Source organism: Bacillus sp. OV166 (assembly GCF_900177675.1).
Lineage (GTDB): Bacteria > Bacillota > Bacilli > Bacillales > Cytobacillaceae > Neobacillus.
The window spans coordinates 4,941,368-4,997,918 of record NZ_FXWM01000001.1 but is presented as its reverse complement, the minus strand read 5'-3'; the positions used below and the strand labels follow the sequence as shown (position 1 = coordinate 4,997,918).

66 protein-coding genes and 1 riboswitch (2 of these 67 cut by a window edge) are annotated in these 56,551 nt (G+C 37.4%); of the genes, 48 read left to right on the top strand and 18 right to left on the bottom strand.

Going from position 1 to position 56,551, the window contains the following annotated elements:
- Positions 1 to 694, bottom strand: the 5' portion of a protein-coding gene (locus CCK98_RS24600; protein WP_088088993.1) for a Crp/Fnr family transcriptional regulator. Its footprint begins 2 nt before the window's first position; only the first 694 of its 696 coding nucleotides appear in the window; its start codon is at positions 692 to 694; only part of the stop codon is in view: it crosses the left edge, with 1 base visible at position 1.
- Between the two features lie 354 nt (positions 695 to 1,048).
- Here CCK98_RS24600 and CCK98_RS24595 point away from each other — a divergent pair, with 354 nt between their 5' ends.
- The 21 genes from CCK98_RS24595 (at position 1,049) to CCK98_RS24490 (ending at position 20,192) form a co-directional block, all read left to right on the top strand.
- The gene (locus CCK98_RS24595; protein WP_088088992.1) at positions 1,049 to 1,657 is read left to right on the top strand and encodes a superoxide dismutase; all 609 of its coding nucleotides are present in this window, start codon (positions 1,049 to 1,051) and stop codon (positions 1,655 to 1,657) included.
- A 111-nt stretch (positions 1,658 to 1,768) separates the two neighbouring features.
- Positions 1,769 to 2,986, top strand: coding sequence for an MFS transporter (locus tag CCK98_RS24590; RefSeq protein WP_088088991.1), 1,218 nt, complete (start codon positions 1,769 to 1,771; stop codon positions 2,984 to 2,986).
- A gap of 206 nt (positions 2,987 to 3,192) precedes the next feature.
- Entirely contained in the window at positions 3,193 to 5,256 is a 2,064-nt protein-coding gene (locus tag CCK98_RS24585) for a penicillin-binding protein 2 (RefSeq protein ID WP_088090538.1), read from the top strand.
- A gap of 277 nt (positions 5,257 to 5,533) precedes the next feature.
- Positions 5,534 to 6,448, top strand: a complete 915-nt coding sequence (locus CCK98_RS24580) for a phosphate ABC transporter substrate-binding protein (protein WP_088088990.1) — start codon at positions 5,534 to 5,536, stop codon at positions 6,446 to 6,448.
- Positions 6,449 to 6,528: 80 nt separating this feature from the next.
- The gene (pstC, locus tag CCK98_RS24575; RefSeq protein WP_088088989.1) at positions 6,529 to 7,449 is read left to right on the top strand and encodes a phosphate ABC transporter permease subunit PstC; all 921 of its coding nucleotides are present in this window, start codon (positions 6,529 to 6,531) and stop codon (positions 7,447 to 7,449) included.
- Positions 7,449 to 8,336, top strand: coding sequence for a phosphate ABC transporter permease PstA (pstA, locus tag CCK98_RS24570; RefSeq protein ID WP_088088988.1), 888 nt, complete (start codon positions 7,449 to 7,451; stop codon positions 8,334 to 8,336). The genes pstC and pstA overlap by 1 nt, the downstream gene beginning before the upstream one ends.
- Before the next feature lie 16 nt (positions 8,337 to 8,352).
- Positions 8,353 to 9,174 carry a phosphate ABC transporter ATP-binding protein PstB gene (pstB, locus tag CCK98_RS24565; protein ID WP_088088987.1) on the top strand — a complete coding sequence of 274 codons (822 nt, stop codon included), beginning with the start codon at positions 8,353 to 8,355 and terminating at the stop codon, positions 9,172 to 9,174.
- A 12-nt stretch (positions 9,175 to 9,186) separates the two neighbouring features.
- Complete coding sequence (pstB, locus tag CCK98_RS24560) at positions 9,187 to 9,960, top strand: phosphate ABC transporter ATP-binding protein PstB (RefSeq protein ID WP_088088986.1); 774 nt, start codon at positions 9,187 to 9,189, stop codon at positions 9,958 to 9,960.
- Between the two features lie 13 nt (positions 9,961 to 9,973).
- Positions 9,974 to 10,633 carry a phosphate signaling complex protein PhoU gene (gene phoU / locus CCK98_RS24555; protein WP_088088985.1) on the top strand — a complete coding sequence of 220 codons (660 nt, stop codon included), beginning with the start codon at positions 9,974 to 9,976 and terminating at the stop codon, positions 10,631 to 10,633.
- A gap of 412 nt (positions 10,634 to 11,045) precedes the next feature.
- Positions 11,046 to 11,597: a DUF4912 domain-containing protein gene (locus CCK98_RS24545; RefSeq protein ID WP_179195919.1), complete on the top strand. Its 552-nt coding sequence runs from the start codon at positions 11,046 to 11,048 to the stop codon at positions 11,595 to 11,597.
- Positions 11,590 to 12,858, top strand: a complete 1,269-nt coding sequence (locus tag CCK98_RS24540; protein ID WP_088088982.1) for a glycosyltransferase family 4 protein — start codon at positions 11,590 to 11,592, stop codon at positions 12,856 to 12,858. The genes CCK98_RS24545 and CCK98_RS24540 overlap by 8 nt, the downstream gene beginning before the upstream one ends.
- 4 nt (positions 12,859 to 12,862) lie before the next feature.
- Positions 12,863 to 13,477, top strand: a complete 615-nt coding sequence (locus CCK98_RS24535; protein ID WP_088088981.1) for a hypothetical protein — start codon at positions 12,863 to 12,865, stop codon at positions 13,475 to 13,477.
- A 110-nt stretch (positions 13,478 to 13,587) separates the two neighbouring features.
- Positions 13,588 to 13,737, top strand: a complete 150-nt coding sequence (rpmG, locus tag CCK98_RS24530; protein WP_066064234.1) for a 50S ribosomal protein L33 — start codon at positions 13,588 to 13,590, stop codon at positions 13,735 to 13,737.
- 56 nt (positions 13,738 to 13,793) lie between these two features.
- Positions 13,794 to 14,360: a 5-formyltetrahydrofolate cyclo-ligase gene (locus CCK98_RS24525; protein WP_088088980.1), complete on the top strand. Its 567-nt coding sequence runs from the start codon at positions 13,794 to 13,796 to the stop codon at positions 14,358 to 14,360.
- Complete coding sequence (locus CCK98_RS24520) at positions 14,357 to 15,145, top strand: DUF92 domain-containing protein (RefSeq protein ID WP_088088979.1); 789 nt, start codon at positions 14,357 to 14,359, stop codon at positions 15,143 to 15,145. Before CCK98_RS24525 ends, CCK98_RS24520 begins: the two co-directional genes overlap by 4 nt.
- Before the next feature lie 189 nt (positions 15,146 to 15,334).
- Positions 15,335 to 15,529 (top strand): hypothetical protein, encoded by a 195-nt coding sequence (locus tag CCK98_RS24515; RefSeq protein WP_088088978.1) that lies wholly within the window; start codon positions 15,335 to 15,337, stop codon positions 15,527 to 15,529.
- Between the two features lie 162 nt (positions 15,530 to 15,691).
- A complete protein-coding gene (locus tag CCK98_RS24510; RefSeq protein ID WP_088088977.1) occupies positions 15,692 to 17,254 on the top strand; it encodes a rhomboid family intramembrane serine protease in 1,563 nt (520 codons plus the stop codon).
- Positions 17,255 to 17,331: 77 nt separating this feature from the next.
- Complete coding sequence (locus tag CCK98_RS24505; protein WP_088088976.1) at positions 17,332 to 17,544, top strand: YqgQ family protein; 213 nt, start codon at positions 17,332 to 17,334, stop codon at positions 17,542 to 17,544.
- A gap of 5 nt (positions 17,545 to 17,549) precedes the next feature.
- Complete coding sequence (locus tag CCK98_RS24500; RefSeq protein WP_088088975.1) at positions 17,550 to 18,521, top strand: ROK family glucokinase; 972 nt, start codon at positions 17,550 to 17,552, stop codon at positions 18,519 to 18,521.
- A 133-nt stretch (positions 18,522 to 18,654) separates the two neighbouring features.
- Positions 18,655 to 19,788: a hypothetical protein gene (locus CCK98_RS24495; RefSeq protein ID WP_088088974.1), complete on the top strand. Its 1,134-nt coding sequence runs from the start codon at positions 18,655 to 18,657 to the stop codon at positions 19,786 to 19,788.
- Positions 19,789 to 19,874: 86 nt separating this feature from the next.
- Positions 19,875 to 20,192, top strand: coding sequence for an MTH1187 family thiamine-binding protein (locus CCK98_RS24490; RefSeq protein ID WP_088088973.1), 318 nt, complete (start codon positions 19,875 to 19,877; stop codon positions 20,190 to 20,192).
- Positions 20,193 to 20,228: 36 nt separating this feature from the next.
- On the opposite strand, the gene CCK98_RS24485 is transcribed toward CCK98_RS24490, so the two are convergent.
- Positions 20,229 to 20,405 (bottom strand): DUF2759 domain-containing protein, encoded by a 177-nt coding sequence (locus CCK98_RS24485; protein WP_088088972.1) that lies wholly within the window; start codon positions 20,403 to 20,405, stop codon positions 20,229 to 20,231.
- A 213-nt stretch (positions 20,406 to 20,618) separates the two neighbouring features.
- On the opposite strand from CCK98_RS24485, the gene CCK98_RS24480 reads away from it, so the two are divergent.
- Together CCK98_RS24480 and CCK98_RS24475 are read left to right on the top strand one after the other, a co-directional pair.
- Positions 20,619 to 21,254: an MBL fold metallo-hydrolase gene (locus tag CCK98_RS24480; RefSeq protein WP_088088971.1), complete on the top strand. Its 636-nt coding sequence runs from the start codon at positions 20,619 to 20,621 to the stop codon at positions 21,252 to 21,254.
- Between the two features lie 166 nt (positions 21,255 to 21,420).
- Positions 21,421 to 22,509 (top strand): class I SAM-dependent methyltransferase, encoded by a 1,089-nt coding sequence (locus CCK98_RS24475; RefSeq protein ID WP_088088970.1) that lies wholly within the window; start codon positions 21,421 to 21,423, stop codon positions 22,507 to 22,509.
- A gap of 43 nt (positions 22,510 to 22,552) precedes the next feature.
- Here CCK98_RS24475 and CCK98_RS24470 read toward each other — a convergent pair whose 3' ends face one another.
- The 12 genes from CCK98_RS24470 to CCK98_RS24415 form a co-directional block, all read right to left on the bottom strand.
- Positions 22,553 to 22,795 carry a DUF2626 domain-containing protein gene (locus CCK98_RS24470; RefSeq protein ID WP_088088969.1) on the bottom strand — a complete coding sequence of 81 codons (243 nt, stop codon included), beginning with the start codon at positions 22,793 to 22,795 and terminating at the stop codon, positions 22,553 to 22,555.
- A gap of 84 nt (positions 22,796 to 22,879) precedes the next feature.
- Positions 22,880 to 23,578 carry a metalloregulator ArsR/SmtB family transcription factor gene (locus tag CCK98_RS24465; protein WP_088088968.1) on the bottom strand — a complete coding sequence of 233 codons (699 nt, stop codon included), beginning with the start codon at positions 23,576 to 23,578 and terminating at the stop codon, positions 22,880 to 22,882.
- A 229-nt stretch (positions 23,579 to 23,807) separates the two neighbouring features.
- A complete protein-coding gene (locus CCK98_RS24460; protein WP_088088967.1) occupies positions 23,808 to 23,993 on the bottom strand; it encodes a YqzE family protein in 186 nt (61 codons plus the stop codon).
- 47 nt (positions 23,994 to 24,040) lie between these two features.
- Positions 24,041 to 24,427 (bottom strand): competence type IV pilus minor pilin ComGG, encoded by a 387-nt coding sequence (comGG, locus tag CCK98_RS24455; RefSeq protein WP_179195918.1) that lies wholly within the window; start codon positions 24,425 to 24,427, stop codon positions 24,041 to 24,043.
- The gene (gene comGF, locus CCK98_RS24450) at positions 24,424 to 24,900 is read right to left on the bottom strand and encodes a competence type IV pilus minor pilin ComGF (RefSeq protein WP_256942454.1); all 477 of its coding nucleotides are present in this window, start codon (positions 24,898 to 24,900) and stop codon (positions 24,424 to 24,426) included. The genes comGG and comGF overlap by 4 nt, the downstream gene beginning before the upstream one ends.
- Positions 24,848 to 25,159 (bottom strand): hypothetical protein, encoded by a 312-nt coding sequence (locus CCK98_RS24445; protein ID WP_142292197.1) that lies wholly within the window; start codon positions 25,157 to 25,159, stop codon positions 24,848 to 24,850. Before CCK98_RS24445 ends, comGF begins: the two co-directional genes overlap by 53 nt.
- A 10-nt stretch (positions 25,160 to 25,169) precedes the next feature.
- Positions 25,170 to 25,610 carry a competence type IV pilus minor pilin ComGD gene (gene comGD, locus CCK98_RS24440; RefSeq protein WP_088088963.1) on the bottom strand — a complete coding sequence of 147 codons (441 nt, stop codon included), beginning with the start codon at positions 25,608 to 25,610 and terminating at the stop codon, positions 25,170 to 25,172.
- The gene (gene comGC / locus CCK98_RS24435; protein ID WP_088088962.1) at positions 25,610 to 25,930 is read right to left on the bottom strand and encodes a competence type IV pilus major pilin ComGC; all 321 of its coding nucleotides are present in this window, start codon (positions 25,928 to 25,930) and stop codon (positions 25,610 to 25,612) included. The genes comGD and comGC overlap by 1 nt, the downstream gene beginning before the upstream one ends.
- A 20-nt stretch (positions 25,931 to 25,950) precedes the next feature.
- Complete coding sequence (gene comGB / locus CCK98_RS24430; RefSeq protein ID WP_256942453.1) at positions 25,951 to 27,003, bottom strand: competence type IV pilus assembly protein ComGB; 1,053 nt, start codon at positions 27,001 to 27,003, stop codon at positions 25,951 to 25,953.
- On the bottom strand, positions 26,969 to 28,051 hold the full coding sequence (gene comGA / locus CCK98_RS24425; protein ID WP_088088960.1) for a competence type IV pilus ATPase ComGA: 1,083 nt from the start codon (positions 28,049 to 28,051) through the stop codon (positions 26,969 to 26,971). Before comGA ends, comGB begins: the two co-directional genes overlap by 35 nt.
- Positions 28,052 to 28,179: 128 nt before the next feature.
- Positions 28,180 to 28,971 (bottom strand): YqhG family protein, encoded by a 792-nt coding sequence (locus CCK98_RS24420; RefSeq protein ID WP_088088959.1) that lies wholly within the window; start codon positions 28,969 to 28,971, stop codon positions 28,180 to 28,182.
- On the bottom strand, positions 28,949 to 30,637 hold the full coding sequence (locus CCK98_RS24415; protein ID WP_088088958.1) for a DEAD/DEAH box helicase: 1,689 nt from the start codon (positions 30,635 to 30,637) through the stop codon (positions 28,949 to 28,951). The genes CCK98_RS24420 and CCK98_RS24415 overlap by 23 nt, the downstream gene beginning before the upstream one ends.
- 177 nt (positions 30,638 to 30,814) lie before the next feature.
- Positions 30,815 to 30,902: riboswitch (glycine riboswitch) on the top strand.
- 169 nt (positions 30,903 to 31,071) lie between these two features.
- Between CCK98_RS24415 and gcvT the strand changes: the two genes are divergently transcribed.
- Genes gcvT through gcvPB form a run of 3 tightly spaced genes read left to right on the top strand, consistent with a single transcriptional unit; the run spans position 31,072 to position 34,996 of the window.
- A complete protein-coding gene (gcvT, locus tag CCK98_RS24410; protein ID WP_088088957.1) occupies positions 31,072 to 32,178 on the top strand; it encodes a glycine cleavage system aminomethyltransferase GcvT in 1,107 nt (368 codons plus the stop codon).
- Between the two features lie 18 nt (positions 32,179 to 32,196).
- Entirely contained in the window at positions 32,197 to 33,543 is a 1,347-nt protein-coding gene (gcvPA, locus tag CCK98_RS24405) for an aminomethyl-transferring glycine dehydrogenase subunit GcvPA (RefSeq protein ID WP_088088956.1), read from the top strand.
- Positions 33,536 to 34,996 carry an aminomethyl-transferring glycine dehydrogenase subunit GcvPB gene (gene gcvPB / locus CCK98_RS24400; protein ID WP_088088955.1) on the top strand — a complete coding sequence of 487 codons (1,461 nt, stop codon included), beginning with the start codon at positions 33,536 to 33,538 and terminating at the stop codon, positions 34,994 to 34,996. The genes gcvPA and gcvPB overlap by 8 nt, the downstream gene beginning before the upstream one ends.
- 101 nt (positions 34,997 to 35,097) lie before the next feature.
- Here the strand turns inward: gcvPB and CCK98_RS24395 are convergent, their stop codons facing one another.
- Positions 35,098 to 35,481, bottom strand: a complete 384-nt coding sequence (locus CCK98_RS24395) for a rhodanese-like domain-containing protein (protein WP_088088954.1) — start codon at positions 35,479 to 35,481, stop codon at positions 35,098 to 35,100.
- A gap of 193 nt (positions 35,482 to 35,674) precedes the next feature.
- On the opposite strand from CCK98_RS24395, the gene CCK98_RS24390 reads away from it, so the two are divergent.
- The 4 genes from CCK98_RS24390 to CCK98_RS24375 all read left to right on the top strand — a co-directional run bounded on the left by CCK98_RS24390 (position 35,675) and on the right by CCK98_RS24375 (position 41,119).
- The gene (locus CCK98_RS24390) at positions 35,675 to 36,511 is read left to right on the top strand and encodes a biotin/lipoate A/B protein ligase family protein (protein ID WP_088088953.1); all 837 of its coding nucleotides are present in this window, start codon (positions 35,675 to 35,677) and stop codon (positions 36,509 to 36,511) included.
- A 341-nt stretch (positions 36,512 to 36,852) separates the two neighbouring features.
- Positions 36,853 to 39,411 (top strand): vitamin B12-dependent ribonucleotide reductase, encoded by a 2,559-nt coding sequence (locus CCK98_RS24385; RefSeq protein WP_088088952.1) that lies wholly within the window; start codon positions 36,853 to 36,855, stop codon positions 39,409 to 39,411.
- Between the two features lie 213 nt (positions 39,412 to 39,624).
- On the top strand, positions 39,625 to 40,074 hold the full coding sequence (locus CCK98_RS24380; RefSeq protein WP_088088951.1) for a C40 family peptidase: 450 nt from the start codon (positions 39,625 to 39,627) through the stop codon (positions 40,072 to 40,074).
- A gap of 160 nt (positions 40,075 to 40,234) precedes the next feature.
- The gene (locus CCK98_RS24375; RefSeq protein ID WP_088088950.1) at positions 40,235 to 41,119 is read left to right on the top strand and encodes a patatin-like phospholipase family protein; all 885 of its coding nucleotides are present in this window, start codon (positions 40,235 to 40,237) and stop codon (positions 41,117 to 41,119) included.
- Positions 41,120 to 41,155: 36 nt separating this feature from the next.
- Here the strand turns inward: CCK98_RS24375 and CCK98_RS24370 are convergent, their stop codons facing one another.
- On the bottom strand, positions 41,156 to 41,551 hold the full coding sequence (locus CCK98_RS24370) for an SA1362 family protein (RefSeq protein ID WP_306298965.1): 396 nt from the start codon (positions 41,549 to 41,551) through the stop codon (positions 41,156 to 41,158).
- Between the two features lie 57 nt (positions 41,552 to 41,608).
- Entirely contained in the window at positions 41,609 to 42,553 is a 945-nt protein-coding gene (locus CCK98_RS24365) for a DUF1385 domain-containing protein (protein ID WP_088088948.1), read from the bottom strand.
- Between the two features lie 285 nt (positions 42,554 to 42,838).
- Here CCK98_RS24365 and CCK98_RS24360 point away from each other — a divergent pair, with 285 nt between their 5' ends.
- The 17 genes from CCK98_RS24360 to CCK98_RS24280 all read left to right on the top strand — a co-directional run bounded on the left by CCK98_RS24360 (position 42,839) and on the right by CCK98_RS24280 (position 55,531).
- Positions 42,839 to 43,336 carry a YqhR family membrane protein gene (locus CCK98_RS24360; RefSeq protein ID WP_088088947.1) on the top strand — a complete coding sequence of 166 codons (498 nt, stop codon included), beginning with the start codon at positions 42,839 to 42,841 and terminating at the stop codon, positions 43,334 to 43,336.
- 79 nt (positions 43,337 to 43,415) lie between these two features.
- Positions 43,416 to 44,477: a Xaa-Pro peptidase family protein gene (locus tag CCK98_RS24355; RefSeq protein WP_088088946.1), complete on the top strand. Its 1,062-nt coding sequence runs from the start codon at positions 43,416 to 43,418 to the stop codon at positions 44,475 to 44,477.
- A gap of 23 nt (positions 44,478 to 44,500) precedes the next feature.
- The gene (efp, locus tag CCK98_RS24350) at positions 44,501 to 45,058 is read left to right on the top strand and encodes an elongation factor P (RefSeq protein ID WP_088088945.1); all 558 of its coding nucleotides are present in this window, start codon (positions 44,501 to 44,503) and stop codon (positions 45,056 to 45,058) included.
- A 133-nt stretch (positions 45,059 to 45,191) separates the two neighbouring features.
- Positions 45,192 to 45,689, top strand: a complete 498-nt coding sequence (locus CCK98_RS24345) for a DUF6803 family protein (protein ID WP_088088944.1) — start codon at positions 45,192 to 45,194, stop codon at positions 45,687 to 45,689.
- Positions 45,690 to 45,864: 175 nt separating this feature from the next.
- Complete coding sequence (locus CCK98_RS24340; protein WP_088088943.1) at positions 45,865 to 46,314, top strand: PCYCGC motif-containing (lipo)protein; 450 nt, start codon at positions 45,865 to 45,867, stop codon at positions 46,312 to 46,314.
- Between the two features lie 10 nt (positions 46,315 to 46,324).
- Positions 46,325 to 46,978 carry a c-type cytochrome gene (locus tag CCK98_RS24335; protein WP_088088942.1) on the top strand — a complete coding sequence of 218 codons (654 nt, stop codon included), beginning with the start codon at positions 46,325 to 46,327 and terminating at the stop codon, positions 46,976 to 46,978.
- Between the two features lie 244 nt (positions 46,979 to 47,222).
- Complete coding sequence (locus CCK98_RS24330; protein ID WP_088088941.1) at positions 47,223 to 48,275, top strand: hypothetical protein; 1,053 nt, start codon at positions 47,223 to 47,225, stop codon at positions 48,273 to 48,275.
- A 13-nt stretch (positions 48,276 to 48,288) separates the two neighbouring features.
- Positions 48,289 to 48,741 (top strand): cytochrome c maturation protein CcmE, encoded by a 453-nt coding sequence (locus CCK98_RS24325; RefSeq protein ID WP_088088940.1) that lies wholly within the window; start codon positions 48,289 to 48,291, stop codon positions 48,739 to 48,741.
- 25 nt (positions 48,742 to 48,766) lie between these two features.
- Positions 48,767 to 50,749 carry a heme lyase CcmF/NrfE family subunit gene (locus CCK98_RS24320; RefSeq protein WP_088088939.1) on the top strand — a complete coding sequence of 661 codons (1,983 nt, stop codon included), beginning with the start codon at positions 48,767 to 48,769 and terminating at the stop codon, positions 50,747 to 50,749.
- 1 nt (position 50,750) lies between these two features.
- Complete coding sequence (locus tag CCK98_RS24315) at positions 50,751 to 51,257, top strand: cytochrome c-type biogenesis protein CcmH (RefSeq protein WP_088088938.1); 507 nt, start codon at positions 50,751 to 50,753, stop codon at positions 51,255 to 51,257.
- A gap of 12 nt (positions 51,258 to 51,269) precedes the next feature.
- Complete coding sequence (locus CCK98_RS24310; protein ID WP_088088937.1) at positions 51,270 to 51,644, top strand: hypothetical protein; 375 nt, start codon at positions 51,270 to 51,272, stop codon at positions 51,642 to 51,644.
- Positions 51,641 to 52,630 carry a hypothetical protein gene (locus tag CCK98_RS24305; protein WP_088088936.1) on the top strand — a complete coding sequence of 330 codons (990 nt, stop codon included), beginning with the start codon at positions 51,641 to 51,643 and terminating at the stop codon, positions 52,628 to 52,630. Before CCK98_RS24310 ends, CCK98_RS24305 begins: the two co-directional genes overlap by 4 nt.
- A 24-nt stretch (positions 52,631 to 52,654) precedes the next feature.
- Complete coding sequence (locus tag CCK98_RS24300) at positions 52,655 to 53,359, top strand: ABC transporter ATP-binding protein (protein WP_088088935.1); 705 nt, start codon at positions 52,655 to 52,657, stop codon at positions 53,357 to 53,359.
- Entirely contained in the window at positions 53,356 to 54,036 is a 681-nt protein-coding gene (locus tag CCK98_RS24295) for a heme exporter protein CcmB (protein WP_088088934.1), read from the top strand. Before CCK98_RS24300 ends, CCK98_RS24295 begins: the two co-directional genes overlap by 4 nt.
- 3 nt (positions 54,037 to 54,039) lie before the next feature.
- Complete coding sequence (locus tag CCK98_RS24290) at positions 54,040 to 54,801, top strand: cytochrome c biogenesis protein (protein ID WP_088088933.1); 762 nt, start codon at positions 54,040 to 54,042, stop codon at positions 54,799 to 54,801.
- Between the two features lie 11 nt (positions 54,802 to 54,812).
- On the top strand, positions 54,813 to 54,944 hold the full coding sequence (locus tag CCK98_RS24285) for a CcmD family protein (protein ID WP_088088932.1): 132 nt from the start codon (positions 54,813 to 54,815) through the stop codon (positions 54,942 to 54,944).
- Positions 54,945 to 55,021: 77 nt separating this feature from the next.
- Entirely contained in the window at positions 55,022 to 55,531 is a 510-nt protein-coding gene (locus CCK98_RS24280; protein ID WP_088088931.1) for a TlpA disulfide reductase family protein, read from the top strand.
- A gap of 49 nt (positions 55,532 to 55,580) precedes the next feature.
- Here CCK98_RS24280 and CCK98_RS24275 read toward each other — a convergent pair whose 3' ends face one another.
- Entirely contained in the window at positions 55,581 to 56,249 is a 669-nt protein-coding gene (locus CCK98_RS24275; protein WP_088088930.1) for an SIMPL domain-containing protein, read from the bottom strand.
- A gap of 216 nt (positions 56,250 to 56,465) precedes the next feature.
- Between CCK98_RS24275 and spoIIIAA the strand changes: the two genes are divergently transcribed.
- Positions 56,466 to 56,551, top strand: the beginning of a protein-coding gene (gene spoIIIAA, locus CCK98_RS24270; RefSeq protein WP_088088929.1) for a stage III sporulation protein AA. 838 nt of this gene lie beyond the right edge of the window; 86 of the gene's 924 nt are visible here — the first part of the coding sequence; its start codon is at positions 56,466 to 56,468; its stop codon lies beyond the right edge, outside the window.

Here is a 56,551-nt window from a genome sequence, read left to right as displayed (position 1 = left end):
AATTTAATCCGCAAATTTCAAAGGAACAATTTTGACAGTCAACTTCTTCTTTTAAATAGTTGAGTTTTTTTATAGTAAACTTTTGATTATCGTAGGTAATGATCTCTTTCTCGCGAAGATCTTTTAAGGCTCGTTGAATTACTTCACGCGTCCCATAGGTTAAATTAGCTAATTCCTGATGTGTTAAGGGCAGATCAATAAGAATTCCATCTTCTGTCTTAATTCCATAAGTATTAGATAAGCGGATGAGGATAGAATATAAACCGCCTTTTTTACCATTCATAATTAGGTCTTGGCATTTCATTTGTGCCTTTAAATAACCTGTACTTAGCCATGCAACAAGAGCGCTCATTGCTTCTGGATCATTTTTAATAAATTCTTCAAATTGCTCCTTCTTGATAAAGATCATTTCACAATCTGTCATCGTTTTTGCGTAAAATTGATAATGAGGAGATGGTTTGAAAAGTTGATACTCTACAATTAATTCCTGGTCATTTAAGATTTTTAAGATAAAATCCTTGCCGCGTAAATGAACTCTTCCAAGTGAAATACTTCCTTTAAGCAATAAGAAAACATACTGGGCAGGGTCCTTCTCTTGAAAAAGAACGGAACCGGCTTTAATCTTTTGAATTGGTTCTTTTTTTTCGTAAAAGTAAACTAGTAAATTATATATAGAATTACTACTTTTCTGCATAGAAAATCACTCCTTGGCACCCTTCTCTTTGATTAAAATAAATTATTAACAAGGTGTCAATAGAGCCTTTACATGAATTGGTAGTGACAAAAGTCGGATATGACAAAAATCGTTGACAGATTGCCCTTCGGTTGAAAGGTGACAATTTTTCGAATCATTGTTAGGAACGGTAGTGGATTACGTTTTAGTAAAATTTAGAATAAAATCCTTCATTACGGGTATGGTATTTATGTTAAGAGCCTAAGCATTATATTTGAAACTGAGTACTGACTTTGGTATCTTAAAAAGGGAAGCTTTAGAAATATTCAAAATTCTAAGGCTGAAAAAATTACCATATACATAGGAGGAATAATCATGGCATTTGAATTACCACAATTACCGTATGCAGAAAACGCACTTGAACCACATATTGACAAAGAAACAATGAACATTCACCACACTAGACATCACAACACATATGTAACCAATCTAAATAACGCTTTAGCTGGTAATGAAGAATTACTTTCTAAATCAGTTGAAGAAGTTATTGCTAATTTGGATGCGGTTCCAGAAGCTGCACGTACAGCAGTTCGTAACAATGGCGGCGGTCATGCTAACCATTCATTATTCTGGCAAATCCTTTCTCCAAATGGCGGCGGTGCACCTACTGGTGAATTAGCTGACGCAATCAGCAGCAAATTTGGCAGTTTCGAAAGCTTCAAAGAAGAGTTTGCTAAAGCTGCAACTACTCGTTTCGGATCTGGTTGGGCATGGCTATCTGTGTCTGGCGGAGAATTAGAAGTTTCAAGTACACCTAACCAAGACTCTCCATTAATGGAAGGTAAAACGCCAATTCTTGGTCTTGATGTATGGGAGCATGCTTACTATTTGAAATATCAAAACAAACGCCCAGATTATATTTCCTCTTTCTGGAATGTAGTAAATTGGGATGAAGTTTCAAAACGTTACAGCCAAGCAAAATAATAGCAATGGTAAGAAGGCAGCTTAAGCTGTCTTCTTTTTTTTGGATTTGAATAAGTGAATAAGAAAAACTTGCTTGTTAAAGACTACCCATAAGATAAAGGGGAGTTTTTTATGGCAAAAAAATTTAAGATTCTAGGTGATGTTAAACTAACAAAAGATTTATCACTTTTGCTGATTATTGGTGGGTTATATTCATTAAGTATTGCTTTATCCAATACTTTTGTAAATATTTATCTATGGAAACAAACGGGTAAGTATTCAGATATCGCCCTTTTTAATTTATCGATTGTTGTTTTACAACTGCTCACGTTCATTTTGGCTGGCAGATGGGCCAAGAAAATTGACAGGGTGATCGTGCTTAGAATCGGTGTGATTTTTTTAGCGTTATTTTATGTAATGGTTTTAATAGCTGGCACAAAGGCTTCTACTTATTTACTTTTATTAGGGAGTCTGTTAGGAGTAGGTTATGGGTTTTATTGGCTTGCCTATAATGTGTTAACATTTGAAATCACCGAACCAGATACGAGAGATTTTTTTAATGGTTTTTTAGGGATATTATCGTCTGCGGGTGGAATGATTGGACCAATCGCTGCTGGAATCATCATAACTAGATTTGACAAATTCACAGGATATACCATTGTTTTTGGGATGTCGCTAGCTTTATTTGCACTTGCGGTTTTTATGAGTTTTTCATTGAAACCACGACCATCGGCAGGAAGCTATTGTTTTATACAGATTCTTAATGAAAGAAAACAAAATGAAAATTGGCGACTGATAACAAACGCTAACTTTTTCCAGGGACTGAGGGAAGGGACCTTTGCATTTGTGATATCAGTGCTTGTTTATATTTCGACGGGAAGTGAACTGTCTTTAGGAACATTTGGTCTCCTTAATTCAGGAATATCATTTATAGCGTATTATCTTGCGTCAAGGTTAATTAAACAAAAGTTTCGAAAAAAAGCGATTCTTATTGGTGGACTTATCCTATATGCGTCTGTCCTGTTAATTGTATGGGACGTGAATTTTGTCAAATTGTTAATCTATGGTGGGATGATTGCAATTGCCTATCCGCTTTTGCTCGTCCCATATATGTCCACTACATATGATGTGATTGGAACGGGTTGGAAAGCGGCAGAAATGAGGATTGAGTACATTGTAGTTCGGGAAATATTCTTAAATTTGGGAAGGATTGTTTCTATATTATCCTTTTTAGCTGCTATCACTTGGTTTAATGCAGAAATCAGTATACCAATCCTACTACTTGCTTTGGGTGCTGGACACACATGCATCTATCTTTTTATTAAAAGAGTACATTTACCAGCACCGTAATGCGATGAGTATTTTATTTACTCACCGCATTTTTCATTTTTCACTGAGGCTTTTATGCTGAAAATGGTAAGGGTTTTTCATAGATAAAAGCGGAATTATCCTTTAAAATAGAGAAAGTGACTTTAAGCCGTGAAAAAAGGAAGTGTTTATATACCTTGAATAATAAAAAGAAAAAAAAGAAGGAACATGTGCCCTTTCGTTTAAACATGTTATTCTTTGTCGTGTTTTTGCTATTTTCTATCCTTATCCTTAGACTTGGTGAATTGCAAATCGTATTTGGTGATGATTTTAAACGTGAAATTGAACGTACGGAAGATATTACTGTTAATAACCCTGTACCAAGGGGGAAAATGTTCGACCGCAATGGTAAAATCATTGTTGATAATACACCCTTGAACGCGATTACTTACACAAAATATCAACAAACCACCCAAAAGGAAATGTTGGAAAGCGCGGCAAAATTAGCAAAAATCATTAACAAAGATACATCGAAAGTTCCTGTTCGTGATAAAAAGGATTATTGGATTTTAAAACATCCCAAAGAAGCAAAAGCAAAAGTTACGAAAAAAGAATGGGCTTTATATGAACAAAAAAAATTGGATGATAAGCAAATTTATAAGCTTCAGATTGATCGAATAACTGAGGATGAAGTAAACAGTATTATTGGTGAAGATCTTGAAACACTTGCTGTCTATAGGGACTTTAATAGTGGTTATGCCCTGACGCCTCAAATTGTTAAAAATAAAAATGTTACACCTAAAGAATTTGCGATTGTTAGTGAAAACTTAGAAAACTTACCTGGTGTTGATACAACAACTGATTGGGAACGAAAGTATGTTTTCGGTGATACATTAAAATCCATATTAGGAGATGTAACTTCCTCCGAAGCAGGGATTCCCAAGGAGCAATTAGAAAAGTATATGGCCCGTGACTACAGCCGTAATGACCGAGTTGGAAAAAGTTATCTCGAATTAAAATATGAAGATGTATTGCATGGTCAAAAGGCAAAAGTGAAAAATGTAACGGACAAGTCCGGTAAAATACTCTCAACTGAAGTAGTTTCGGAAGGAAAAAGGGGTAAAGATCTTGTTTTAACCATTGATATGGATCTTCAGAAGAAGGTAGAAGATATCATTGAAGAAGAAATGTGGAGTGCAAAGCAAAAACCAAATACCTCCCTTCTAGATCGAGCCTTCGTCGTTCTAATGGATCCACATACCGGTGAAGTCCTATCACTGGCTGGAAAACAAATTGGTAAAGATAAAAAAGGAAAAACAGTCATGAAGGACTTTGCAGGAGGAAATATTACCACTTCTTATAACGTTGGGTCAGCAGTTAAAGGGGCGACGATATTAACTGGATATAAAACTGGGGCAATACAACCAGGCTCTACACAACTAGATGAACCATTGAGAATAGCAAGCTCACCTGTCATGTCTTCATGGAGGACATTTGGCAGGATAAATGATTTAAGGGCACTACAGGTCTCCTCCAACGTATATATGTGGAAAACTGTTATTGCTATGGCTGGTGGCCAGTATAGACAAAATCAACCGTTGCCATTAGATTATTCTGCCTTTGATACTATGCGGCAGTCATTTAGTCAGTTTGGTTTAGGTACGCGTACAGGGATTGACTTACCTAATGAAATGAGCGGCTTTCCAGGTCCTGAAAGGACTCCTGGTTTACTTCTTTTCCTTTCGATTGGTCAATATGATACATATACACCAATCCAACTCGCACAGTACGTCTCCACAATCGCAAATGGTGGGAATCGGATCCAGCCGCATCTGGTTAAGGAAATTCGCGAACCAGAAATGGAAAATAATGAATTGGGTCCAATTGTCGAGGAAATTCAGCCGAAAGTATTAAATCGTTTAGATATGAAGCAATCTTGGATTAAGCGGGTTCAAGAAGGTTTTCGGATGGTCATGCAGGTGGGTGACGGTACAGCTGTAAGTTACTTTAAGAGCGCAGATTATCACCCTGCAGGAAAAACGGGAACAGCACAGGCGTTTTATGACGGCGCTGATAAGTCAAAGCGTGGGGCTGAAGTAATGAACCTAAGTCTCGTAAGTTTTGCACCGTCTAATAATCCAGAAGTGGCAATGGCTGTTGTCGTACCGTGGGCATATCAAGGGAATAGCGGTCCAAGTATCAATAATTTAATCGGCCGAAGAGTCTTGGATGCGTACTTTGACTTAAAGAAAGAACGTCAAAATACAGAAAAAAATGCAACCTCTGATCAACAGGAAGTAAATAACGAATAAACCCAAAACATTAGTCAAGCTGATCATTAATATTACTGAAACACCTGTCTCAGATTGAGGCAGGTGTTTTTTATACTTTTAAGTTCTACTTTGCATTAATCTAACGCACTAAGGACAATTTATATATAGAAAATATTATCGATTTACACAAACTCAACATATCTTTACAAAACCTTTACATTCAATTAAAACTCGGTTAACAGTTTAGTTTTATTCTTAGACATGTAAGACAGAACAAATAACAAACAAACCAAAATTCACAGGGGGAATTAAACAAATGAAAAGCTTTAAGAAATTTGGCCTATTACTTACTCTAGCAGCATTAATGGTATTCGTTGCTGCTTGTGGGGGAGCCTCTACTGATAAAAAAGATGAAACTGCTAATAAAGATAATAAAACTACAGAACTTTCTGGCTCATTAACTGTTTCTGGTTCCTCTGCTATGCAACCATTAGTTGCCGCTGCTGCTGAAGAGTTTATGGCTGAAAATCCAAATGTTGATGTTCAAGTAAACGCTGGTGGATCTGGTACGGGCTTATCACAAGTTGCTGAAGGATCTGTGCAGATTGGTAACTCAGACGTATTCGCTGAAGAAAAAGAAGGCATTCCAGCTGATCAGCTTGTTGACCATAAAGTAGCTGTTGTAGGTATGACAGCAGCAGTTAACCCTAAAGTTGGTATTAAAGATATTAAAAAGGAAGATTTAATTAAAGTTTTCACTGGAAAAATCACAAACTGGAAAGAACTTGGCGGAAAAGACCAGAAGATCGTTCTTGTAAACCGTCCGGACTCTTCAGGAACACGTGCGGTATTCAATAAGTTCGCCCTTGATGGTGCCACACCTGCTGAAGGGATTACGGAAGATTCTTCAAACACCGTTAAAAAGATTATCAATGAAACTGATGGTGCAGTGGGTTACCTTGCATTCTCATACTTCACTGACGAATCTGTAACTCCACTTGCAATCGATGGAGTAGAACCAAATGAAGAAAATGTGCAATCTGGTAAATTTCCAGTTTGGGCATACCAACACTCTTATACAAAAGGTGAAGCAACAGATCTTGCTAAAGCGTTCCTTGACTATTTAATGTCTGACGATATCCAAAACACACTATTAAAAGAACAAGGATATCTACCAGTAACAAAAATGAAAGTTGAGCGCGATGCAAAAGGAAATCAAAAAAACCTATAAAAACAGGTTGAATAATGAAAGGGTAAATGCAAGTAAGCATTTACCCTATTATGACGTATTTTAGGGGTGTTTGGTGCATTATGGAAAAGTTAGTTCCTGCAAAAGACAGATTGTTAAGTTCTAAGAAAAATTGGCTCGATGGGGAATTGCGCGGGAAAATTCTCGTTATCTTGTGTGCTGTCATCATGATCTCAGCAACCATTTCGATAACTATTTTCCTTGGTTCAAAGGGTTTACAATCTTTTATAAAAAATGGTGTAAGTCTTATTGAGTTCATAACCAGTACCCACTGGAATCCTACAAATCAAGCGAAACCCGAATATGGGGCTTTACCGTTTATTTTTGGTTCCTTTGCGGTAACCTTTCTTGCAGCAATTGTGGCAGCACCATTAGGTATTGGCGGAGCGATTTTTATGACCGAAATTGCACCCTCATGGGGAAGGAAAATATTACAGCCAGTGATAGAGCTTTTGGTCGGAATTCCATCTGTAGTTTATGGCTTCATCGGGCTTACAGTGTTAGTACCATTTATCAGGGAACATGTGGGCGGACTTGGTTTTAGCTTGCTCTCAGGTACCATTGTATTATCCATCATGATTTTGCCGACAGTAACTACAATTGCAACCGATGCGATGAGTTCACTGCCTAAAAATCTTCGTGAAGGTTCGTATGCTTTAGGTGCTACTCGCTGGCAAACTATAAGAAAAGTTTTAATACCTGCTGCATTACCTACCCTCCTGACTGCTATCGTTCTTGGGATGGCAAGAGCATTTGGAGAAGCTCTTGCGGTACAAATGGTCATCGGTAATGTAAGAGACTTACCAACAAGCTTATTAGACGCATCAGCAACCTTAACGACAATTATTACTCTTAACATGGGCCATACAACATACGGCAGTGTAGAAAATAATACTCTTTGGTCAATGGGCTTAATTTTATTAATCATGTCGTTTGCGTTTATTCTCCTCATTCGCTACCTTTCGTCAAGGAGGAAAATGTGATGAACAGTAAAACTGCAGATCGGATTGCCACAGGAGTATTTATAGCCATTGCAATCATAATCATTTCTATATTAGTTGGTTTATTTTCTTATATTTTGATTAATGGATTTAAACATATTTCGCTTGACTTTTTAACCTCTCCGTCAAGCAATGTACGTGCAGGCGGGGGAATTCGTGACCAATTGTTCAATTCATTTTATATATTATTTATTACGATGATAATTGCCCTTCCGTTAGGAATTGGCGGTGGAATATATATGGCTGAGTATGCTAAGCCGGGGAAAATTACAGACATGGTCCGTTCTTGTATAGAAGTTCTAGCCTCTTTACCATCCATAGTCATTGGGATGTTTGGTTTATTAATGTTCGTTAATTTAACAGGCTGGGGCTACACCATTTTAGGAGGAGCCTTAGCCTTAACGGTTTTTAACCTGCCTGTAATTGTAAGGGTGAGTGAAGATGCGATCCGTGCCGTCCCAAGTGATTTGAAAGAGGCTAGTCTTGCCTTAGGGATTACCAAATGGCATACGATAAAAACCATTTTATTACCAAGTGCTTTTCCGACGATATTAACTGGTGCGATTCTTGCCGCAGGTCGTGTATTTGGTGAAGCCGCTGCATTATTATTTACAGCCGGTCTTTCAACACCAAGACTCGATTACGCAAACTGGAATCCATTTTCCCCTCAATCACCGTTAAATATATTTCGTCCAGCAGAAACGCTTGCGGTTCATATTTGGTCTGTAAATACACAAGGGTTAATTCCAGATGTGGAAGAGGTTTCTAATGGTTCAGCTGCTGTTTTAGTAATATCGGTATTAATATTTAACTTATTAGCTAGGTGGATAGGAAGCATGATTCATAAAAAGGTAACAGCATCAAAATAAGGGGCGGGGAGATAGGATGGTTACAGCATTTAAAGAAGAATCGACCGATAATCAAGCTGTTCAGTCTAACAGCCAGTTGCAAAAGGAACATATCTTAAAGGTAAATAATTTAGAAATATTCTATGGAGAAAAACGAGCTGTAAATGGGATTTCACTTGATATTGAAAAAAATTCCGTTACAGCACTCATAGGCCCATCAGGCTGTGGTAAATCCACTTTTTTAAGAAGTATTAATCGAATGAATGACCTCATCCCTGGAGCAAGGGCGGAGGGAGAAATCATATATGAAGATCTCAATATTCTGTCGGAACAAATAAATGTCGTTGCTCTCCGTAAGGAAATCGGCATGGTTTTTCAAAAGCCCAACCCATTTCCAAAATCAATTTATGAGAATATTACACACGCCCTTAAATTTGCTGGAATCAAAAAGAAAAGCAAACTTGATGAAATGGTGGAAGTGAGTCTGAAAAAAGCAGCATTATGGGAGGAAGTAAAGGACAGGCTTCATAAATCGGCTTTGTCACTTTCTGGCGGGCAGCAGCAACGTCTTTGTATTGCAAGGACGATTGCGATGAAACCGACTGTCATGCTCCTTGATGAACCATCCTCGGCACTAGACCCGATATCCAATGCTAAGGTTGAGGATTTAATTGTTGATTTAAAAAAAGAGTATTCAATTATTATTGTCACCCATAATATGCAGCAGGCATCACGTATTTCTGATAAAACAGCCTTCTTCTTGAGCGGTGATATAATTGAATATGATCATACGGAAAAAATCTTTACCAATCCATCTGTTAAAAAGACAGAGGAATATATCTCTGGAAGGTTTGGATAAGGGGGAACAGTTGTGGCAATATCAACATTAACCAGACAAGTATTTGATATTAAAGACCTAAATTTATGGTATGGTGAACATCATGCGTTAAAAAACATCAACTTTCCAATTGACAAAAAAGAGGTTACCGCAATCATTGGTCCTTCTGGCTGTGGGAAGTCCACATTTATTAAAACTCTTAACTTAATGATAAATATGGTCCCGAATGTAAAAATGACGGGCGAAATTAATCTAAATGGGCAAAATATATTAGACAAGAAAATGGATCTCGTCGAACTCCGCAAACATGTTGGAATGGTTTTTCAGAAGGGAAATCCTTTTCCGCAATCTATCTTTGATAATGTTGCCTATGGTCCGAGAGTCCATGGTATCACTAAAAAGAAGCATCTCGATGAGATTGTCATTAAATCACTGATGGATGTAGCATTATGGGAGGAAGTAAAGGACCGTTTAAATGCTCCTGCTTTAGGACTTTCAGGGGGGCAACAGCAAAGGCTGTGTATAGCAAGAGCGCTAGCAACGAAACCGGAAGTATTGCTAATGGACGAACCTACTTCAGCCTTAGACCCAATTTCTACGTTGAAGATCGAGGAAATGATCTTAGAATTAAAAGAAAAATATACAATTGTTATTGTTACCCATAACATGCAGCAGGCATCAAGGGTTTCAGATAAAACAGCTTTCTTTTTAATGGGTGAATTAATCGAACTAGATTCAACTTCGACAATTTTTTCTAATCCAAATGACTCAAGAACTGAAGGATATATTACAGGAAGATTCGGATGATGAGGTGTCTACTATGAGTACGAGGACAAATTTTGATAATAATTTAAAAGAATTAAAAGATCTTCTATTAAAAATGGCTGAAAAATCGGAGCACGCTATCCAAGAATCGATGATTGCCCTAATAAATCAGGACATGGAAAAGGCGAAACAGGTAATTGATGGTGATAATGAAATCGATGAGTTAGAATATGAAATTAATGATAAAGCATTATTATTAATAGCAAGACAATCACCCGTAGCCACCGATCTTAGGAAAATAAATGTAGCATTAAAGGTTTCATCTGAGGTTGAACGTTTTGCAGATATAGCAGTAAATATAGCAAAATCGACCATCCATATTGGCAAGGAAGAGCATTTTAAAGAAATAATAGATATACCAAAAATGATGGAGATGGCCTTAGAGATGGTTTCTGATTCCATAAAAGCCTATTATTCAGAAGATGTTACGTTGGCAAAAAAGTGCGCGGATAAAGATGATGAAGTGGACAAAATGTTTGGAAGCTTAATTCAAGAGTTATTGGGCTATATCCCACAAAATCCAAACTCAACAAACCAAATTATTCAATTAGCGTTTGTATGTAGATATATTGAAAGAATCGCAGATCATTCAACCAATATTGCAGAGCATGTCATTTACCTTGTGACAGGTAACCGCGTGAATTTAAATGACTAATGATAAATAGTGTTTATTAAAGATGAGGATTTTTATGCCTTATCTTTTTTTATTTTAGGCTCAGTTAATCAGAGATGTTGATTTACGCTCCAGGCGCGTGCGGTTCGCGGGCGGTCAGGGGAGCCTCCTCGGCGCTAAGCGCGCCTGCGGGGTCTCCCCTGCCCCGTCCTCTCGCTGGAGTCTTCGCGCCTTCCGCCCCAATCAACTTGGCTGTAATATCAACAATGTCCTTTATCACAGCCTTATTTTTACAAGGTGAACGGATTGGCATTTAATATTAAAGTCTTTCAAGAAACGACAATTTGCGTTTATTGTGCGCGGTTGAATCTGGTGGTACGATTAAATTATCATGTATTAAGCATAATTTGGAATTTGGTGCATATATTGATTGTTTGCAGAAATGGAGGAAGACATGATTAATGAGATTAGTAACCTAAAAGGAGATGGAAGAAATATAACTAACAATCCATCTACAGATTTTATTCCAATTAAAGGTGAGTTGGCCACAAAGCTTGTTACCCCCCGCAAATTGCTTCTCTTCTGGGAAGTTTCCGAAATACCCAAAAAAATGATTGAACTATTTTTTAATCTTAGTTTTGAGAGTCTTATCCCTGTTGTTCGGATCTATGATGTAACAGATTTGGTTTTTACCGGAAAAAATGCTCACCATTTTTTTGAAATCGCGGTTCCTTATCAGAAAGGACATTGGTTCATCAAAGGATTGGTTGCAAATCGCAGCTATGTAGCAGAATTAGGGATTACTATTTCCAACCAGAAATTTTTCCCCCTATATCGTTCTAATTCCATTCAAACTCCGATGATGGAAATACCGAATGGAACTGAAATGAATCATGATCTAATCCAGCTTAAGCAACATGAAGAGCAGTCGCCAAAGTGGATTGATCATGTTAGTACGTATAGTTATTACGTGGACTCAAAAAACATGGAGAATATTAATGGATAATATATTCTCCCAACTCGATGGTTCGCATAAAACCCCATCCAATTATCGGACTTTAAAAATACTGATGCTTTGCTGGGAATATCCTCCTAATATTGTTGGGGGTCTTTCAAGACATGTATTTGGATTATCCGTTCATTTGGCAGAAAAAGGACATGAAGTTCATGTTTTAACTGCAATAAATGGTAATCTTCCTTCATTTGAAAATATGGACGGCGTAAATGTTCATCGAGTCAAACCAATAAACCAATACGATGATAATTTTCTTTCGTGGATAGGTGGACTTAATTTAGCTATGGCTTTCAAGGCAGAACAATTAGCGGAGGAAATCCATTTTGATATCATACATGCCCATGATTGGCTTGTTGGTTCAGCCTCGATTGTATTAAAAGAAACACTGAAAATTCCACTACTAGCAACCATTCATGCGACAGAGTATGGAAGGAACAACGGTATTCATACTGAAATGCAACAGTTTATTCATAAAAAGGAACAGCAATTAATTTGCGAATCCGATCAAATTATTGTTTGCAGCGATTACATGAAAGATGTTCTCAACTCCATCTTTAAGGCGAAAAATGATAAGATAGCCATTATTCCAAATGGTATTGAACCTGTCTTGAATGAACTTGATACAGAGGAAATATTTCCGGAACTTAAGGATCAGAAATACATTTTTTCAATTGGTAGAATCGTAAAAGAAAAAGGATTTGAAACCATTATAGAGGCAGCATCGATCGCAAAAGAGAGGGAAATAGACTGCTTTTTTGTGATAGCAGGAAAAGGACCGATGCTTGAAACGTATCGAAGACAAATTAACGTGCGGAATTTAGAAAGCCATATTACATTTGTTGGATATGTTACTGATGAGCAAAGGAATTCACTCATTGCTGGAAGTGAACTAGCAGTCATTCCTAGTTTATATGAACCTTTCGGAATAGTGGTACTTGAAACGATGATCTTAGGTAAACCAACGATTGTATCCAATACAGGTGGGATGAAGGGTATTGTGAAGCATCTACATACAGGATTACTAATGACCCCTGGGGATGCAGAGAGCATGCTCGAACAAATCGACTTTCTAATAAATCATCCACTTAAAGCTGAAGAAATTGGTAAAAAAGGAAGACAAATTGTAACAATCCTGTATGGATGGAAACGTATTGCATCCGAAACAAGCAGGGTAATGGAAGATACTGTATTGAACAAACGCGTTCATACTGATGCACAAAAAGAAACACCAAATAATTTAAAAAAGGTGTAAAACGATGACTCTAACTGAACAACAAAAATATAAACAGACTCCTGTCCACCAACTGCCGCCGGATACGCTGCAATTTATTCCTGGTTTATGGGCAAACGGAAAGTATGTTTGGCTCCATGATTGTACAGAAAAGGTCTTTCAAGAGGAAGAAATAATTATTAAAGTGAAACAGGAGCAACGCCACTCCAAAGTTCGTTTTTCAAGTGTGTATGTCAGTAATCACAGCGAGCAAACGAAAGAGATTAAGATCTTGGCTTTGCATTATTTTCCCAATGTTATTCAAGACAACCTAGCTTTTGTATCTCCAACAGATTATAGGATTTTTCACCTCGCCAATAACAATATTTATTTAGTTAATGGAGACATCAATGGAGTGGGTATGAAAGAATATACAGCCATGCCGCAGTGGAAGGTTTTTACAGATCAAATTTGGAGTTCACTTCAAAAGGGGAACTTGAATTATCTTCCCATGGCAAAAGGTCCAGCGGCCAGTATTTTTGCAATGAAAATGACGATAGAGTCGCATGGAATTGCTAAAATGAACACATGGACCATGATGGGTTCCAACAAAAGTGAATTGATTTCAAGGGAGGAAGCACTTTTAAAGAAAATTAACTGAAATGAATGAAAGTTTATTAACAAAAAAACATACTAGCATTTCCTTTTAAAAAATGATATTATGGAAAAGTCGTATGAAAGAAATGCTTAATTGTTTGGAGGGAAATAAACATGCGTGTGAATATTACATTGGCTTGCACTGAGTGTGGAGATCGTAACTATATTTCAACAAAAAATAAACGTAATAATCCAGATCGTCTTGAGCTTAAGAAATATTGCCCAAGAGAAAAACGTTCAACAGCACATCGCGAAACAAAATAAACAGTAGGGGCTTCCTGCTGTTTTTTTTGTTGTCTAAAAGTTAGGAGCTTACTAAAATGAATAATAAAAACTCTATTCGTAAGCAAATGAGAGAGACACTTTCAAAGCTTACAAAACCTCAATACGAAGATTATTCGTATAAAATTGCTTGTATACTTTATGAGGATGAAGCTTGGAAACAAGCAAAAGTTATTGGATTAACGGTTTCAAAACAACCAGAAGTGGATACATATCAATTGATTCGCAAAGCCTGGGAATCAGGAAAACAAGTTGTTGTGCCAAAATGTGATCCAAATGAAAGACGACTAGCCTTTAGAACTTTAAATGAATTTTCTCAGCTGGAATCAGTATTTTATGGTCTATTTGAGCCGATTGAGGAAGTAACCAAGGAAGTTGACGCAGATAGCATTGACCTATTGATTGTTCCAGGTTTAGCCTATACAAAAGAAGGGTACCGTTTGGGTTTTGGCGGAGGCTATTATGATCGTTATTTACAAAATTACCACGGTATGACGATTTCACTTGCCTTTACTGATCAATTGGTCCCACAGTTTCTTGTTGAGGAGCATGATATACCGGTCTCCCAAATTATTACAAACCATGGAGTTATCAAAATAAAATGATCATTGCGATTTTGATTTTCGTTGGAATTCTATTGACAGGTGCGGCAGGTTATAAATCCAAATCCTTGACTAGATCAGGGACCTTTGCTGCCATTTTAGTTGGACTTGCAGTGTATTTAGGCTTCGGTGAAAATGGTCTTTTCCTGCTTGGGGTATTTTTTGCCTCTTCAAGTTTTTGGTCAAAATATAAAAGTAGTGATAAGAGCATAATAGAAGAAAAGCTTGCAAAAGGGGCTACAAGAGATTGGCGTCAGGTCGCGGCGAACGGAGGAGCGGCCGGGCTTTTCAGTATCATTCAGTATTTCAACAATGATATGATCTGGTTAGTTGGCTTTATAGTATGTCTGGCTAGTGCAAATTCTGATACCTGGGCCTCGGAAATCGGTAGTTTAAGCAAAAAAGAACCGTTATACATACGTTCCTTTAAACGAGTTGAAAAGGGGACATCAGGAGCAATCAGTTTATTGGGTAGCTTGGCTTCCCTTGCAGGTTCCTTCCTAATTTCAATCATAGGATTTTGGCTTTTTGATTTAAGTTATTTCTTAACAGCTCTTGTTTTCCTTTTTGGTTTTTTCGGAAATGTTATTGATACGTTGATTGGTGCATTTTACCAACAGGTATATGTTTGTGTGAAATGCGGGATAGAGACTGAAAAAAAGAGGCATTGTGATTTGCCGACAAATAGAATAAAAGGGTCTATCTTTGTAGATAATGATATGGTGAATTTCCTTTCAGGTTTTGTTGCTGCTATGTCAGCGATAGGAGTCATTTATTTGAATAACTAATTTTTTTTTTTGGGGGTTACGAAGAGCAGGAAAAATTCGTTAATTCTGTGAATGTATTAAAGCAAACAATGGAACCGGTCTTTAAGAACTATTAATCAAAAGGATTGAATTTTTATACTATGAATTCAGTCCTTTTTTTATGGATAAAATGATGGTCATAATCGCAAAATATTAGTAGGAGGGATGAGAATGTCTCGTATGTTAACATCCATATTGATGATTGGTTCTATTGGTTATTTTGGGTTCCGATATAGATACCGTCTTATCAATGTGCTACTAGGATCTAGTTGGATGCGCAGGCTTGCAGTAGGCTCAGTTATGAGCTTCCCAGGTGTAAAACAAAAAATGATGCAATCGGTTTTTGGAAGACCATCTGAATGGTGAAAACCACAGATGGTTTTTTTTTATGGAGAAGACGGATCTCAATAAAAATAAAAGCTTGATTGATTATTGTTACTCGAGAATCGTTTATAATGAAAGATATAAGAAAAAGAATTATCGCAGCTTGATGTGGCCGTATATTTTTACATAGGAAGCAGGGGGGAAATGAATAATAGAGAACGTTACATATTTTGGAAATTAGCGTATTCATTTATTTCAGATCATGGTTACCGTATTATTCAATTATTTGATAATCAAAAAGAATTATGGCTAGAAAAAATAGAAAATAAAAAAGCACCGATCATTCGTATGCTGCTCCATAATTTGGATTGGAGTAATGCTATGCAGCGTGATATTGAGTTTACTGCAGCAAATGGAGAGAGAGTCCGCAAGCAAATTGGTCGACATGAGTTAAATGTGGTCAATATTTATGTTAGTCAATTCCCGCCAGTTGATGAATATGAATTTCGTCTCGTGAAACCTTTTGTCCATTCTGAAGGAAATAAAACGATAGTAAGCTCGACTCTTTTTGCACAAGGGGTATACGAAGCAGGTTTTCATCGTATTTCAGAGAGGCTTGGGGCTGAACTTCATTTTTCAATCAATGATGATTACTTAGAAGAGGATGTTGAGTCCGTTAAGAAAGCGGCATTGGATTATGCGATTAAGAAAGTTAAGACGGAAAGAGCTATTCTGTTGAATGGCAAACCAATATTTACGTATGTTTTCATTGCCATTCAGGTTGCTGTTTTTTTCTGGCTTCAGCTTCATGGTGGAAGCACCAATACTTCTACCTTGATTAAATACGGGGCCAAGGTCAACCAATTAATCGTTGAAGGAGAATGGTGGAGATTTATTACACCCGTTTTTCTTCATATTGGTTTTATCCATCTGGCAATGAACACCCTTGCATTGTACTTTCTCGGAACTGAAGTGGAAAGAATTTTTGGCAATCTTCGTTTTCTTTGGATTTACTTGTTTGCTGGAGTTACAGGCTTTATTGCCAGTTTCATCTTCAGTGCTAACTTATCAGCAGGGGCAAGCGGTGCTATTTTCGGCTGTTTTGGTGCATTACTTTATTTTGGAGTTATTTATCCGAAGTTATTTTTCCGAACAATGGGATTGAATTTGCTTGTCGTTCTTGGAATCAACCTTATGGTTGGGTTTTCTGCATCGGGAATTGATAATGCAGGTCATCTAGGCGGGTTGGCAGGGGGATTCATAGCAGCAGGAACTGTCCACTTTCCCAAGAAGAACAAACTATGGCTGCAAATGTTGTTTTTTATTGCGTCTGTCGCACTGCTATATGGTTCTTTATCATATGGTTTTAGCTCTTTAGGAAAATCACATGATGAAAATTCTAATTTGTTGATGGCCCAGGAATATATAAAGCAAAACAACTACAATAAGGCCTACAACGTTTTAAAGGAATCGGAAGAAAATGCCGTCAATCTATCAGAGAAAACCTACTTTCTTCTATCCTTCGTAGAAATTAAGAAGGAAATGCTTCCTGAAGCCAAAACACATCTACAAAAAGCAATAAAACTAGACCCTAGTTTTGATGAGGCTTTCTTTAATTTAGCTCTCATTAATCTTGAGCAAAAAGATCTGGAAGAGGCTAAAGGAAATATAAAACAGGCAATTAAGCTTAAACCGAATCAACAAGAGTATTCTGAATTACTACACGAAATAAATCGCCAGCTTCAATCCTCTGACGGAGGAGAATAGAATACCAAATTATATTTCTGAAAAAAATATTGCTTGTGCTAATATGTTTCTCTCAATTAAAATACAAGGAGATATAAATGAAAACTATTTATGATATTCAGCAATTTTTAAAGCGCTTTGGAACCATTATTTATATTGGTGAAAGAGTCGCGGACCTTGAATTAATGGAAATGGAGCTAAAGGAACTATATCAATCACAGCTGATTGAGCCAATGGAGTTCCAAACAGCTCTGTTAATTTTGAGGCATGAGATACAATTTCAAAAAGAAAAAGTCAAAAAAGATAGGTGATTCTATTGTCAAGAAAATGGATTGTTGGTGTTGACCTTGGTGGGACAACTACTAAATTAGCCTTCGTAACAACTGAAGGTGAAATCGTTCACAAATGGGAAATCCCAACGGATAACTCAAATGAAGGACAAAACATTACAGGTAATATTGCTAAGGCAATTGATGAAAAACTTGCTGAACATGATCAATTAAAAAGTAATTTACTAGGAATTGGTATGGGGGCACCTGGACCAGTTAACTATGAAAAGGGAATCGTTTTAAATGTTGTAAATTTAGGCTGGCCAGATAACTATCCCCTAAAGGACCGTCTTGAAGCAGCGACCTCACTACCAGCTGCGATTGAAAATGACGCAAACTCTGCGGCATTGGGTGAGATGTGGATGGGAGCGGGCGCTGGAGCGAAGGACCTTGTTTGTGTCACACTCGGAACTGGTGTCGGTGGCGGCGTAATTGTTGGCGGCAAAGTTGTTCAAGGCATTAATGGTGCTGCGGGAGAAATAGGTCATATTACAGCCATCCCATCGGGTGGTGCACCATGCAATTGCGGGAAGACCGGCTGTTTAGAAACGGTCGCGTCTGCCACAGGCATTGTTCGATTAGCTAAGGTTGAACTAGCTAAGGGGTTAAAAGGTGAATTATCTGAAAAGCTTGCTGAGAATAGCAGCATTACAGCAAAAGATGTCTTTGATGCAGCCCGTAATAGTGATGAATTGGCCAAATCAATTTTGGATGAGGTTTCCTTTCATTTAGGATTCGTATTAGCTAGTATTGCCAACACCCTAAATCCGGAAAAAATTGTTCTTGGCGGCGGTGTTTCAAAAGCAGGCGATATATTAGTAGATCCAGTAAAAAATAATTTTGAGAAGTTTGCTTTTTCACCCGTAAGGGATTCCACAAAACTTGCTTTGGCTACATTAGGAAATGATGCAGGTGTCCTTGGTGCAGCATGGCTAATAAAGAATAAATTAAATCAATAAACTCCAAAGGGAAAATCCGCAGTCATGCGGCTTTTTTTCTATTTAGTATTATTTGCTAAAAAGTTGAAACATTTTTGTCAAAAAAACGTACTAACCTATGATAGCGAAAATGAGAGGAGGAAATATTGATAAATTGAGCCGGCAAAAAAGAAATTATCCTATTTTTCTAATCCTCCGTTTAATTTTTTTAATTCTCATTTTAACTGCATGTGCTCAAAAAGAGCAGTTGAAACAAAAAGTTACCGCTAAAAATGAAAAGCCTAAATCACCTGCTACTGCTCTAGGAAACGAATGGAAATTACCTATTTCCATCCCTGAAGGTGAATTTTATAAATTCGTCGGCTGGCTTTCTGGAACCAAAGTCCTCTACATTACAAATCTAGAACAAACTTCAAGTGTCTATCAGTACAATCTTTTAACAGGTAAAAGTGAACTAATTTATAAAAGTGAATATCCCATAGTCAACGTCCAAATTAGCCCTTCAAAAAAGAGAATGTTAATTCATACCTCGCCGTCATCATACGAAGGAGTAGTTACAATTATAGATATAAAAGGGAAGGAACAATTGAAAAAATCTTTTGCTTCCTATGAATTATCTTTTGAGTGGAATCCTTATAAGGAATCAGAGATTCTGGTCACGAAATTTAATGAGGATTGGAGCTTTCAAATATTATTACTTGATCTAAATAAGTCAAACACTACCGAACTTACCTTGCCCCAACCTTTTATAAAATGGAAGGGTGAGAATGAGGTTGCCTTCATTAATTGGGATGAAAATAATCCTTCCTTATTTGCACCACTTATTGATAGAAGTTTAGAAAATGGGATGGAAAAGACACTGTTTTCTTCAGTGATCGATTTTTCCGAATTTCGCGATTTGCTCGTGACTGTCTCTGTTAATGAACAAGATCAATCGATGGCCAACTATTCATTTTTTGACAAAGAAATGAAAAAGCTATTCACGTTTTCTATTCCACAACTTACAAATTATTCAGATTGGTTAGTTCCTTCCTATGACTATAATGAGCAGAAGGGACAATTTTTTACCTTTAGTCCTGTCACAAGTGGTGAAGCGGATTCCTATACAGAGGGCTTCCAACTCCTAGCTTTTAATCCTAAGAACGGAAGTAGCAGCTTAATCATGGATGGGTTAGAAAATGAGCCCATTCATTTATCTCCTACTGGTGATGCACTCTTGTATGGGAATCAGTTTGAAAAAATTATTGATATTAAGGCCAAGAAAATATATGAGTTGATAAAAGAATGACAATACGGTTGTCATTTTTTTATTTAATCTCCCAATATGATAAAATCACGTTGTGATGAAAATATAGGAGAGGAAGGTAATATTGCATGGCCATTGTAGATGTAGCAGTCATTCCAATTGGTACGGAAACACCAAGTGTCAGTAAATATGTGGCAAGTGTTCAAAAAGTTTTGAGGAAATATCAAGAAGAAGGGAAGATTCGTTTCCAATTAACACCGATGAATACCATAATTGAAGGTGAATTACCTATCCTTTTTGAAGTAATTCAAGAAATGCATGAGGTACCCTTCTCTGAAGGAATTCAGCGGGTCGCTACAACGATTCGTATTGATGACCGAAGGGATGTTAAGCGTAGTATGGAATATAAAGTAGAGCGGGTAACCACACTGTTAAACGAGGGATAGAAAAAAGACTGCCTGATGGCAGTCTTTTTAAGATTATTAGTGATGTCCTGTTGGAAAACCAGAATGAACAATGGTCATAACTGTAAACCAACCAAAAGTCACAAATGACGCTACACCCCAAAATGCACCTAAGAAATTTTTATTCTTTAGTGATGAAAATCCACCGAAAGCTGCAAGGATGGTTACGATAGCAAAAATAATTACTAAACCCATGGTAAATCCCCCTTTTTCATCATTAGCAGGCAATGCCTCAAACATTCCAAAGAAAATTATGTACCTATATTATATACATTCGACTCTTATTTTATATTTTTTTCTTTCATTTGTCGAGTGCAAATAAGAGATCATTGAATTAGTATTCTTTCTCTCAACTGTTTACTTAGTGTAAAATAATGATATCGCAATTTCAATTGGAGGTACTAAAGAATGAAATGGCAACAAATCCCATTAGGGGCACTTCAAACTAACTGTTATATTGTAGAAAATTCAGATCGTTCGTGTTTAATTATTGACCCAGGCAGTGAAGGGAAAAAACTCATTCATTTGTTGAACAATAGGAAATTAAAACCTCTCGCAATTTTTCTAACCCATGCGCACTTCGATCATATTGGGGGTGTTGATGAAGTAAGGGATTTTTATAAAATTCCAGTTTATCTTCACAAACAAGAGGAAAAATGGCTAAGTGACTCTTCATTAAATGGTTCGCAATTTTTTATGATTCAGGATTCAATAACAGTAAAGCCAGCTGATTTTATTTTAAAAAATGAAGGAGAAATGAAAATAGGTGGTTTTGAGTTTGACATTTTTCATACACCAGGACATTCACCTGGAAGTGTCTCATTTTACTTCAAAAAGGATGGGTTTGTTCTTTCAGGTGATGCCCTGTTTCAAGGCAGCATTGGCCGTACAGACCTACCAGGAGGAAACGAGGCACAGCTATTAAAAAGCATTCATGATAAGCTGCTTGTTTTGCCTGAGGAAACGTATGTCTTATCAGGCCACGGCGCTGTAACAACCATTGCTGATGAAATGGATAGTAATCCGTTCTTGAATGGATTTTAGAGGATAGAGAGAAGACAAAAATAGAAAAACCCTTCTCCAATTTGAGAAGGGTTTTTCTGGGGGATATTCTATTCTAATATGGGAGGGGATAAAAGTTAAGCTACTATCCTTACAATATTATAAAGTTTACACTGTGTCAATAGTGTTTATTTAAAAAGGAGCATATATGAATATATTTTTAAAGAGTTTAATTTCAAATTCACCCAATGAGTTAATTACCTATGCGGATTTCATGGGGGCAGCTTTATATCATCCTGAATTCGGTTACTATATGAAAGATAAACAGAAAATTGGCCGACAAGGAGATTTCATAACAACAAGCAATATATCTGATATATACGGAAGAATGATGGCAAAATGGTTTTCTCACGTATGTGAAAGGACACAATTAGCACCAGTATTTTGTGAAATTGGAGCTGGGAATGGACGTTTTGCTAAGGCATTTTTACAGGAATGGCATGAAACGATTAAAACCCCATTAAAATATATAATTGTAGAAAGCAGTCCCTATCATCAGAAACTGCAAAGGCAATTGCTAACTAATTTTTCGGTTATCCAAGTGGAAAGTATCAGCAATGTTGAGGCTTTTGAGGGAGTGGTTTATTCCAATGAACTATTCGATGCCCTGCCAGTTCGTGTAATCGAGAAAGTCGATGGGCAGCTTTTTGAGGTTATGATAGGGATTCGATGGAACGAACTGTATGAGCAAAAAGTATTGTTAACGGATTCAGATATCCTGTTTTTTTTACAGGAAAGCAAGCTTAAACTAAAGGAAAAACAGCGGTTAGAGATCCCGTTAGCAATGGAAAAGATGGTGCGGGAAATTGCTCAGTCCCTCATAAAAGGAATGGTTGTGACAGCTGATTATGGCTATACACTTGAGGAGTGGATGGACCCAAGGAGGGCAAAGGGGAGTTTAAGAGGGTATTATCAGCATCAGATGTTTGATGATGTCTTACAGCACCCAGGTGAAATGGATATTACCACGCATATTCATTTTGATTATCTCATTCAAAAGGGTGAGCAGGTAGAATTAGAATTAATTACCAAACTCAGACAGGACGAATTTTTATTAAAGTCCGGAATTCTAAAAGAATTAGCGAACCATTATGACCCCAATCCATTTTCAGAAGTCAGCAAACGGAATCGAGCGATTCGTAGTTTGATTATGCCATCCGGGATAAGCACCTATTTTCATGTGGTTATCCAGCAAAAAGGGTTTAAGTTAAATGAAAATGACGTTTTCGTAGAATAAAGAAAAAACGCCGGAGTATTCCGACGTTTTTTCTAAATGTTTCTCAATGACCTGCACCAGGCACCATCATGAACGTAGTCCAATAAGTGAAACCTGCGAAGAAAACAGTTAAATATGCTCCGAATACCCACAAATACATGCGCTCGGATAATTTAAGATAGCTAAGCAGAACGAAAAAACCTGTTTGGGCTAAGAATAGCATTGCCGTTTTATCCATATCACCTAGATAAAACATAACTGTAAAAATGCCCGTCCAGAAACCACAAACTCTGAACATGCGATCCATATGTATCCCCCTCCTTTTTCCCTACGATACCATCATTACAATATTATAAGGAAAAGGAGGCATAATGTAAATAATGGTTTCGAATTAGTTTGTTACCAGCGCTTGATATGAACAAGTTTCGCAGCCAGAAATAATATTATCTTTTTCAATCAACTCAACGGATTCAAATAGTGCTCCAAACATTCCCTTTAGAAATTCATGGTGCATACTGCAAACTGTTTCCGAATGTTCTTCTGCCACTTCTTTAAATGGACAATTGAAAATTTGGAAATAGATTTTTGTTTTTTCACCGTTTGCTTCAAATTCTGGATAAAAACCTGCAAGCGTTGCAGCGCTTTTTAATATTGTTAGCTTTTGCTCAAATTCTAATTCCTCACCAAATGCTGTTTTTGCCTTTTCTTGTTCAATCACTTCTGTACCAAAACGTTTTCCGGTTAGATAAAGGGCTTGCTTTCCTGCTTCTCCAAGCGAAATCATTGTTTGGAGTGCGACTTTGGATAAAAGCATGTAGTCGCGAAACGGGAAATGCAGCTGGATTACATCGTCAGATAAACGATATAATCTACTTGGTCTGCCACCTTTACCTGTTTTCTTGGTTTCAGATGCTAACATATTTACATCTTCAAGCTTTGATAAATGCAATCTTGCTACATTCGGATGAATATTAAAATTTTCCGCCACCTCTTGAACGGTTACTTCTTGATGACGTTTTGTAATGTATTGATAAATATAGTACCGTGTTGGATCTGACAAAACGTTTGTTATTTTTAATGTTTGTTCCATCACTGTTCACCTCGGACCCCCATAATTTATTCCATTATAATACAGCCATTGTAACATGGGAATGAGGTTAACAATGTTAACACTATATGTTTAGAAATTGTTCACAATTTGCGACTTTATATTGTAACAATATAATAAAAATATAGCCTAAATTCATTAATAATCTCTTGTCAATAGCAGAAATATAGTTATTTTGGAAAAATAACGAAGCAGACCCAGCATCCGCTCGTTACAATTTTCGTCTTTTTTTGACTTCAAAATAAACGATGTAGGGTAGAATTCCGAACCAGCGATACCAAAAAGAAGCTTTTGTTTCTTTTCGAGCGGTACGAATTCGTTTTCGTTCATCCTTCGGTTGGTCTGCGTATTTCACGATGGTTTGGGTCATATATTTCACATAGTCGTTTGTTTTCATGGACACACCTGCCTTTAATTTTCATAAACAAGTATGTCCATATTTCTTCATTTTAATTCGACCCATTTACTTAATCTTTTTGTCCTTGTATCAAAATATCCCCGTCCAATGAATGTTTTGTCAACAGCAAGGAGGTGAAGAGTAAAATTGACTTTTTGGACATACCCAGTAGGAGTTTCAGCTTTGTAATCCATGGTGCCGTTAACAAAACTAATTGTTCCTTTAACAGGTAAGATCCCACTCTTTTGAAATATTACTTCAACTTTTTTTACCGACGATAGAAAATAGTACTCCTCTTGGAGGATGATAGCCGTTTCATGTGCCATTTTTCTTTCGGATAACAATTGTTCAATACGTACCGAGAAAAATAATAAAAAAATGATGATCAGGCACAAGGTAAGTGGGTAAGTGAAGCCTTTTTCATTATTTTTCATGGGACTGTCCCCGAATTTACTATTGGAAAAGCTGTTACTGAGTATTCTTTTCCCCATAGATCCGTTACGATGGTTTTGACTGCATTGTTTATAATGGTGAACGAATATTGTGAAACATTTTGAAGGATTATTTCATGACCAGTTGAATTCACACGTCTCCTAAGATTAGTACCGTACTTTTCATATTGAATGGTTTCAGTATCCTTCGTTAGAATTAACCTTCCGGAAATCACTTCGGCACTAGTGGACTGCCTTATTTCTTTTTTGATTTGGCTCGAAAAAACTTCCCATTCCATTGCCTGTAACGATGCCTCCGTGTCCTTATTAGTCAGGATAATTTGAAAAACAGGTGTCATAAAGAAAATAATCGTCGTAAAAATTGAAAAAGCAATTAGTACCTCGATGAGCGTAAATGCTTTTTCATTCAAGGGGCCCACAAATTTCGGTTTCAGGCTGTAATGAATTTTTTTCAATTCTTACACACACCTCCTTTTGGTCAGCTGCTCCGGTGTCTTTCCATGTGATTTGGTATTCAACTCCATTCAAAATGGAAGTGTAATTTGAAAATGTTTTATTACTGAATAATTTGATCTGTAGTTCCTCATACATCAGCTGCCTCGCTTTGCTCTCCCATTCTAATTGTCGTGATTGTTCTCTTAGTTCGATCAATAAAGGCAGTAAAAATAAACTAAGCATTAACCAGGCAGATAAAGAAAGTAGCAGTTCAAGCAAAAAAAATCCTCTAGTACTCCTTAACATAGAACCGACCCTCTCCAATTAAAAAGGTAATAACATATGTTTTATTTTTTGTTTGGATAAAAAAGTTTCCAAACTGGTTTACGTTTCCGTCGCTTAGGAATTTCAAATATAAGGGGAGAGAACCTTCTTTGAGATAAATATTTGTACTGTAATTTCGATTGACGATCGGCGTTGGTTCCGGCCACAAATACAGAAAATACCTATATTGATCTGGAACAAAAACAATGGATACTTCATCATGATGGGAGATAGCATATTGTTGAGCATAATATAGGTCGGCTTTTAATTGGATTAAAAAGGCCTCATCCTCCATTACTGAGTGCTGTGGTTTTAAGGAGAAAACTGTAATTGAGGAGATAATCATGAAGATGGAGAGAACTAACAAGGACTCAATTAAAGTGAAGCCTTTTTGATGCGTATTCATTATGGAGTGGTTACTGATGCAACAGCTGTTACAGTACCTTCAGAGTCTATTTCAACTGTCTTTCCGTTTGGACAACCTTTAGCGTCCTCCTTTATATATCCTTCTGCTTTTAGTTCCGCGATAGTTGGTACTTTATTCTTATCCATTTCATAAGCCTGAACTTGTGCCTGGACCATTTTAACATAGGCATCACAGCCTTTATTGTTGATGTTAGAATTATGTTTGGCAACGTTTGGAATTGTGATAATTAACAAGACCGAAATTACGAGCATGACGATCATCATTTCAATTAAAGTAAAGCCTTTTTCATTTTTCATCATTTTTAATAACCTCCATTTTTTTAAATGCCGTCCAGTAGATGAAACATGGGTAAAAGAATCGCTAAATACATCGAAACCACCATGAATCCAATAAAAATGTAAAGAATTGGCTGGATGGTTGTTAACCGTTTTTCTATCATTTCCTCCATGTTAGTGACACAATGCTTACTGAAAAATAATAACTCCTGCTCCAATTTTCCATTTTCTTGGCCGTGTTTTACAATCATCGGAAATTCTTTTTCGAAAAACGACAGAGACGCTAAAATTGTCTCCAACTTTTCTCCTGTAATTAGCTTAGTTTTAATCGTTTTAGCTAAGTGACAGTAAAAAGGATGCCTGAGATTCTGTTCAAATAGTTGTAAGGCTTCGGAAACTGATAATCCACCGGATAAGAGAAAGCTAAGTTGAATGGAAAAGTAGTGGGTAAACAGCAATTTGAGGATCCTGCCAACAAAAGGTATTCGAACAAGTTGTGACCTTTGTTTTAGGACGGAGAGTTTTCTAAAAAAGAGAAGATAATAAGAGGCTCCCATAATTAGGATCAGAAGCAGGGTACCGATAACAGTTGGGAAGTATTGATCAAAAGCATAAATGACATTTGTGAAAAAATTTGCTTCCAGACCAAGCGATGAAAAAAGGGTGGTGAACCTTGGCAGCAATGTATTTTCTATAAAAATAAATAGAAATCCTGTAATAACTAAAAGCACCATTGGATACTGAAGCAACTTGAGCAACTTGTGTACGTCTTTATCTTTTAATAGGGCAAGATCACTTCCTTCTAACAGAGCATCAGCAAAGCTGCCATGCTGCTCCGCAAAATAGACATAACCGACTAAGTCTTTGTTGAAACCAAGATTATTTAATGCATCATGAAACGGTAAACCCTTTTTCAACTCTTCTAAACAACCATTTAAATCCTCCTTTCGTTTTGACGGTAATTGTAATGCTATGGATTCAATTGCTAAAGCAATTGGATACCCCCTTGCTAATAGTTCACCGGTTCTTCTCAGGAAATTAGCTTGTTCATTCACTGACCATTTAGACCGTTTCATCGTCATATACCAATCGTTCATATTCAGATTCTTGGATATATCCAAGGGCAATGCCCTTATTAATTACATCTTTTATCATTCGGTAACGAATTTCTATTTTTTCTCCTTGAGCAGCTTTCATTACTGCGTGTAAATTTCGTCCGGATAAAAGTTCAAATACACTGGCGCGTTTCCATCTGCCATAGGAATAACAAATAGGTGAACACTCTCCTTCACAAAAAGGGCAGGTAAGTTCAACCAACCTTTGGGCTGTTATGGCAATAAGTGTCTGCTCGACCTCTAACCAATTCACTCCAAACTCACGCAGGCGATAAACCGCTCCCTTCGCATCACGGGTATGCATCGTGGAAAGCACTAGATGGCCTGTTAATGCTGCCCTTACCGCAATCTTTGCCGTCTCAGCATCTCTAATTTCACCGACCATTATAATGTCAGGATCATGTCGAAGAATTGCCTTTAATCCGGCTGCATAGGTGACGCCTGCTTTTTCATTGACTTGGATCTGCAGGACTGAGTCATAGTTTTTTTCAATGGGATCTTCGAGTGTAATGACATTACGATGAAATAAGTGGGCGGTTTCATTTAAAAGGGAATAGAGAGTAGTCGTTTTTCCGCTGCCCGTTGGCCCGGTAAAAATTATTAATCCATGAGCGTGTTTGAGAAGGGCAAGTAATTTTCGGGTCATTGCTGGGAAGAGTGAAAGTTGGTGAAAAGGAATTTGTTCTTGCTGTGGTAATAGCCGGATGACAAGGCTCTCTCTATTATTAGAAGGGAGTGTGGAAAGCCTGAGCCCCATTAAATTTCCGTCAACTTCACAAAAAATGGATCCACTTTGTGGTCGTCTTCTTTCTCCGATATCCATATTGGCTGTGAATTTAAAATGTGAGATTAATCTGTCGCATTCATCTTTTGGAAGGGATAGTCGAGGAATTAACTTGTTGGTTAAACGGATTTGGACGAGTGTGTCCCTCTTCCTTGGGATAATGTGAATATCTGTTGCTTGGTTTCGTGCAGCATCTGTAATGATTCGATTTGCTAAAATTTCTATCTCGCTAACAATAAGTACCACCGCCTTTTCATTTTTCTATGGGATAATATTCGACATGATTCCTCCTTATCCTTCTTTATTTTCAAAAATATTTTTAAGGGTGTCAGGCACCATGTGAAATTTTCACATGGTGCCTGACACCCTGTCCCTTATATTGCTTTTTCAGTTAGATAAAAGAGGCCGCCATTGATGAAGGATATGGAGATTTTTGGTTCGTACTGTTCCTTTAGAGCCATTTTTTCGGTTTCAAAGTTTTCATTTTCATCTTCAACATCCTCGTAAAAATGATTCAAGAGGCGTAAATCTTTATCCCAACGTTCTCGCGCATCTATTGCCCAAGAGTGGTCATCCTTCTCAATTATGGATGTAAGATAGGTTTCAACTCTCAACATCCCGCTTTGAGGTTTCACTAAAGGTGACAAAGTAAAGGAGTAATCAGGTATTTTTGGTGTTAACGGTATTTCAAGCAGTCTGTCATGGAAATCTTCAACCATTTTTCCGTTGATGAGTTGTAAGCCGATTGATTTGAAAATATCCCGCTTACGGTCACATTGAAAGGAGATCTTAACATTCATACATAGCCATGGTAGTAAAGGAGTTTGCTTGTTTTGATTCCGATGATTTTCATAAAGTCGGATATAGCTGGCTAAATTTTTCGTCGAAGTAAAAATTTGATGAAGCCGAGGTGAACCAAAATGAATGATTTCCCCCTTTATATTTTCAGGAGCGGCATCTTGGTTCGTAATAAATGTTAACTTCATCGGGTTTGGAATTCCACCCGTTTTTTCTAAATAGTGCCAGTAAAAAGGCCGATTCATTAATTCCTTATCAAGTTCAACTGTTAACTGAACAGTTAAATAACCTTGGCTATTCTCCACAATTGCACAGTCATTAGCCTGAAAATAGTTCAATAAAAAGTTATGAATTTCCTGCTGCTGCATGGGAATCTCCCTTCTTCATGTCCTGAGCAAATTCAATCATTGATGATAAATTTTCCATTTTAATTCGCATTTCGCCTTCGGATGAGGATTGTCCAAAAATATCGATTAAATGGTCTTCTATATTGCCAAATTCCAACTTAGTTAATATATCGTCAAGTTCACCAATTACTTTTTCAAATAAATGTATTTTCTCATAAAGAAGCTTCAAAATATGTTCTTCGACAGTATTTTTTATCGCAAAATTATAAATCATGACATCCTTTTCCTGGCCCAGACGATGGATACGACCAATTCGTTGTTCGAGCCTCATTGGATTCCATGGCAAATCAAAGTTAATTATATGATTACAAAATTGAAGGTTAATTCCTTCACCGCCCGCTTCAGTTGCTATAAGGACTTGAGCATGCTTTTGGAATAATTCTCTCATCCAGTCCTTTTTTCCACGCTTAAAGCCGCCCCGAAAAGGGACAGATGAAATTCCATGCTGTTTTAAATACCATTGGAGGTACATTTGTGTTGCTCGGTATTCTGTAAAAATAATCACTTTATCATTTACTTTTTGAATTAATTCTAATGCTTTTTCCGCTTTTGAATTCTTCTGGACAGCTTCGACTTTTTTTATTAAATACTGAATTTGTTCTTCAAAAGCTGGGGTTGGATTTTCCTTTTTTTGGAGCATGTTTTTTAATGTATAAAAAACTGCTTCTCTACTGCTGCATGCCTCACGCTGTAATGTCATTACGGAGAATGAACTTGTCTGTGCCCAATTCCCCTCATTTTTTAATTCAGTAATTGACTCATAAAGATCTTTCTCCTCTTGAGTGCATTCAATTGGAATGGTTTCCACATGCCTTTTCGTCCACTCAATGCCTGTATCTGCCCGCCGGTTCCGAATCATAACCTTGTTTACTAATTCTTTTAAATGCTCATCATCATTTAATGAACGTGCATCTCGTTTGTATTTTTCAAAGAATGTCGTTTCGCTGCCTAAATGTCCTGGTTTTAATAATGAAACCAGATTAAAAATTTCCTCGATACGGTTCTGAATGGGTGTTGCCGTCAATAGTAAACAAAATTTCTTTTTCAGATTTTGGACAAATTCGTAGTTTTTTGTTTTGTTATTTTTAAGTTTATGGGCTTCATCAATGATAATAAGGTCATAGTCCTGCTTAAAAATTATGTCTCGATGAGGATTTCGTTTAGCCGTATCAATTGACGAAACGACAACATCGCACTGTTCCCACACATAGCTTTTCCTTTGTGAAATGGCTGGAATGAAAAATTTGCTATTCAACTCCATCGACCATTGAGTAACTAACGATGCAGGGACAAGAATTAATACCTTTTTCACCAATCCGCGAATCATATATTCTTTTAGAATCAGCCCGGCCTCAATCGTTTTTCCGAGTCCTACTTCATCGGCAAGGATGGCTTTCCCATTCATGTTTTCAATTACTTGTTTAGCTGTTTCAAGCTGGTGAGGAAGTGGGGTTAGATTGGGTAAATGACTTGGTGCCAATAAACCTTTGAAATCTGGAATGACGAGATGTTTTTCAACTCCAATTGCTAGTTTAAAAAGTTCCCAATTCCCCCATGGACCATCGTTTTCAATTCTATGTAAAAAATCATCCTTCCAAGAGGAATCAAATTCAATTTCGATCGACATGGTTCCAGCTCCTTTTTATTCAATTTCCAGCTATATGCTTTTCTAATAAAGTTATTGCTCAATGTATTATTTTAATGGTAGGATAATAATAGCTTTGAATGTTTTAAATATTTTAATAAGGTAATTTATTTTATAAGTATAATTAGTATGACCAATTTGGATAATATTATAATGCGAATGATAACAAGGGGAGAGACTACTTATGTAGCGCCGAAGGAGCAAGCAGAAATGTGAATCTCTCAGGCAAAAGAACTCTTGTAGGACGCAGCTCTGGAGAGCGCTGCTAGCTTTAAGCAGCCACCAAAGGGGAAAGCCTTTTTAGGTAAACTTTCAGGTGCAAGGACAGAGACCTTCTTACGTTTCATAGGAGGTTTCTGTCCTTTTTTACATTATCCATTGAATAATTTGCGCCAAAGATTGAAGGAGGATTAAGAATGTCTGAATTAAAACGAACTCCACTTTTTGATGTGTATAAAGAATGGGGAGGAAAAACCATTGATTTTGGAGGTTGGGCACTGCCGGTCCAATTCTCTAGCATTAAAGAAGAGCATGAAGCTGTTCGCTCTTGTGCAGGATTATTTGATGTTTCCCATATGGGTGAAGTAGAAGTAAAAGGCACTAATAGCTTAGCATTTTTACAAAAAATGATGACTAATGACATTTCAAAAGTAAAAAATGGAGGTGCCCAGTACACAGCCATGTGTTATGAAAATGGCGGTACTGTTGATGACCTGCTTGTATATAAGATTGAAGACAATCATTACCTTTTAGTAGTAAACGCATCAAATATTGAAAAAGATTACAAATGGCTTGAAGACCATTTAACTGGTGATGTCTCTTTAGAAAACTTATCGGAAAAAACAGCACAGCTGGCTATCCAGGGACCACTTGCGGAAAAAGTATTGCAAAAGCTTGCGGGAGATAATGATTTAAGCCAAATTGGCTTTTTCAAATTCCAACAAGATGTAATCCTAAATGGAAAAAAGGCACTTGTATCAAGAACTGGTTATACTGGTGAAGATGGCTTTGAAGTGTATTGCGATGCAGAAGATGTTGTGGACCTTTGGAGAGACATTTTAACTGCAGGTAAAGAAGATGGAGTAATCCCATGTGGATTAGGGTCACGCGACACACTTCGCTTTGAAGCAGTTTTAGCGCTTTATGGTCAAGAACTATCTCCAGAAATTTCACCACTTGAAGCTGGAATTGGCTTCGCTGTGAAATTAAACAAAGAAGATGACTTTATCGGGAAACAAGCGTTAATCCAACAAAAAGAAAAGGGCTTAACAAGAAAATTGGTTGGAATCGAAATGATTGATCGTGGGATTCCACGTCATGGCTACCCTGTATATAAAGGTGATCAGTTAATTGGTGAGGTTACAACTGGAACGCAATCACCCACGTTAAAGAGGAATATTGGTCTTGCCCTAATCAATGCAGAATTTGCGGGTATTGAATCCGAAGTTGAAGTTGAAATTCGCGGCAAACGTTTAAAAGCTACTGTAGTTCCAACACCTTTTTATAAAAAAGAAAAGAAATAACAGAAGGGAGTTAGGTTTATGAAACATCGCTATTTACCTATGACTGAACAAGATAAGAAAACTATGCTTGAGGCAATTGGTGTTTCCTCTATTGATGAACTGTTTAGCGATATCCCTGAGAAAGTAAGATTTAAGGGTGAGTACAATATAAAAGCGGCAAAGTCTGAAACAGACTTAATGAAAGAGCTTTTTAAGATGGCTAGTCGGAACGCTGACCTGAAAAGAAACGTATCTTTTATAGGTGCAGGTGTTTATGACCATTACATGCCTGTAATTGTCGACCATGTTATTTCTAGATCAGAATTTTATACAGCTTATACACCTTATCAACCAGAAATTTCACAAGGTGAACTTCAAGCTATCTTTGAATTCCAAACCATGATTTGTGAGTTAACTGGAATGGATGTTGCCAACTCATCGATGTATGATGGCGGAACTGCTCTTGCTGAAGCAGCAATGCTTAGTGCAGGCCATACCAAACGAAAAACGATAGTCGTATCCAGTGCTGTACATCCAGAATCACGTGATGTTCTAAAAACTTATGCAAAGGGTCAGTATCTCAATGTGATTGAAGTACCAGTCAAAGATGGTGTAACAGATCTTGAAGCATTAAAAGGACTCGTTAATGAAGATGTTGCAGCCGTTATCGTCCAATATCCAAACTTCTTTGGGCGAGTCGAGCCGTTAAAAGAGCTTGAGGAAATCATTCATGCAAATAAGTCCATGTTTGTTGTTTCAAGTAACCCACTGTCCCTTGGGGTATTAACACCTCCAGGTAACTTTGGTGCTGACATCGTTATTGGTGATGCGCAGCCGTTTGGGATCCCAACTGCCTTTGGCGGACCGCACTGCGGATATTTTGCAGTCACTACTAAGTTAATGCGGAAAGTTCCAGGCCGTCTTGTTGGACAGACAACGGATGACCAAGGGCGCCGTGGTTTTGTCTTAACACTACAAGCGCGTGAACAGCATATCCGTCGTGATAAAGCGACATCAAATATTTGTTCCAATCAGGCATTAAATGCACTCGCTGCATCTGTAGCGATGACCGCTCTTGGTAAAAAAGGTGTCAGGGAAATGGCTGCGGCCAACTTGCAAAAAGCTCATTATGCGAAAAATACTTTCAAGGAAGCCGGCTTTGAAGTTGTTTATGATGGCCATTCCTTCAATGAATTCGTTGTGAAATTAACTAAGCCTGTAAAAGAAATCAACCAAAACCTTTTACAAAAAGGAATAATTGGGGGCTATGATTTAGGGCGTGATTATTCAGAACTGGCTAACCATATGCTGATTGCTGTAACAGAACAAAGATCGAAGGAAGAAATTGATACTCTAGTGAAAGAATTGGGGGATTTCCATGCATAATCAAGACCAGGCACTCATTTTTGAACTTAGCACACCAGGCCGCATCGGCTACAGCCTGCCGGAAATGGATGTACCGGAACTAGATCTCAGCGGTCTCCTTCCTGATGGTTACCTTCGTACAGAAGAGCCTGAACTTCCTGAAGTTTCGGAGCTTGATATTATGCGCCACTACACTGCCCTTTCGAGGAGAAATCATGGCGTCGATTCAGGATTCTATCCACTAGGCTCGTGTACGATGAAATATAATCCGAAAATCAACGAAAATGTAGCGCGTTTTAACGGATTTGCACATGTCCATCCGCTACAAGATGAAAGCTCTGTTCAAGGTGCTCTTGAACTTTTATACGATTTGCAGGAGCATTTAATCGAAATAACAGGTATGGACGAAGTGACCTTGCAACCTGCCGCAGGGGCTCATGGGGAATGGACTGGATTAATGATGATCCGTGCTTATCATGAGGCTAACGGTGATATGAACCGTACAAAAGTAATCGTCCCTGATTCTGCTCATGGTACGAACCCAGCTTCTGCTACGATTGCTGGTCTAGAAACAATTACCGTTAAATCAAATGAACATGGTCTTGTCGACCTTGAAGATTTAAGAAGGGTTGTTGGGGAAGATACTGCTGCATTAATGTTAACCAACCCGAATACGCTTGGACTATTTGAAGAAAACATTCTTGAATTGGCTGAAATTGTCCATGAAGCGGGTGGTAAGCTTTATTATGATGGAGCAAACTTAAACGCCGTTCTTTCAAAAGCAAGACCTGGGGATATGGGATTTGATGTTGTTCACTTAAATCTTCATAAAACATTCACTGGCCCACATGGAGGCGGTGGTCCTGGTTCCGGGCCTGTCGGGGTGAAGGCAGACCTTATCCCGTTCTTACCGAAGCCGATTATCACAAAGCAAGGCGAAGAATATGTCCTTGATTATGACCGCCCGCAATCAATTGGCCGTGTGAAGCCATATTACGGAAACTTCGGGATCAATGTTCGTGCCTACACATACATTCGCTCGATGGGACCAGATGGCTTAAAAGCGGTAACAGAGTACGCTGTATTAAATGCGAACTACATGATGAGAAGGCTTGCTGAATATTATGATCTACCATTTGATAGACATTGTAAGCATGAGTTTGTACTCAGTGGAAGACGTCAGAAAAAATTAGGCGTTCGTACATTGGATATTGCGAAACGTCTGCTTGATTTTGGTTACCACCCACCAACCATTTACTTCCCATTAAATGTGGAAGAGTGTATTATGATCGAACCAACTGAGACCGAATCAAAAGAGACACTAGATTCGTTCATCGATATTATGATCCAAATCGCTAAAGAAGTGGAAGAAAATCCAGAAATCGTTCAAGAAGCACCACATACAACAGTGGTCGGCCGGATGGACGAAACAAAAGCAGCCCGTAAACCAGTTTTGAAATACCAAGAAGCTTAATAAATGGAAAGGTCAGATTCGAAAAATAATCTGACCTTTTATCTTGTGTAGCAGTTTTTGAAATTAAAAAAGGCTCCGAATCCGGAACCTTTAATGAGTTCTTATTTCTTAGCTTTTACTTTACCTGACCATTTTTTGAACCCGCCTTGTAGCTGAGTAAGGTCTCGATAGCCTTTTCGGTGTAAGAATTGGGCTGCACGTCCACTCCGCATTCCACTCTGGCAATACAAATATACTGGCATATCAGAACGGATTTCTTTCATGCGCATTTTCATTTGCGACATTGGGATATTACGTGCTCCTAAAATATGGCCGCCTTCGAATTCGTTTGCTTCACGAACATCTATTAGTTGTGCCTTTCTGTACCCCGCACGGAACTCTTCTTCTGTTACCGTTTTAACAATTCTTTTCTGATAGAAAAAGGTAAAAACGGAATAAATGATAACTGCTACAATGATGATTAATAATGGATAAAGTGAACTCAATTTTTTTTTGCTCCTTTCAAGCTTTCCTGCACTAGTATTTATTATATAAGTCAATCCGATAAAGATAAAGATGAATGCAAAAAAATCTTTTGATATTGCCTAAATAATTATAGCAGAAACATCTTATTTTGAATCTATATCAGATTTTGGTAGACTTAAACAAGAGATAATTATAAAAAAATGAGGTTTTAGAATGAAAAAAGAAGTTTGGCGTTTTATTGATACTGGAAATAGTTTACCATCTTTTAATATGGCTTTAGATGAAGCGTTACTTGATTGGCATAGTGAAGGGAAATTTCCTCCAGTTATTCGATTCTATGGCTGGGATCCGGCAACGCTATCAGTAGGTTATTTTCAAAAAGTAGAGAAAGAAATTGATATGGAAGCAGTCAATGCACACCAATTAGGTTTCGTAAGAAGACCTACAGGAGGACGCGGCGTTCTGCACGAGCATGAACTTACCTATAGTGTCATCGTTTCTGAAGAACATCCAGAAATGCCTAATTCTGTTACAGAGGCATACCGTGTAATTTCTGAAGGAATTTTAAAGGGTTTTCACCATTTAGGACTTGAGGCATATTTTGCTGTCCCAAAAACAGCAGAAGAACGGGATGCTTTGAAAAACCCTCGCTCTGCTGTATGCTTTGATGCTCCAAGCTGGTATGAGCTTGTGGTGGAAGGCAGGAAGGTTGCCGGCAGTGCACAAACGAGACAAAAGGGAGTAATTCTACAGCACGGCTCCATTCTGTTAGATTTGGATGAAGAAAAGCTATTTAGTTTATTTAAATATCCAAGTGAGAGAGTTAAGGAACGAATGAGAAAAGCATTTAAGGATAAAGCGGTTGCTATCAACAACATTAGTCCAAGAAGAATTTCACTTGAGGAAGCAAAGGAAGCTTTTTATAAAGGCTTTGCTGAGGGTCTAAATATTGAGCTTGAACCTTATCAATTAACCGAGGAAGAACTAGCTTATGTTGAAAAGATTGCAAAAGATCGCTATGAAAGTGATGAATGGAATTTTAAAAGATAATTTGAAACGGCGAATTCGCCGTCTTTTTTTGTTGCCTTAACGATTAATGTAAAGAAGCAACCTGCGAAATTTGTTGAATTTTCCTGTTTTATGACGAAAATCTATTAAAAGCTATTGATTACTTTTAAATCTATTATTTTTTAAGTTTGACAAAATAATTATAGTTTGCTTAACATACAATATATAGTGTTGTCGAAAATATTTTCGGTACTATATATTGATATTTAGTTGATTTATTCAGGTGGGCTATGATAACCTAAAAATACAAACCAACTAGATATAGCGTAAACCTGCTAGATTTAGCACAATAGGTGGATTTTTTTTAAGAAGGAGTTGTTCTAATGTCTGTAGTTTTTAGACAAACAATGAATATTGATTTTGAAAGGTTGAATGAGGATATTCAATTATTCCCCCAGGTGCATCCAGTTACCCCAGATATGAAAATAACTCACAAGGGTGTTTCTCGTTTGGTCATGTTGGACCGCTATACCTTTAAAGATACTGCAAAAATAACTCTTACAAACGGCGACTTTGTTGTTTTAACTATTAAAGAAGATCCGAAATTTCCAGCTCGTGGTCTTGGTTACATTATGGAAATAGACTGGGAAAAGAAAAAGGCGAAAGTTTTAGTCGAAGAGGAATTCAGGGGAGTACTCGATGATCCTGAAGAAGCTAGTACTGGTGTGATAGTCAGATCCTTAGATGTAATTGAGAAGCCTTTGGAGCTCTTCTATGAGCAAATTGCGAAACGTAATGCTACTGGTCTTGCTTCTGTAGAAAAGACGGAAGAGAAGCGAAGAGAATGGACTGAAAGATTTTATCAAGAGCTTGTTAACATGAACTTCATTCCAGCAGGTCGCGTTCTTTACGGAGCTGGGGCAGATACTGATGTAACATACTTTAATTGCTATGTGATGCCGTTTGTTCCTGACTCTCGTGAAGGTATCTCTGATCATCGTAAACAGGTAATGGAGATTATGAGCCGAGGCGGCGGTGTTGGAACAAATGGCTCGACGCTGAGACCGAGAAACACACTGGCTAGAGGCGTCAATGGTAAATCATCTGGATCGGTTTCATGGCTGGATGATATTGCGAAATTGACTCATTTGGTTGAGCAAGGCGGATCAAGACGTGGAGCTCAGATGATCATGTTGTCCGACTGGCATCCAGACATTATTGAATTTATTATTTCTAAGATGCAAAATCCTAGAATTTTACGATTCTTGATTGAAAATACAAATGATGAAACGATTAAAAAACTTGCTAAAGACAAGCTAAAGTTTACCCCTCTAACTTTAAGGGAAACTGCAATGTACCAAGGAATTGTAAATTATAAAAACATTCCTGGGTTCGGTGGATTTGATGAAAACATTATCGCAGATGCAGAAGAGAAATTATTAACTGGCGGTAATTATACTGTCCACAATTCAGAGTTCCTTACAGGTGCGAACATCTCTGTCTGTTTAACAAAGGAATTTATGGAAGCTGTAGAAACCGATAGTGACTATGAACTCCGCTTCCCGTATGTTGAACAATATGATCAAGAGCAAATGGAGATTTACAACCAAGAATGGCATAAAGTTGGTGACGTTCGCGAGTGGGAAAAACAAGGGCATAAAGTACGAGTGTACAAAAAGTTCAAAGCAAAAGAACTTTGGAACCTAATCAATATTTGCGCGACCTACTCAGCTGAACCGGGAATATTTTTTATCGATAACGCAAACGACATGACCAATGCAAAAGCATATGGACAACAAGTTGTTGCAACAAATCCATGTGGAGAGCAGCCTCTCGCACCATTTTCCGTCTGTAATCTTGCAGCTGTCAATCTCGCTGAGATGGCTGATAAGGACACAAAAACTGTTGATTTTGAAAAGCTTAAGAAAACAGTAGTTGTGGGTGTACGGATGCAGGATAATGTCATTAACGCAACTCCATACTTCCTGGAAGAAAATAAAAAACAGGCTCTTGGTGAAAGACGTGTGGGGCTTGGAGTCATGGGCTTACATGACATGCTGATTTATTGTGAAACGAAGTATGGATCACCAGAAGGAAACGAACTCGTTGATCAAGTATTTGAAATAATTGCAACTACTGCATACAGAACTTCAATTGAATTGGCAAAAGAAAAGGGAAGTTTTCCATTCTTAACTGGTGAAACAACAGCAGATACCAATCGATTACGACAAGCCTTCATTGATACAGGATTTATGAAAAAAATGCCCGAAGATGTCCGCCAATCTATTTTAGAAAGTGGAATTAGAAATTCGCATTTACTAACTGTGGCACCAACTGGATCCACAGGGACCATGGTTGGAGTTTCCACCGGACTTGAGCCTTATTTCTCATTCTCTTATTTCCGTAGTGGACGCCTCGGTAAATTTATCGAAGTTAAAGCGGATATTGTGAAAGAATACTTGGACCAGCACCCAGAAGCAGATGAAAACAATCTTCCGCACTGGTTTGTTACATCGATGGAGCTTTCCACTGAAGCCCATGCGGATGTTCAATGTGTCATCCAGCGTTGGATAGATAGTTCTATCAGTAAAACTGTCAACGCACCAAAAGGTTATAGCGTAGAGCAGGTCGAAAAAGTTTATCAGCGTTTGTACCGCGGCGGGGCAAAAGGTGGAACCGTTTATGTTGATGGTTCACGCGATTCTCAGGTACTAACACTAAAAGCTGAAGAAAACACGAATGAACAATTATCAATTTTTAATGAAAAACCGAAGCAGCATGTTGTCCTTGTTGATACAATCAGTGAACTCCGTTCAACAAGTGTAACGATCGGCTCTGAAGTCGGTAACACTTGCCCAGTCTGCCGGACTGGAAAAGTAAAAGAAATGGGTGGCTGCAATACCTGTGCAAACTGCGGCGCTCAATTAAAATGTGGTTTATAATACGTATTTTTTAGAGGGGGAGAAAATCCCCCTTTTTTTGTGTTATCAAGGTCAATATCCGTCCCTGAAAGTTACATTATACTGCATCATATTTTGCTAATCGAAGTAGAACGAAGTCGAAATTTGTAATATAACTGTAACCTACCTGTTACGTCCATGTTACTCTTTTTTTGTATATTATGAGTAACGAAGCACACAGGGAGATTAAACAATATGTTGAAAAAAATCATTGCAATCATGGCTATGACAATTATTCTAAGTTCATTGTTTACCACTATGGGTGATAAAGCGGAAGCGGCCTATTACCATACAAAAGCAATCTCAGTAGCAAAAGCAAATCTTGGTGTTCCATATAGATGGGGTGGATTAACACCTAATGGTTTCGACTGCTCTGGTTTGGTTAAGTATTCTTACGGTAAGGCTGGAAAAGTATTGCCACGGACGGCAGCTGATATGTACTACAAGCAAGGATATCGTGTTAGTTCTTTACAAACAGGAGACTTGATGTTCTTTGCACCGAATAAGGCAAGCAGACCTACTCACGTTGCGATTTACATTGGTGGCGGAAAAATGATTCAGGCTGCATCTTCAAAAGGAGTTTCAATCGCTTATACAAGCAACAGTTACTGGAAACCAAGATACATAGGAGCAAAGCGATTTTAATGAAAAGTTTAGCGTTTTCAATATTGTTATTGACCAAGAACATCGTTTAATGACGATGTTCTTTTTTATATATAATAAATTTTCTACTTGTCCTTGGTACTATTTATTAAAATAACCGCTTAAAGATGTAAAAACGAGTACATCTTTGGGAGTGGCTGCCATGTATATAGACGGCGTTTTTTCTGGAGGAGGAATAAAAGGGTTTGCACTTATTGGAGCCTGCGAAGAAATAGAAAGTAAAGGTTTGCGATTTGTCAGAGTGGCGGGAACGAGTGCAGGATCGATCGTTGCAGCATTAATTGCCGCTGGCTACACAAGTAAAGAAATCTTCCAATTGGTCGACGAGTTGGATCTCTCAAAAATAATGGATGCCCGCAAATCAATTATCCCTTTCCCTTTTGCAAAATGGCTGTATGTCTATTGGAAGCTAGGACTTTATAAAGGCAATGAACTTGAAAAATGGATTTGTAAGAAACTTGAAGCCAAAGGGTTAAGAACATTCGCTGATTTGCCCCCGAAGGCACTTCGAGTAATTGCATCAGACCTATCAAATGGGCAAATGATTGTTTTACCTGATGACTTACAAAGATACGGCATTTCACCTGGTTCATTTCCAATCGCAAAAGCGATTAGAATCAGCTGCAGTATCCCATATTTCTTTGAACCTGTTAAAATGCGTACAATGGATGGAATGAACATTTTAGTTGATGGCGGGGTCCTAAGCAATTTTCCTATGTGGCTTTTTGATAAGGAAAATGCACAAAAGGTAAGACCTGTCCTTGGTATTAAATTAAGTCCAAGTGAATATGAAACTGAAAAACATAAAATAAAAAATGCGATTCAACTATTTGGAGCCCTATTTGAGACGATGAAGGATGCACACGATTCTAGGTACATTTCTAAAAAACATGTAAAGAACATTATCTTTATACCGACCGAGGGTGTGTTATCAACAGAATTCCATTTAACAGAGGAGAAGAAACATGAGTTGTTCGATCTAGGAAAAGAGAGAGCAAAACAATTTTTGAAGACTTGGGGATATTAATACGGATTACACTAGGATAAAAAGAAAATCGAGCGCCTATAGAGACGCTCGATTTTTCTTTTTACCCTTTTTGCCGTCGATAACAGTTAAGTGAGCAGGAGATTTCTTTTTGTTCTTGTTGCTCTTCTTTAATGATGCTAGCGTCCCAAGAGAGGAGGTTTTTACAGTTGAGTCTCCACCCTTTTGCTGTAATCGTTTTTTTGATTTTTTGGCGGCTTTAAGAAATGCACGCTGCTCTTTTTTCTGAGGGTTTGATTTGGAAAACTTCCGTACTAGGAAATAAACGGCTAGAACAATCAATGCGATGACAGCTATTCTCTGAATGAAACCGGCCGGATTAGCTGTAAATGAACCAACAAGGCCAAGTAAAGCAAGAATGATAAGTCCCCCAACAACAACATTAACAAATGTCCGATTTTTCAAGAAAGCCACCTCCCTAAGAGCATCTTAAGCATTTTTTAATTCTTTTAAACACGATAAAACAAGAATTTAGACAATTTCTTCGCTTTTGACCGAGTACTCAGATTCCTTTTCTCTTCTTAATAATTCGTTAAAAGAAAGTATTGCCACTTCGACTTGATCATTTTGTGGTTCCTTCGTTGTTATTAGTTGCAGCCAAAGACCAGGATAACCTAGATACTTTAAAACTGGAATATCTCTAAGTTTATTAGTTAATTGAAGGATTTCAAAAGCAATACCCAAAACCACAGGAATTAAGAGGAGCCGGTCGACCACCCGTAACCAAAGCGGAGTTGAAGGTACCAGCATATAGACAAAAACACCAACAAAGACTGTAAACAGGATGAAACTACTGCCACAGCGGTAATGCAGACGGGAATGAGCCTGCACATTTTCAACGGTTAACTCAACCCCAGATTCAAAGGTATTGATTACTTTATGTTCGGCGCCATGATATTGAAACACCCTTTTTATCAATGGAGTAAGTGAAACAAAATAAATATAGGAAATTAATAAAATTAGTTTAAAAAAACCCTCCACTAACACTTGAGCAAAATGCGATGGAAAAATTGGTTTTGTCAAAACTGCAAGGAACACAGGGATCAGCGTAAAAGCAAATTTGCCAAATAAAAATGAAATAACACCAATTGCAGCAACACCAAGGTACATAGTCAATTTAGAGACTTCTTTTTCTTTTATAATTTCATCTTCTTTTGGATCCACATCAAATCTTTCCGTCGAGAAGTTTAAATGTTTCGATCCATTTGCACTCGACTCAATAATTGCGATTATCCCTCGCAGAAATGGGATTTTCTTTAGGATTGTAAAATAAGGATTTGCTTTACGAGGCAAATGAAAATATTCAACAGATTGATCCTTCCTGCGTACCGCAGTAACATAATGATGTTTTCCGCCAAACATAACACCTTCGACAACCGCTTGGCCGCCATAAACGGGTTTTTGAGAATTGGACATATACTTTACACCAACCTAATCTATAGTTGCACAACAGCTGAAAGATAAAATCTGTATGTACTTAATTCTATTCTACTAGAAAAACAAAAAAACCTCTAGGAATGACATAATATTTCCAATTAAAAAGTTTTTTTATATGAAAGGGATTGAATACCAAAGGACATAATAAGAAATGGAATTTATTATGGCCTTTTGTTGTCCCAATTAAAGGACAGCATATCAAGCATATATAACAGCAAAAAGGGCACTTCCCGAATAAACAGAAAGTAAACGGAGGTTGTTACAATGGCGATTGAGAAGAAACTAGGAAATTATCCTAAGCCCATGTCCTTTTCGGTAATGGTATTTTGGACGGGTTTATTTGGAGGTCTGTTTTGGGGATTGATGGGCTTCATAGCGTCCTACTTAAGTTTTACTGAAATTCGTCCCAATGTCATTCTAGAGCCATGGGCACTAGGGCATTGGAAATACGAATGGCTGGGGACCGTCATATCCATTATTTTAATTGGAATATGTTCCGTGGTAGCAGCATTTATTTACTATGCAGTGTTGAGAAAATTCACAGGGTTTTGGTTTGGACTTGGCTATGGAATTATATTGTTTTTGGTGGTGTTCTTTATTCTAAATCCACTCTTTCCAGGTATTGAACCATTTTTTGATTTAAAAAGAGATACGATCATTACATCCATTTGTATTTATATCGTATATGGAATCTTTATTGGATATTCCATAAATTATGAGTATCAAAATAATAACGAGCAAGAGAAAGAGGAGTCCTCCTAAGTTACGATTAGTCGGATGAAGTAGGTTGTGATAAAATATTTTTGTCCTCATATGGATTTGAAAAGGAGAGTGGAGAGCAATGGAAAAAATAGAAAAACTAAGATCTAATTTTTCAACACTTGGAATTGATGGAATTTTGATCACTAGCCCATATAATCGTCGCTATATTTCAAACTTTACTGGCTCTGCTGGTGTAGTTTTAATTAGTGCGGAAAAAACTTTGTTTCTTACGGATTTCCGCTATATTGAACAAGCGACTAAACAATGCCAAGGTTTCGAAATTATAAAAATAACCGGAACGATTCCTGAAGAAGTTGCACAACAAGTGAAGAACCTTGGAATTCAAAAGCTGGGATTTGAAGAGGATTTTCTAACATACTCCTCCTTTAAATTATATGATAATGAAGTTGACGCTGAACTTGTTCCGCTTTCTGGTGTAATCGAAAAGTTACGCTTGATAAAGACTGATGCAGAGATTAAGATATTAAAGGTAGCAGCTGATATTGCTGATGCTGCATTTAAACATATTTTAGACTTCATTGGTCCTGGAAAAACTGAGTTAGAAGTATCTAATGAGTTAGAGTTCTTTATGAGGAGAGCTGGTGCCACTTCCTCTTCATTTGATACAATCGTTGCTTCTGGTCATCGCTCAGCACTTCCACATGGTGTTGCTAGCGATAAGGTAATTGAAGCAGGGGACATTGTAACAATGGACTACGGCTGTTACTACAATGGATATGTTTCTGATATTACGCGGACTATTGCGATTGGAGAGCCAGACGCAAAGCTTAAAGAAATTTATGAAGTTGTACTTGAAGCCCAATTACTTGGAATGGCTGGATTCAAACCAGGTTTGACAGGGAAGCAAGCAGATGCAATAACACGAGACTACATAACAGAAAAAGGTTATGGTGAATACTTTGGTCATTCAACCGGGCACGGTATCGGACTTGAGATCCATGAAGGCCCTGGTCTATCGATGAAGTCTGATGTAATATTAGAACCTGGAATGGTAGTAACATGTGAGCCGGGTATCTATATCCCAGGTCTAGGCGGCGTTCGGATTGAAGATGATACATTGATTACAAAGGACCATAACGAAGCACTCACACATTCTACAAAAGAACTAATTATACTGTAATGATTTTTTAGGAGGATCTTAATATGATATCTGTAAATGATTTTAAAACAGGATTAACAATTGAAGTGGATGGCGGCTTATGGCGTGTCCTTGATTTTCAACACGTAAAGCCAGGTAAAGGAGCAGCCTTTGTTCGTTCCAAGCTTCGTAACCTTCGTAATGGAGCAATTCAAGAAAAAACATTCCGTGCAGGTGAGAAAGTAGAGAAAGCTCAAATCGATAACCGTAAAATGCAATATCTTTATGCAAGCGGTGATAATCATGTATTTATGGATATGGAATCTTACGAGCAGGTAGAACTTCCTGCTTCAAGCATAGAGTATGAATTAAAGTTTTTGAAAGAAAATATGGAAGTACAAATTATGATGTTTAATTATGAAACTCTTGGAGTTGAATTACCAAACAATGTAATTTTAGAGGTTGCTGAAACAGAACCGGGTATTAAGGGGGATACGTCTTCTGGCGGTACCAAGTCAGCTACCCTTGAAACAGGTCTTTCTGTTCAGGTTCCTTTCTTCATCAATCAAGGGGATAAGTTAATTATCAATACGACTGATGGATCATACGTGTCACGTGCATAATCAGATCAAAGCCTTAGTCCGAAAATTGTCGGATTAAGGCTTTTTTTTAACAATTTCTCCATAGTTTCTCCTAAGTTTCTGCACACTTTTTCAATATAGTTGGTGTGTAGAAAAAATAAAGGAGAAGATAAACATGAATATGACACATTATATGGGATTACTAGCAGACAATCAGCCTTGGAATTTATTAATATTTATGGCCGTTCCAGTAATTTGTGCTGAGATCCTTGCGATTTCGGAAATTGCCATATTATTTACAAGAAAATTAGACAGTGCCTTAAAAAAATTGAATAAAGTAACCGGCATATTTGCAGGCTTTTATTTTACTGGCATATTCATATATTTAATGAAAGTTGCTTATATCCCATTAACGGTAAACAGGGAGTGGAAAGGCTGGATTGATGTTGTAGCCGTTACATTCTATTTACTTGGAATTATCCCATTTCTTGGCATGGCCCTACTTGATTTAGGTCTTATTTATAGAAATAAAACAGAAGAAGAAAAGCTGAAAATTCATGCGATCTTTGTTAGTATTTTTCTAGTGGTTGCACACATTGCAATGATATTTGGAATGATTGATCCTGCGCTAGGAACAGGTGGCCATTCAGGACATGATATGAGTAATATGTAATTTGAACCACTGGAAGTCTATTTAAGATATTTCAGTGGTCTTTGCTTTTTTTACGACTTTACTTTAACTTTCGTAAAAACTTCACTAAATAGTAAGAATTAATTACTAATTGGCTAATTTCTTTTTGCTAAACTGAAGTAGTACAAAAAATAATAGGGAAGGGGTGCAACAGATCATGAAACGAATTACATCTCTCTTGTTCCTTGGGATTTTGTTTGCCATTGTGGCTGCTGGCTGCAGTTCCAAACTTAGTGATGAAAGCTGGAAACTTGATAAAAAACATGTGCCATTACCAGATTTTGTTCTGAATACATCTGAAAAAATTAATGAAACTTATGTTATGGCTGCAACTTATCCTGAAGTCGTAGCATCTGTTCCTTGCTATTGTGGATGTGTTGTCGAAGGACATAAGAGCAATCTAGATTGCTTTGTCAAACAAGTTGGTGAAGACAATGCAGTAACAGAATGGGATTCTCACGGAATATCTTGCGACACCTGCATTGATATTGCTCGAGATGCTGTTGAAATGCATCTTAGTGGAAAAAATACGAATAAAATATATCAATTAATCACAGAAAAATATAAAGATTTTGGGGAGCCAACCCCAACACCTGAACCTAAGTAAAGGGAAACCCATGAAGAAAATACTAATCGGATTTTACATTTTGATTATTATTGGAATTATTGTCTGTTTAAGTAATAGCCAAATTTTTGATAGCAAGAAATCAGAAGCAATTGCTGCTGGTGAAAAGATATATAACAAAAATTGTATATTTTGTCACGGCGAAAAAGGAAAAGGAGAAGGCTCAAAAACGGGGACGGCTTTAAATAGCCAGAATTTTTTAAGCTCCGTATCCGATAAAGACCTGTATAATTATGTGAAATATGGAAGAGAAGACACAGTCATGCCTGCTTACGGTCCTCGAATGTCAGATAAGGATTTAAAAAATCTTGTTGCTTTTATAAGAGACTGGCAGACAGAAGAAATCGAGTTTGATGTGCCAAAAACGATTTCAGGTAATCCTGAAAATGGAAAAGCGCAATATAATTTATATTGTTTAAATTGTCATGGTAAAGCAGGGACAGGTAAGGATAAAATGGGAACCGCTCTCGCTAATCGACAATACCTGAAATATACAACTGATAAGCAAATATGGATTGATGCAGCCTACGGTCGTGAAGAAACTAGGATGGGACCTTCATTAAAGGGGCATGAAGGCGCACGCCAGCTCAAGAAAAAGGATATTACCGATATTGTTACCTATATCCGATCTTTGGAGAAAAAATAAACTAAATACAGCATAAAAGACCTGAATCCATTACAAGAGGATACAGGTTTTTTTTGCCCATTTTTAATTTGTGAACATTTTGTGGTGGTTTTTTGTCGAAACCGCAACGATTTTTATCCTTTAACAAAATGTTCAAGAGTGAATCAACAAATAAGGGTTGATAAAGATTATATTTATTTCAAAGAGGACTATAGTGAAAAATAGTACTTTCTAGTGATAAGTTTTTTAAGTCAGGAGGATTAAGATGCTTAAAAATAAGTTGTTGGCATTATTCGTAATCGCATCATTTTTAACGAATTTCATCATCCCGAAGGCTAGTGCTGAAACAGCCTTTCAGGCAGAAAAATTTCCTTTTAAGGAAATGCAGATTCAGGTAATGCCAGAGTTTGATTATCCCGAAGGTTGGTCACGAGATATTCCATCTTTACTAGTGGGCCAGTACGGAACAATTACCAATAAAAGTGGTCAAGATTATGATGGGAAGATTGAGATTCCCGTTCCAGCAATGGAAAAAGGCTTTGAAGCCTTCTTGGTAGCAGAATTCCCAGAAAAAAATAAGCCTGAAGTACAGCGTCCCTATGATGTCGATAAAGAAAATGGGATCATTACTTGGAAACCAGCTAAAGCAATTAAGAATAACGAAACCTACGAATTTGTCATTGAGTACTATACAAAGTCAATTAACTTGAAGGACAACAAGATCTTTACATATGAACTTAAAAATAAAGCTGATATCGAGCTTTTAGATGTTATCTTTTATGCTCCAATGGATGCAAAGGAAATAAAAATTGAGCCAAAGGCAGCAAACAATTCGAAAAATGAATATGGAGAAGAGCTTTATTACTACCAATACAAAAATGTAAAGGCAGATGCTGGCTTGAAATACTCTTTCTCATATAAGAAAGATGGTACTGAATCAACAATGGAGGCGATTAACAAAAAGCAGCCACCAAATGATGAAAACCATAGTGGTGTAACTGCAACAGACCAAGTTGTGAAAAACGGAGGAACCACTAATTCATCAAAACGTCCAATTATCGGGCTGGGTGGTGCATCGATTATCGGTATTGCAATCATCATTGCCGGACTCTTTGTTTTCATTGGCTTAAAAGGAAATAAACAATCAGCATCTAAGATAGCCAGTCATAATAAAAAACAACCGAAGAAGACTTCTCCAACGGTTAAAAAAGACAACAAAACAGCGAATTCTGAAGAAAAGAAGGAACTGCGCAAAAAACTTTTAACTGGAAAGATAGACCAAGAAATGTACGAAGAAGAAATGAAGAAATTAATCTAATGAGGTGAGAAGAATGAAAAAAAATACGATTATTATGCTTGGTGGGTTTATTATTGCAGGAGCTATTGTATTCCTTCTGATGGCAGCAACTCCTGGTTCAAGTGGTGTTGAGTTAACGATGAAAGAGCTCTTGGCTACTCAAGATCAACATAAAGATGATTTTGTAACTGTAGAAGGATTACTTATTGAAGATTCAATTAAATGGAATCCAGACAAAATTGAGTTGAAGTTTGATGTTAAAGATAACGACGGAAATGTTATGCATGTTATACATAATGGTACCAAACCAGATAACTTTGCAGAAGGTGTCATTACTATTCTCCAAGGGGCACCGACCAAAAAGAATACATTTGTGGCAGAGACAGTTAAAACAAGATGTCCTTCTAAGTATGAAGGAAAAGATATCAAAAATTATAATCCAGAGACACATAAAGATAAATTAAATAAAACACCGAATGAAAAATAACAGGCTAACTTAAGAAGGTGACGAAATGTATTTATTTTCCAATGCTACGATTTATATAGGCTTAGCCATCGCAATTTATTCACTCCTCATTATCACGTTGGGGATCAGCACGAAAAATCAAAAGTTTATTAACAGTGGTAAAGGTGGATTGATTGCATTATTAGTATGTTCATCAGTTGCAATGCTTTCATTGTTCTACCTATTAGCAACCTCTCAATTTCAATATGAATATGTTCATGATTACACAAGCAGTGAACTGCCGATTATCTATAAACTTACCGCACTATGGGCGGGTAATGCAGGCTCGTTGTTATTGTGGACATTCTTCTTAACTCTTTATACTTGTATGATTGCTTTCTCACGGAAGTTAAAAGGAAACCCGATGATTCCATACATTTCGGCCATCTTACTTGCAAATGCGGTTTTCTTCTTCTTTATTTTAGGTTTTGTAGCTAAACCTTTCCTTCTATTAAATGAGATTCCAATAGAAGGAAAAGGATTAAATCCAATGCTTCAAAATCCAGGAATGATCATTCATCCTGTCACACTTTACCTTGGCTATGTAGGTCTTGCCATTCCATTTGCCTTTGCGATGGCGGCATTAATTTTGAAAAATGTCGATGATTTCTGGATTAAAATGACTAGACGTTGGACAATTATTGCCTGGTTATTTTTAAGCCTTGGAAATATCTTTGGCGGTCAATGGGCATATGTTGAACTTGGCTGGGGCGGTTACTGGGCATGGGATCCAGTTGAAAATGCTTCCTTTATGCCATGGTTAACAGCAACAGCCTTCTTACATTCCGTTATGATTCAAGAACGGAAAAACATGTTAAAAATTTGGAATATCAGCTTAATCATTGTCTCCTATGCACTTACCCTATTTGGTACATTCTTAGTGCGAAGCGGCGTACTGACCTCTGTTCATGCCTTTGCAAATTCAAACCTGGGATTATACTTCTTAATCTTCATGGGTGTGGCAGTCATCGGGGCACTATATGTGTTAATGAGCCGTTACAACCTGCTGAAACGCAGTGCAGGGGAATTTAATTCCTTTGTTTCCAAAGAGAGCAGCTTCTTAGTAAATAATTTATTACTAGTCGGAGCAGCCTTTGCCGTATTTTGGGGAACGATTTTCCCATTAGTATCAGAAGCAGTACGTGGTACAAAAGTAACGGTTGGTCTACCATTTTTTAATAAAGTGGAAGCACCAATTCTATTATCAATGATGTTTGTCATGGCAGTTTGTCCAATGCTTGCTTGGCAAAAATCTACCGTGAAAAATCTTAAGAAAAACTTCATGATTCCTGCTATCCTCGCTGTTCTTGGCATGATTTTGATGGTAGTGTTAGGAATTCAAAAAGCATGGGCAGTCATTGGTTATGGAGTAATCATTCTATTATTAATTACCCACTTCTTAGAGTTTTATAGAGGTGTAAAAGCTAGAAGAAAGATGACTAAAGAAACACCATTTGTGGCGCTGTACCGCTTGATGATTCGAAATCGCCGCAGGTATGGTGGATACATCGTTCACCTTGGTATTGCCTTCATCACGATGGGGATTATTGGTTCACAGAATTATGATTTACAAACAATGAAAACAGTCGATTTAGGGCAGTCAATTGAATTAATGGATTATCGTATCAACTACGACCGGCTTGATCAGAAGAAAGAAGGCATTAATGATATCGTCTATGCCGATGTAACCGTTTTTAGAAATGGTAAAAAGCTAGGCACGTATCAGCCAGAAAAGGTATTTTACGGAAACTGGGAACAGCCTTCTTCCGAAGTGGCGATTATATCTTCGCTTAAGGAAGACTTATACATCGTGTTAAGTGCCTGGGAAGATGATGGAAAAGCCACATTTGTTGTAAAAATTAATCCAATGATGAACTGGCTATGGATTGGTTCATTCATGATTGTTATTGGCGCTCTGTTCGCCGTTTGGAACGGAAAATATGGAAATGTCACTCCGAGATACACAGGAGTACGCAGAGAGGTGTCTTAATATGAAAAACAAAATTTATATTGGCCTTCTCATAATAGCGTTCATCTTTCAAGGATCATTCCTTCGCGTTGAAGCAGCAAAACAGATTGACTATAAATCAGCTGAATTCAAAGCCGTTGCTCAGCAATTCGCTTGCACATGTGGCTGTGGTCAGGATCATTATGAATGTGATCCGAATACGTGCAATCTTACCACAGAATTTAAAGCAGACCTGGTTGACATGATGAACAAGGGGTGGGATAAGGATAAAATTCGTGCCTATTATGTCAATATCTATGGTGAAGAAATATTGACTTCACCTGAAAAAAGCGGTTTTAGTTTAACAGCTTGGGTTCTCCCGTTTGTAGTATTGGCCGCAGCGGGAATATCATTGTATTTCGTTATTCGTAAATGGGTTAAGAAAAAAGGCACAGATGAACCTGTTGCTGAGTACCAGAACACCGAGGATGAAGTAGAAGAAGAAATACTATCTTCCATGATTGATGAAGAACGCAAAAAGTATCTTTAGGATGTGAACAAAATGCAAGATATCACAGTCATCTCGATGATTTTTACCACCATATTTGCGCTAGCTTGTCTGTTTCTAATACTATCACCGTTATTTAAGTGGGATGCTTATTTACATGTTAGTTCAACGGGTCAGGATATCGGCGCCTCGAAAGAAGCACTATTAACAACACTTAATGAAATAGAATTTGAGTACAAGATGGATAAAATCTCACACGCTGATTATAAAGTTTTAAAAAAGCAATATGAAACAGAAGTTGCCAGCATTATGAAGGAAGAAGAACAGTTGATGGATACAAACATCGATAAAGATTTAATGGATGAAGTTGAAAAAGAAATTGAAGCTCAAATGAAAACTTATAAGAATAAAAAGGGGGAAGGAAAGTGATCAAAAAAATCACGGTTTTCTTCCTCGGACTGATGCTATTCATTCCATTTCATGGATTAGCAGCTTCTGATTCAAAGGTTTCGATTGATATGCATTATATCGTTGTCAGCCCGGCAGAAGATGGCTCAACGAATATGATGAATATGGTTAATTATACTAATACCTCAGCTGAAGAATATAAAGGTGACGGTAAAAGTGAAGCGGTCTTAAATGTAACCCTTCCCGAAGGCGCAGAGGATCTCAACTTTTTAGACAATAAAATTGCCTTTAAAGAGGTTGACAAAGGATTCATTACAACCACGCCAATTCCAGAAAATCAAACGATGGTGTTGCCTTACAGTTATCGGATAGCAAAGGGAAAAGCAATTAATTTAAAAGCTGACTACAACGTACAAATGATGCAAATTCTCGTTCCAGAAGGAAGAGGGAGTATTGAAGTTAAGGGTGCGGTTGCAACTAGTCAAGGCAGTTTCAAATTCGATGACGAAAATTATTTTGGATACAGTATCGAAGGGATTAAAGCTAACCAATCGTTTACACTTGTTTATAAGCCAGATATACAGCCTGCAGCGAATGAGACAAAAAAGTCGGAAACAACTAATAAAAGTAATAGTTCGGTTACACACACGGCGCCTGCTTTCCATAATCCAGGTCATCTAAGAATATGGGCACAGTCCCCTCTACACCGCTTTGATCCACATGTCTTTTTAATTATTATAGGAGCTATTGTCATTGCTGGAATCTCCTATTATATCTATTTCAGAAGGAAAGCAAAGCTGGAAGAGGAAAGACTTGGAGCAGATAAAGAAGAGAAGACATTTAAACTTTTAATGGCAAAGCAAAAAGCCATAATGGATAAGATCATTGAATTGGAAGAATCCTTCGGAGATGGAAAGCTTTCAGAGGATGAATATCATGCAAAGCTAGAAGCTTATAAACAGCATCTTGTCCAAGTAAAATTAAACTTACGTAATTTTGTAGAGTAGTTGCTGGGATGGGAGAGACTGCAAATGATAGAAATAAAAAAGCTAACAAAACAAGCGGATAATAAGCTCATCCTTCGTGGTGTAGACCTCTCAATCAAAAAAGGAGAAACGGTTGCCATCCTTGGACCAAATGGTGCCGGAAAAAGTACGCTTCTAAAAGTACTCGCAACCTTAATCAAACCTACATCTGGGTCTGTATTGGTTAATAATATGGATTTGAAAAAAAATCATATCGAAATAAAAAAAATAATGGGTTATTTACCCCATTCCAGTTTGCTTTATGATCATTACACTCCGGTGGAAAATATTGTGTTCTTTGGGAATGTCTATGGTGTTAAAAATGTTGAACAACGAGCGATTGCACTTGTCAAAGAAGTAGGTTTGTCATTCTTTTTAAATGAACCGGTAAAGAATTTCTCCCGTGGAATGATTCAACGGATTGCGATTGCACGAGCGATTGTTCATGAACCGGAAATTCTCCTTTTGGACGAACCGCACACAGGATTAGACCAAGGAGCGATTACCATACTTAATAACGTTATTCTTTCCATGAAAGCAAAAGGCACCACTACCTTAATGGTTACGCATGATTTCAAACAAGCAGCTGAAATCTGTGACAGAATTATCATTGTAAAAAATGGCAAGATTGTCGATGATTTTAGGATTGAAAATCAAAACTTAGGTTTTGTTTCTAAAAAATATGAGCAATTAGTGGAGGGAGTATCATGAACCTTTTTCGAACAGCCCTCTTATTAGCAAAAAAGGATTTATATTCCGAATTAAAAACAAAACAAATTATGGTGACCCAAATTATTTTCGCTGGTCTGGTGATTGTTGTTTTCAGCTTCGCCTTTGACCCTGCCAATAATACAACAAAAGCAGTTATACCAGGAGTCATTTGGGTCATTATCGTCTTTGCTGGAATTTTAGGTCTTAACAGATCATTTATATCCGAGCAGAGAAATGATACGATGCAAGGATTATTGGTTGCACCAATGGAGGCAGCGAGCATTTATTTAGGAAAGTTCTTAGCCAATTTTGCGATGATGTTGATCGTAGAACTGGTTTCCATCCCGTTTTTATTTTTGTTATTTGATTTCAAATTTTTTGGGAGCATTCCTTATTTTATCTTAGTTATATTCTTAGGCAGTTTTGGATTTATCGCCATTGGAACATTCTTGGCGGCATTGGCAGCCAATTCCAAAAGCAGTGAGATGCTGCTTCCACTATTGCTGTTTCCAATTACAACGCCAATCCTAATCGGTGTTGTTCAAGCCACGCGAATCATCTTAACGAATATGGATAAATTTTCAAGTGCAGTCGCTTGGATTCAGTTGGTCACTGCGTACGATGTTATCTTCTTTGTTGTTTGTTTCTTATTAATTGATTATGTGCTGGAGGTTTGAGTGATGAGTATGAATCTCGAACGAGAGAAAGCGGTACTTACTGGATCTCAATTAACTGTTAAGAAGAGCCCAGAACTATCAAAGATTTTGTTTGGTGCTACAGTTATTTCCATGTTGGTCGCCCTTTATTTTATCTTTATCTTTTCTGCTGAAGAAGTAACGATGGGAGCAGCCCAAAAAATCTTTTACTTTCATGTTAGCTCAGCATGGCTGGCGTTCATGGCATTTTTTGTGACATTTGTCTTCAGTATTTTATTCTTAGTCAAGCGGAAAAGAATATTTGACACCTATGCTTATATTTCTGCAGAAATTGGTGTGGTCTTTACGATCATTGTCTTAACAACTGGCCCAATTTGGGCAAAATCATCATGGAATACTTGGTGGGTTTGGGAGCCGCGGTTAATTACAACGTTAATTCTTTTCTTTATCTATATAGCCTACATTATGATTCGTCAAATGGATGGAGTATGGGATAAAAAAGCCAGACTTGCTGCTGTATTTGGAATCATCGGGTTTGCTGATGTTCCAATCGTATTTTTCGCGATTCGCTGGTGGCAAACAAAGTTTCACCCAATCGTGTTTGGTGAGGGACCTTCCCAAAAAGGTGGAGGTATTGAGAGTTCTATGCTAGTGGCGTTGTTTGTTTCACTTGCAGCATTTACCATTCTATATTCATACCTTCTTCATAAAGGTGTTTCTTTTGAAAATATGAAAATTAAAGTAGAGCGCTATAAAGAAAAATTAAGAGAAGAATTGGAAAAATAGGAGGAATTTTCATGGGTTTTGAATTTATGTATGGTGCCTATTCTGTTGCATGGGTTGTTATTTTTGGATATATGTTAATACTCGGTAAAAGACACTCAAAGCTTAAGCAGGAAATTGAATTCTTAAAACAACTAGAAAAATAACTAGTAGTAATAATTAGGCCTGTGAAGCATAAACAGGCCTTTTGCATAGAACCTTACTGGTGTCAGGAGGAGATACGATGAACAAGCGGGTCATCAAATTACTCATATTGATTCTTATTGTTAGTATGTTTGGTTTCTTTGGTTATAGTTTAGTTACAAAAGGTGAACATACAGATGTTGGTGATCAGGCATATAATTTTTCGTTGCCAAATTTGGATGGAAGTACAACCAAGCTCTCCGATTTTAAGGGGGAAGTGGTTATTCTGAACTATTTTGCCAGTTGGTGTGCTCCATGTAAGGAGGAGTTACCAGAGCTAGAATCCTTCCAAAAAGAATATGGTGATCAATATCATTTTCTTATGATTAATCGTGGCGAGACAATGGATAAGATTAATAAAGTAACGGAGAAAAATAAAGCCGAAATGAACTATTTATTTGATTATAATGCAAAGGTTTCTAAAATGTATAATGTGACAGGGCAGCCTGAAACCTTTGTGATTGATAAACAAGGAATAATAAGAGAACATTTTAACGGTCCAGTTACAGAAATGCAATTATATAATTGGGCGAAGAAATATGATAAATAAACTCACAAAAAAGGATTGAACCTGATCAAAAGGTTCAATCCTTTTTTTTCTAAAATGGTTTAAAGTGAAATTCTGCGATCACATCAGCCTTGACTGTTATTTGTCCTGGTTCAATTTGTGTGGAGGCAGCTCCTTTCACGAAAGCTCCAGGCTGGTTAAAAACAGGCTGGACCGTTCTGCCTCCTTCGATAATTAACCTCGGTGTTGGGATTAACGATACATTTAAGGTCCCTGCAATGGTTTTAGCCTTTTCAATTGCATTATTTACTGCCATATCTAAGACCTGTTTATAAAAAGACTCTTTGTTTTTCACTGTAAATTGGACGTTAGAAACATAGTTCGCACCGTTTTGAACAGCGGTATCCACGACCTTGCCAACGATTGATAAGTCCTCTATTTTTACCTGCAGGATATGGGTTATTTTATAACCACGAAATATTTGTTTCCCATGGTCATAATCGTAATCTGATTCAATTCGATAATCGAAGGTTTGTATATTATTTTTGGTAATTCCCAGTGAAATAAGAGAGTCGATTACCTTTGTTACTTCAAGAGAATTCTGCTGCTGGGCGGTTATTACCTGCTTGCTTTCCGTTATTATTCCTAGGTTTACCGAAGCGGAGTCAGGTTGGATTGCCATTTCTCCTTCACCAGACACTTTTATTAAATAGTCCTTGGGAGGTAATCCATTTCGATTTAACGGATGGTAATTGTACACTTCCCTCTCCCCCTTTATGTTTATTCTTTCTTTAAAATACGACTGACCTCCAAAAATGTTCCGATATTAAAATTTATCCCTTTCTACTTATCTTATTTTCGTTCTAGCATTCATCTAAGAAAATAGAAAAGAAATGACAGTTTTGAAAGTCATAATGTGACCAAGCAGGCATACATTTTAAATAATGAGAAAGGCAAATATGAGGAGGTTGCACACGTGGAAACAATCCTAAACTTTTTACCAAAAAATATAGCCGACCTAATCAGCAAAATCCCTCCTAACCAAAAAGAAGAACTGGAAGA

Bases quoted from the DNA above. Each gene is read 5' to 3' on its own strand.
- gcvPB (WP_088088955.1), top strand. From the start codon at position 33,536: ATGCATAATCAAGACCAGGCACTCATTTTTGAACTTAGCACACCAGGC.
- pstA (WP_088088988.1), top strand. From the start codon at position 7,449: ATGAACAGTAAAACTGCAGATCGGATTGCCACAGGAGTATTTATAGCC.
- phoU (WP_088088985.1), top strand. From the start codon at position 9,974: ATGAGTACGAGGACAAATTTTGATAATAATTTAAAAGAATTAAAAGAT.
- CCK98_RS24540 (WP_088088982.1), top strand. From the start codon at position 11,590: ATGGATAATATATTCTCCCAACTCGATGGTTCGCATAAAACCCCATCC.
- CCK98_RS24545 (WP_179195919.1), top strand. From the start codon at position 11,046: ATGATTAATGAGATTAGTAACCTAAAAGGAGATGGAAGAAATATAACT.
- CCK98_RS24360 (WP_088088947.1), top strand. From the start codon at position 42,839: ATGGCGATTGAGAAGAAACTAGGAAATTATCCTAAGCCCATGTCCTTT.
- CCK98_RS24470 (WP_088088969.1), bottom strand. From the start codon at position 22,795: ATGGATCGCATGTTCAGAGTTTGTGGTTTCTGGACGGGCATTTTTACA.
- CCK98_RS24380 (WP_088088951.1), top strand. From the start codon at position 39,625: ATGTTGAAAAAAATCATTGCAATCATGGCTATGACAATTATTCTAAGT.
- CCK98_RS24295 (WP_088088934.1), top strand. From the start codon at position 53,356: ATGAACCTTTTTCGAACAGCCCTCTTATTAGCAAAAAAGGATTTATAT.
- CCK98_RS24460 (WP_088088967.1), bottom strand. From the start codon at position 23,993: ATGAAAACAAACGACTATGTGAAATATATGACCCAAACCATCGTGAAA.
- CCK98_RS24355 (WP_088088946.1), top strand. From the start codon at position 43,416: ATGGAAAAAATAGAAAAACTAAGATCTAATTTTTCAACACTTGGAATT.
- efp (WP_088088945.1), top strand. From the start codon at position 44,501: ATGATATCTGTAAATGATTTTAAAACAGGATTAACAATTGAAGTGGAT.
- CCK98_RS24465 (WP_088088968.1), bottom strand. From the start codon at position 23,578: ATGGAACAAACATTAAAAATAACAAACGTTTTGTCAGATCCAACACGG.
- CCK98_RS24290 (WP_088088933.1), top strand. From the start codon at position 54,040: ATGAGTATGAATCTCGAACGAGAGAAAGCGGTACTTACTGGATCTCAA.
- CCK98_RS24390 (WP_088088953.1), top strand. From the start codon at position 35,675: ATGAAAAAAGAAGTTTGGCGTTTTATTGATACTGGAAATAGTTTACCA.
- CCK98_RS24420 (WP_088088959.1), bottom strand. From the start codon at position 28,971: ATGCAGCAGCAGGAAATTCATAACTTTTTATTGAACTATTTTCAGGCT.
- rpmG (WP_066064234.1), top strand. From the start codon at position 13,588: ATGCGTGTGAATATTACATTGGCTTGCACTGAGTGTGGAGATCGTAAC.
- CCK98_RS24300 (WP_088088935.1), top strand. From the start codon at position 52,655: ATGATAGAAATAAAAAAGCTAACAAAACAAGCGGATAATAAGCTCATC.
- CCK98_RS24590 (WP_088088991.1), top strand. From the start codon at position 1,769: ATGGCAAAAAAATTTAAGATTCTAGGTGATGTTAAACTAACAAAAGAT.
- CCK98_RS24375 (WP_088088950.1), top strand. From the start codon at position 40,235: ATGTATATAGACGGCGTTTTTTCTGGAGGAGGAATAAAAGGGTTTGCA.
- pstC (WP_088088989.1), top strand. From the start codon at position 6,529: ATGGAAAAGTTAGTTCCTGCAAAAGACAGATTGTTAAGTTCTAAGAAA.
- CCK98_RS24480 (WP_088088971.1), top strand. From the start codon at position 20,619: ATGAAATGGCAACAAATCCCATTAGGGGCACTTCAAACTAACTGTTAT.
- CCK98_RS24335 (WP_088088942.1), top strand. From the start codon at position 46,325: ATGAAGAAAATACTAATCGGATTTTACATTTTGATTATTATTGGAATT.
- comGD (WP_088088963.1), bottom strand. From the start codon at position 25,610: ATGAATACGCATCAAAAAGGCTTCACTTTAATTGAGTCCTTGTTAGTT.
- CCK98_RS24490 (WP_088088973.1), top strand. From the start codon at position 19,875: ATGGCCATTGTAGATGTAGCAGTCATTCCAATTGGTACGGAAACACCA.
- CCK98_RS24505 (WP_088088976.1), top strand. From the start codon at position 17,332: ATGAAAACTATTTATGATATTCAGCAATTTTTAAAGCGCTTTGGAACC.
- CCK98_RS24320 (WP_088088939.1), top strand. From the start codon at position 48,767: ATGTATTTATTTTCCAATGCTACGATTTATATAGGCTTAGCCATCGCA.
- CCK98_RS24340 (WP_088088943.1), top strand. From the start codon at position 45,865: ATGAAACGAATTACATCTCTCTTGTTCCTTGGGATTTTGTTTGCCATT.
- CCK98_RS24475 (WP_088088970.1), top strand. From the start codon at position 21,421: ATGAATATATTTTTAAAGAGTTTAATTTCAAATTCACCCAATGAGTTA.
- CCK98_RS24485 (WP_088088972.1), bottom strand. From the start codon at position 20,405: ATGGGTTTAGTAATTATTTTTGCTATCGTAACCATCCTTGCAGCTTTC.
- CCK98_RS24585 (WP_088090538.1), top strand. From the start codon at position 3,193: ATGTTATTCTTTGTCGTGTTTTTGCTATTTTCTATCCTTATCCTTAGA.
- CCK98_RS24520 (WP_088088979.1), top strand. From the start codon at position 14,357: ATGATCATTGCGATTTTGATTTTCGTTGGAATTCTATTGACAGGTGCG.
- CCK98_RS24595 (WP_088088992.1), top strand. From the start codon at position 1,049: ATGGCATTTGAATTACCACAATTACCGTATGCAGAAAACGCACTTGAA.
- gcvT (WP_088088957.1), top strand. From the start codon at position 31,072: ATGTCTGAATTAAAACGAACTCCACTTTTTGATGTGTATAAAGAATGG.
- CCK98_RS24315 (WP_088088938.1), top strand. From the start codon at position 50,751: ATGAAAAACAAAATTTATATTGGCCTTCTCATAATAGCGTTCATCTTT.
- CCK98_RS24525 (WP_088088980.1), top strand. From the start codon at position 13,794: ATGAATAATAAAAACTCTATTCGTAAGCAAATGAGAGAGACACTTTCA.
- CCK98_RS24385 (WP_088088952.1), top strand. From the start codon at position 36,853: ATGTCTGTAGTTTTTAGACAAACAATGAATATTGATTTTGAAAGGTTG.
- CCK98_RS24345 (WP_088088944.1), top strand. From the start codon at position 45,192: ATGAATATGACACATTATATGGGATTACTAGCAGACAATCAGCCTTGG.
- gcvPA (WP_088088956.1), top strand. From the start codon at position 32,197: ATGAAACATCGCTATTTACCTATGACTGAACAAGATAAGAAAACTATG.
- CCK98_RS24285 (WP_088088932.1), top strand. From the start codon at position 54,813: ATGGGTTTTGAATTTATGTATGGTGCCTATTCTGTTGCATGGGTTGTT.
- CCK98_RS24510 (WP_088088977.1), top strand. From the start codon at position 15,692: ATGAATAATAGAGAACGTTACATATTTTGGAAATTAGCGTATTCATTT.
- comGB (WP_256942453.1), bottom strand. From the start codon at position 27,003: ATGAACGATTGGTATATGACGATGAAACGGTCTAAATGGTCAGTGAAT.
- CCK98_RS24415 (WP_088088958.1), bottom strand. From the start codon at position 30,637: ATGTCGATCGAAATTGAATTTGATTCCTCTTGGAAGGATGATTTTTTA.
- CCK98_RS24365 (WP_088088948.1), bottom strand. From the start codon at position 42,553: ATGTCCAATTCTCAAAAACCCGTTTATGGCGGCCAAGCGGTTGTCGAA.
- comGC (WP_088088962.1), bottom strand. From the start codon at position 25,930: ATGATGAAAAATGAAAAAGGCTTTACTTTAATTGAAATGATGATCGTC.
- pstB (WP_088088987.1), top strand. From the start codon at position 8,353: ATGGTTACAGCATTTAAAGAAGAATCGACCGATAATCAAGCTGTTCAG.
- comGG (WP_179195918.1), bottom strand. From the start codon at position 24,427: ATGAAAAATAATGAAAAAGGCTTCACTTACCCACTTACCTTGTGCCTG.
- CCK98_RS24580 (WP_088088990.1), top strand. From the start codon at position 5,534: ATGAAAAGCTTTAAGAAATTTGGCCTATTACTTACTCTAGCAGCATTA.
- CCK98_RS24280 (WP_088088931.1), top strand. From the start codon at position 55,022: ATGAACAAGCGGGTCATCAAATTACTCATATTGATTCTTATTGTTAGT.
- CCK98_RS24535 (WP_088088981.1), top strand. From the start codon at position 12,863: ATGACTCTAACTGAACAACAAAAATATAAACAGACTCCTGTCCACCAA.
- CCK98_RS24330 (WP_088088941.1), top strand. From the start codon at position 47,223: ATGCTTAAAAATAAGTTGTTGGCATTATTCGTAATCGCATCATTTTTA.
- CCK98_RS24325 (WP_088088940.1), top strand. From the start codon at position 48,289: ATGAAAAAAAATACGATTATTATGCTTGGTGGGTTTATTATTGCAGGA.
- CCK98_RS24310 (WP_088088937.1), top strand. From the start codon at position 51,270: ATGCAAGATATCACAGTCATCTCGATGATTTTTACCACCATATTTGCG.
- CCK98_RS24515 (WP_088088978.1), top strand. From the start codon at position 15,335: ATGTCTCGTATGTTAACATCCATATTGATGATTGGTTCTATTGGTTAT.